Origin of the sequence: Cycloclasticus sp. (assembly GCF_019090545.1) — a bacterium.
GTDB lineage: Bacteria > Pseudomonadota > Gammaproteobacteria > Methylococcales > Cycloclasticaceae > Cycloclasticus > Cycloclasticus pugetii.
On sequence record NZ_JAHRVT010000011.1, the window covers coordinates 1 to 57,671 of the forward strand.

58 protein-coding genes (1 of these 58 running past the window's edge) are annotated in these 57,671 nt (G+C 42.1%); 41 read left to right on the forward strand and 17 right to left on the reverse strand.

Annotated features, from left to right (window positions below; translation table 11 throughout):
- The first annotated feature begins 34 nt into the window (after positions 1 to 34).
- From rplI to radA, 4 genes are all read left to right on the forward strand, one after another.
- A complete protein-coding gene (gene rplI / locus KUG63_RS02640; RefSeq protein ID WP_015005517.1) occupies positions 35 to 484 on the forward strand; it encodes a 50S ribosomal protein L9 in 450 nt (149 codons plus the stop codon).
- A 113-nt stretch (positions 485 to 597) separates the two neighbouring features.
- A complete protein-coding gene (gene dnaB, locus KUG63_RS02645; protein WP_015005518.1) occupies positions 598 to 1,995 on the forward strand; it encodes a replicative DNA helicase in 1,398 nt (465 codons plus the stop codon).
- Positions 1,996 to 2,045: 50 nt separating this feature from the next.
- A complete protein-coding gene (gene alr, locus KUG63_RS02650) occupies positions 2,046 to 3,140 on the forward strand; it encodes an alanine racemase (protein ID WP_277642161.1) in 1,095 nt (364 codons plus the stop codon).
- Positions 3,130 to 4,494 (forward strand): DNA repair protein RadA, encoded by a 1,365-nt coding sequence (radA, locus tag KUG63_RS02655; protein ID WP_015005520.1) that lies wholly within the window; start codon positions 3,130 to 3,132, stop codon positions 4,492 to 4,494. Before alr ends, radA begins: the two co-directional genes overlap by 11 nt.
- A 68-nt stretch (positions 4,495 to 4,562) precedes the next feature.
- On the opposite strand, the gene KUG63_RS02660 is transcribed toward radA, so the two are convergent.
- Both KUG63_RS02660 and KUG63_RS02665 read right to left on the reverse strand, forming a co-directional pair.
- Positions 4,563 to 5,165, reverse strand: a complete 603-nt coding sequence (locus tag KUG63_RS02660) for an FHA domain-containing protein (RefSeq protein ID WP_287553928.1) — start codon at positions 5,163 to 5,165, stop codon at positions 4,563 to 4,565.
- Between the two features lie 65 nt (positions 5,166 to 5,230).
- Positions 5,231 to 6,484: an HlyC/CorC family transporter gene (locus KUG63_RS02665; protein ID WP_083856985.1), complete on the reverse strand. Its 1,254-nt coding sequence runs from the start codon at positions 6,482 to 6,484 to the stop codon at positions 5,231 to 5,233.
- A gap of 174 nt (positions 6,485 to 6,658) precedes the next feature.
- On the opposite strand from KUG63_RS02665, the gene KUG63_RS02670 reads away from it, so the two are divergent.
- The 17 genes from KUG63_RS02670 (at position 6,659) to KUG63_RS02750 (ending at position 23,016) form a co-directional block, all read left to right on the forward strand.
- Positions 6,659 to 8,110, forward strand: a complete 1,452-nt coding sequence (locus KUG63_RS02670) for a sigma-54 dependent transcriptional regulator (protein WP_287553930.1) — start codon at positions 6,659 to 6,661, stop codon at positions 8,108 to 8,110.
- Between the two features lie 118 nt (positions 8,111 to 8,228).
- Positions 8,229 to 9,416 carry a sensor histidine kinase gene (locus tag KUG63_RS02675; RefSeq protein ID WP_015005524.1) on the forward strand — a complete coding sequence of 396 codons (1,188 nt, stop codon included), beginning with the start codon at positions 8,229 to 8,231 and terminating at the stop codon, positions 9,414 to 9,416.
- 1 nt (position 9,417) lies between these two features.
- The gene (locus KUG63_RS02680) at positions 9,418 to 10,761 is read left to right on the forward strand and encodes a sigma-54-dependent transcriptional regulator (protein WP_287553932.1); all 1,344 of its coding nucleotides are present in this window, start codon (positions 9,418 to 9,420) and stop codon (positions 10,759 to 10,761) included.
- Positions 10,762 to 10,800: 39 nt separating this feature from the next.
- Positions 10,801 to 11,118, forward strand: coding sequence for a flagellar hook-basal body complex protein FliE (gene fliE / locus KUG63_RS02685; protein WP_015005526.1), 318 nt, complete (start codon positions 10,801 to 10,803; stop codon positions 11,116 to 11,118).
- Between the two features lie 48 nt (positions 11,119 to 11,166).
- The gene (gene fliF, locus KUG63_RS02690) at positions 11,167 to 12,831 is read left to right on the forward strand and encodes a flagellar basal-body MS-ring/collar protein FliF (protein WP_287553934.1); all 1,665 of its coding nucleotides are present in this window, start codon (positions 11,167 to 11,169) and stop codon (positions 12,829 to 12,831) included.
- On the forward strand, positions 12,831 to 13,850 hold the full coding sequence (gene fliG, locus KUG63_RS02695; protein WP_015005528.1) for a flagellar motor switch protein FliG: 1,020 nt from the start codon (positions 12,831 to 12,833) through the stop codon (positions 13,848 to 13,850). The genes fliF and fliG overlap by 1 nt, the downstream gene beginning before the upstream one ends.
- Complete coding sequence (locus KUG63_RS02700; protein WP_015005529.1) at positions 13,843 to 14,475, forward strand: flagellar assembly protein FliH; 633 nt, start codon at positions 13,843 to 13,845, stop codon at positions 14,473 to 14,475. Before fliG ends, KUG63_RS02700 begins: the two co-directional genes overlap by 8 nt.
- Positions 14,472 to 15,857: a flagellar protein export ATPase FliI gene (gene fliI, locus KUG63_RS02705; RefSeq protein WP_041932945.1), complete on the forward strand. Its 1,386-nt coding sequence runs from the start codon at positions 14,472 to 14,474 to the stop codon at positions 15,855 to 15,857. Before KUG63_RS02700 ends, fliI begins: the two co-directional genes overlap by 4 nt.
- Positions 15,858 to 15,866: 9 nt before the next feature.
- Positions 15,867 to 16,307: a flagellar export protein FliJ gene (gene fliJ, locus KUG63_RS02710; protein WP_223253240.1), complete on the forward strand. Its 441-nt coding sequence runs from the start codon at positions 15,867 to 15,869 to the stop codon at positions 16,305 to 16,307.
- Positions 16,308 to 16,390: 83 nt separating this feature from the next.
- Positions 16,391 to 16,621 (forward strand): OadG family protein, encoded by a 231-nt coding sequence (locus KUG63_RS02715; RefSeq protein ID WP_020932822.1) that lies wholly within the window; start codon positions 16,391 to 16,393, stop codon positions 16,619 to 16,621.
- A gap of 11 nt (positions 16,622 to 16,632) precedes the next feature.
- Positions 16,633 to 18,426 carry a sodium-extruding oxaloacetate decarboxylase subunit alpha gene (gene oadA, locus KUG63_RS02720; RefSeq protein WP_020932821.1) on the forward strand — a complete coding sequence of 598 codons (1,794 nt, stop codon included), beginning with the start codon at positions 16,633 to 16,635 and terminating at the stop codon, positions 18,424 to 18,426.
- Between the two features lie 12 nt (positions 18,427 to 18,438).
- Positions 18,439 to 19,572 carry a sodium ion-translocating decarboxylase subunit beta gene (locus KUG63_RS02725; RefSeq protein ID WP_015005534.1) on the forward strand — a complete coding sequence of 378 codons (1,134 nt, stop codon included), beginning with the start codon at positions 18,439 to 18,441 and terminating at the stop codon, positions 19,570 to 19,572.
- A gap of 382 nt (positions 19,573 to 19,954) precedes the next feature.
- The gene (gene dusA, locus KUG63_RS02730; protein WP_287553936.1) at positions 19,955 to 20,935 is read left to right on the forward strand and encodes a tRNA dihydrouridine(20/20a) synthase DusA; all 981 of its coding nucleotides are present in this window, start codon (positions 19,955 to 19,957) and stop codon (positions 20,933 to 20,935) included.
- A 57-nt stretch (positions 20,936 to 20,992) separates the two neighbouring features.
- Positions 20,993 to 21,538 (forward strand): GTP cyclohydrolase I FolE, encoded by a 546-nt coding sequence (folE, locus tag KUG63_RS02735; protein WP_015005536.1) that lies wholly within the window; start codon positions 20,993 to 20,995, stop codon positions 21,536 to 21,538.
- A 220-nt stretch (positions 21,539 to 21,758) separates the two neighbouring features.
- On the forward strand, positions 21,759 to 21,959 hold the full coding sequence (locus KUG63_RS02740) for a hypothetical protein (RefSeq protein ID WP_015005537.1): 201 nt from the start codon (positions 21,759 to 21,761) through the stop codon (positions 21,957 to 21,959).
- A gap of 11 nt (positions 21,960 to 21,970) precedes the next feature.
- Positions 21,971 to 22,228, forward strand: coding sequence for a hypothetical protein (locus KUG63_RS02745; RefSeq protein ID WP_287553937.1), 258 nt, complete (start codon positions 21,971 to 21,973; stop codon positions 22,226 to 22,228).
- 8 nt (positions 22,229 to 22,236) lie between these two features.
- Complete coding sequence (locus KUG63_RS02750) at positions 22,237 to 23,016, forward strand: class II glutamine amidotransferase (RefSeq protein ID WP_020932819.1); 780 nt, start codon at positions 22,237 to 22,239, stop codon at positions 23,014 to 23,016.
- Here KUG63_RS02750 and KUG63_RS02755 read toward each other — a convergent pair.
- Positions 23,013 to 23,879 (reverse strand): HDOD domain-containing protein, encoded by an 867-nt coding sequence (locus tag KUG63_RS02755; RefSeq protein ID WP_015005541.1) that lies wholly within the window; start codon positions 23,877 to 23,879, stop codon positions 23,013 to 23,015. The genes KUG63_RS02750 and KUG63_RS02755 overlap by 4 nt on opposite strands.
- A 273-nt stretch (positions 23,880 to 24,152) precedes the next feature.
- Between KUG63_RS02755 and KUG63_RS02760 the strand changes: the two genes are divergently transcribed.
- From KUG63_RS02760 to rluB, 14 genes are all read left to right on the forward strand, one after another.
- Positions 24,153 to 25,991: an EAL domain-containing protein gene (locus KUG63_RS02760; protein ID WP_015005542.1), complete on the forward strand. Its 1,839-nt coding sequence runs from the start codon at positions 24,153 to 24,155 to the stop codon at positions 25,989 to 25,991.
- A 76-nt stretch (positions 25,992 to 26,067) separates the two neighbouring features.
- Entirely contained in the window at positions 26,068 to 28,425 is a 2,358-nt protein-coding gene (gene mrcB / locus KUG63_RS02765; RefSeq protein ID WP_015005543.1) for a penicillin-binding protein 1B, read from the forward strand.
- Positions 28,426 to 28,431: 6 nt separating this feature from the next.
- Entirely contained in the window at positions 28,432 to 28,980 is a 549-nt protein-coding gene (locus tag KUG63_RS02770) for a tetratricopeptide repeat protein (protein ID WP_020932817.1), read from the forward strand.
- 1 nt (position 28,981) lies between these two features.
- Positions 28,982 to 29,491, forward strand: coding sequence for a hypothetical protein (locus KUG63_RS02775; RefSeq protein ID WP_020932816.1), 510 nt, complete (start codon positions 28,982 to 28,984; stop codon positions 29,489 to 29,491).
- A 21-nt stretch (positions 29,492 to 29,512) separates the two neighbouring features.
- Positions 29,513 to 31,468: an ATP-dependent DNA helicase gene (locus tag KUG63_RS02780; protein WP_020932815.1), complete on the forward strand. Its 1,956-nt coding sequence runs from the start codon at positions 29,513 to 29,515 to the stop codon at positions 31,466 to 31,468.
- A complete protein-coding gene (tsaB, locus tag KUG63_RS02785) occupies positions 31,465 to 32,154 on the forward strand; it encodes a tRNA (adenosine(37)-N6)-threonylcarbamoyltransferase complex dimerization subunit type 1 TsaB (protein ID WP_015005547.1) in 690 nt (229 codons plus the stop codon). Before KUG63_RS02780 ends, tsaB begins: the two co-directional genes overlap by 4 nt.
- The gene (locus KUG63_RS02790) at positions 32,151 to 32,786 is read left to right on the forward strand and encodes an L-threonylcarbamoyladenylate synthase (RefSeq protein WP_020932814.1); all 636 of its coding nucleotides are present in this window, start codon (positions 32,151 to 32,153) and stop codon (positions 32,784 to 32,786) included. Before tsaB ends, KUG63_RS02790 begins: the two co-directional genes overlap by 4 nt.
- On the forward strand, positions 32,786 to 33,445 hold the full coding sequence (locus tag KUG63_RS02795) for a site-2 protease family protein (RefSeq protein WP_020932813.1): 660 nt from the start codon (positions 32,786 to 32,788) through the stop codon (positions 33,443 to 33,445). The genes KUG63_RS02790 and KUG63_RS02795 overlap by 1 nt, the downstream gene beginning before the upstream one ends.
- An 8-nt stretch (positions 33,446 to 33,453) precedes the next feature.
- Positions 33,454 to 34,674 (forward strand): tryptophan--tRNA ligase, encoded by a 1,221-nt coding sequence (locus tag KUG63_RS02800; RefSeq protein WP_015005550.1) that lies wholly within the window; start codon positions 33,454 to 33,456, stop codon positions 34,672 to 34,674.
- A 31-nt stretch (positions 34,675 to 34,705) separates the two neighbouring features.
- Complete coding sequence (locus KUG63_RS02805; protein ID WP_020932812.1) at positions 34,706 to 35,020, forward strand: pyrimidine/purine nucleoside phosphorylase; 315 nt, start codon at positions 34,706 to 34,708, stop codon at positions 35,018 to 35,020.
- Positions 35,021 to 35,098: 78 nt separating this feature from the next.
- On the forward strand, positions 35,099 to 36,538 hold the full coding sequence (pyk, locus tag KUG63_RS02810) for a pyruvate kinase (RefSeq protein WP_020932811.1): 1,440 nt from the start codon (positions 35,099 to 35,101) through the stop codon (positions 36,536 to 36,538).
- Between the two features lie 71 nt (positions 36,539 to 36,609).
- Positions 36,610 to 37,422, forward strand: a complete 813-nt coding sequence (locus KUG63_RS02815) for a segregation and condensation protein A (protein ID WP_020932810.1) — start codon at positions 36,610 to 36,612, stop codon at positions 37,420 to 37,422.
- Positions 37,423 to 37,435: 13 nt separating this feature from the next.
- The gene (gene scpB, locus KUG63_RS02820) at positions 37,436 to 38,047 is read left to right on the forward strand and encodes an SMC-Scp complex subunit ScpB (RefSeq protein WP_015005554.1); all 612 of its coding nucleotides are present in this window, start codon (positions 37,436 to 37,438) and stop codon (positions 38,045 to 38,047) included.
- The gene (rluB, locus tag KUG63_RS02825) at positions 38,025 to 38,819 is read left to right on the forward strand and encodes a 23S rRNA pseudouridine(2605) synthase RluB (protein ID WP_015005555.1); all 795 of its coding nucleotides are present in this window, start codon (positions 38,025 to 38,027) and stop codon (positions 38,817 to 38,819) included. The genes scpB and rluB overlap by 23 nt, the downstream gene beginning before the upstream one ends.
- On the opposite strand, the gene KUG63_RS02830 is transcribed toward rluB, so the two are convergent.
- From KUG63_RS02830 to KUG63_RS02870, 9 genes are all read right to left on the reverse strand, one after another.
- Positions 38,816 to 39,700 (reverse strand): GGDEF domain-containing protein, encoded by an 885-nt coding sequence (locus KUG63_RS02830; RefSeq protein ID WP_015005556.1) that lies wholly within the window; start codon positions 39,698 to 39,700, stop codon positions 38,816 to 38,818. The genes rluB and KUG63_RS02830 overlap by 4 nt on opposite strands.
- 223 nt (positions 39,701 to 39,923) lie before the next feature.
- Complete coding sequence (locus tag KUG63_RS02835) at positions 39,924 to 40,400, reverse strand: FixH family protein (RefSeq protein WP_020161970.1); 477 nt, start codon at positions 40,398 to 40,400, stop codon at positions 39,924 to 39,926.
- A complete protein-coding gene (gene ccoG / locus KUG63_RS02840; protein ID WP_020932808.1) occupies positions 40,400 to 41,788 on the reverse strand; it encodes a cytochrome c oxidase accessory protein CcoG in 1,389 nt (462 codons plus the stop codon). The genes KUG63_RS02835 and ccoG overlap by 1 nt, the downstream gene beginning before the upstream one ends.
- Positions 41,785 to 42,027: a hypothetical protein gene (locus tag KUG63_RS02845; RefSeq protein ID WP_015005559.1), complete on the reverse strand. Its 243-nt coding sequence runs from the start codon at positions 42,025 to 42,027 to the stop codon at positions 41,785 to 41,787. Before KUG63_RS02845 ends, ccoG begins: the two co-directional genes overlap by 4 nt.
- Before the next feature lie 7 nt (positions 42,028 to 42,034).
- Positions 42,035 to 42,925 carry a cytochrome-c oxidase, cbb3-type subunit III gene (gene ccoP / locus KUG63_RS02850; RefSeq protein ID WP_020932807.1) on the reverse strand — a complete coding sequence of 297 codons (891 nt, stop codon included), beginning with the start codon at positions 42,923 to 42,925 and terminating at the stop codon, positions 42,035 to 42,037.
- Positions 42,922 to 43,095, reverse strand: a complete 174-nt coding sequence (locus KUG63_RS02855) for a cbb3-type cytochrome oxidase subunit 3 (protein WP_015005561.1) — start codon at positions 43,093 to 43,095, stop codon at positions 42,922 to 42,924. The genes ccoP and KUG63_RS02855 overlap by 4 nt, the downstream gene beginning before the upstream one ends.
- Positions 43,096 to 43,098: 3 nt before the next feature.
- Positions 43,099 to 43,707 carry a cytochrome-c oxidase, cbb3-type subunit II gene (gene ccoO, locus KUG63_RS02860; RefSeq protein ID WP_015005562.1) on the reverse strand — a complete coding sequence of 203 codons (609 nt, stop codon included), beginning with the start codon at positions 43,705 to 43,707 and terminating at the stop codon, positions 43,099 to 43,101.
- Between the two features lie 15 nt (positions 43,708 to 43,722).
- A complete protein-coding gene (gene ccoN, locus KUG63_RS02865) occupies positions 43,723 to 45,135 on the reverse strand; it encodes a cytochrome-c oxidase, cbb3-type subunit I (protein ID WP_020932806.1) in 1,413 nt (470 codons plus the stop codon).
- A gap of 155 nt (positions 45,136 to 45,290) precedes the next feature.
- The gene (locus KUG63_RS02870; RefSeq protein WP_015005564.1) at positions 45,291 to 46,007 is read right to left on the reverse strand and encodes a helix-turn-helix domain-containing protein; all 717 of its coding nucleotides are present in this window, start codon (positions 46,005 to 46,007) and stop codon (positions 45,291 to 45,293) included.
- 64 nt (positions 46,008 to 46,071) lie between these two features.
- Here KUG63_RS02870 and KUG63_RS02875 point away from each other — a divergent pair, with 64 nt between their 5' ends.
- Together KUG63_RS02875 and ccoS are read left to right on the forward strand one after the other, a co-directional pair.
- Positions 46,072 to 48,528 carry a heavy metal translocating P-type ATPase gene (locus KUG63_RS02875; protein ID WP_287553943.1) on the forward strand — a complete coding sequence of 819 codons (2,457 nt, stop codon included), beginning with the start codon at positions 46,072 to 46,074 and terminating at the stop codon, positions 48,526 to 48,528.
- Positions 48,521 to 48,712 (forward strand): cbb3-type cytochrome oxidase assembly protein CcoS, encoded by a 192-nt coding sequence (ccoS, locus tag KUG63_RS02880; RefSeq protein WP_015005566.1) that lies wholly within the window; start codon positions 48,521 to 48,523, stop codon positions 48,710 to 48,712. Before KUG63_RS02875 ends, ccoS begins: the two co-directional genes overlap by 8 nt.
- Before the next feature lie 2 nt (positions 48,713 to 48,714).
- Here the strand turns inward: ccoS and KUG63_RS02885 are convergent, their stop codons facing one another.
- On the reverse strand, positions 48,715 to 49,398 hold the full coding sequence (locus KUG63_RS02885; RefSeq protein ID WP_020932804.1) for a sulfite exporter TauE/SafE family protein: 684 nt from the start codon (positions 49,396 to 49,398) through the stop codon (positions 48,715 to 48,717).
- Between the two features lie 38 nt (positions 49,399 to 49,436).
- A complete protein-coding gene (sufT, locus tag KUG63_RS02890; RefSeq protein WP_015005568.1) occupies positions 49,437 to 49,985 on the reverse strand; it encodes a putative Fe-S cluster assembly protein SufT in 549 nt (182 codons plus the stop codon).
- 124 nt (positions 49,986 to 50,109) lie between these two features.
- Between sufT and KUG63_RS02895 the strand changes: the two genes are divergently transcribed.
- Entirely contained in the window at positions 50,110 to 51,444 is a 1,335-nt protein-coding gene (locus KUG63_RS02895; protein WP_020161975.1) for a YihY/virulence factor BrkB family protein, read from the forward strand.
- A gap of 69 nt (positions 51,445 to 51,513) precedes the next feature.
- Complete coding sequence (locus tag KUG63_RS02900; protein WP_015005570.1) at positions 51,514 to 53,193, forward strand: glutamine--tRNA ligase/YqeY domain fusion protein; 1,680 nt, start codon at positions 51,514 to 51,516, stop codon at positions 53,191 to 53,193.
- A 134-nt stretch (positions 53,194 to 53,327) separates the two neighbouring features.
- Here the strand turns inward: KUG63_RS02900 and KUG63_RS02905 are convergent, their stop codons facing one another.
- The 3 genes from KUG63_RS02905 to KUG63_RS02915 all read right to left on the reverse strand — a co-directional run bounded on the left by KUG63_RS02905 (position 53,328) and on the right by KUG63_RS02915 (position 56,173).
- Complete coding sequence (locus KUG63_RS02905; RefSeq protein ID WP_016389628.1) at positions 53,328 to 53,993, reverse strand: OmpW/AlkL family protein; 666 nt, start codon at positions 53,991 to 53,993, stop codon at positions 53,328 to 53,330.
- 317 nt (positions 53,994 to 54,310) lie between these two features.
- Entirely contained in the window at positions 54,311 to 54,853 is a 543-nt protein-coding gene (locus KUG63_RS02910; protein WP_015005572.1) for a 3-phenylpropionate/cinnamic acid dioxygenase subunit beta, read from the reverse strand.
- Positions 54,854 to 54,865: 12 nt separating this feature from the next.
- Positions 54,866 to 56,173, reverse strand: a complete 1,308-nt coding sequence (locus tag KUG63_RS02915) for an aromatic ring-hydroxylating dioxygenase subunit alpha (RefSeq protein ID WP_015005573.1) — start codon at positions 56,171 to 56,173, stop codon at positions 54,866 to 54,868.
- Positions 56,174 to 56,304: 131 nt separating this feature from the next.
- Between KUG63_RS02915 and KUG63_RS02920 the strand changes: the two genes are divergently transcribed.
- On the forward strand, positions 56,305 to 57,174 hold the full coding sequence (locus KUG63_RS02920; RefSeq protein ID WP_015005574.1) for an alpha/beta fold hydrolase: 870 nt from the start codon (positions 56,305 to 56,307) through the stop codon (positions 57,172 to 57,174).
- A 157-nt stretch (positions 57,175 to 57,331) separates the two neighbouring features.
- Positions 57,332 to 57,671, forward strand: the 5' portion of a protein-coding gene (locus KUG63_RS02925; protein WP_016389623.1) for a zinc ribbon-containing protein. Its footprint extends 179 nt past the window's final position; only the first 340 of its 519 coding nucleotides appear in the window; the start codon lies at positions 57,332 to 57,334; the stop codon falls past the right edge of the window.

Sequence of the window (57,671 nt, forward strand, 5' to 3'; positions counted from 1 at the left end):
AGTTAAATTTTAAAATAAATAGGATTTAGTAAAGATGAACATTATTCTTCTTGAAAAGGTAGCAAATTTAGGTAACTTGGGTGACAAAGTAACAGTAAGGCCCGGTTTTGGACGTAATTTTTTAATCCCCGGTGGTAAAGCAGTTCTTGCGACGCCAGCCAGAATTAAAGAATTTGAAGCACGTAGAGCAGACCTTGAAAAAGCAGAAGCTGAGCGTCTAACAAAAGCTCAAGCAAGAGCAGAAGCCATTGAAGTGTTAAACTTAACTATTACTCACCAGGCGGGTGAAGAAGGTAAGTTATTTGGATCGGTCGGCTTACCGGATATTATTAAAGCATGTGCGGATGCAGGTGTTGAAGTTGATAAGCAAGAAATTAAATTACCTGAAGGTTCAATTAGACAGACAGGTGAATTTGAAGTGGCTATCCACTTACATACTGATGTTGTTGCATCACTAAAATTGGCGGTTGTTGCTGAAGCTTAGGACACCACATTTAAAAAAAGCCGGTGTCATTTGGCACCGGCTTTTTTTTGCAAAGAAGATTTCACCTTCCTGTACAATCGTAAAAACTTTCAATTTATCTTCAAAAACTGCTCATGTCTGAAGAACCATTATTTGACTATGAAATGCCCGATGAGACAGAGTTTCTTCGTGTTCCACCTCACTCATTACAAGCCGAACAATCAGTTTTAGGCGGTTTAATGTTAGATAATCAGTGCTGGGATACAGTGGCTGATAAGGTTTCACCAGAGGACTTTTACCGTAAAGAACACCGGCTAATTTTTGAATCGATTGCAGACTTAGCAAAAAAAGACGAGCCTTTCGATGTTGTTACTATTTCCGAAGTGCTCGGGCAAGCTGGGGAATTAGAAAGTGTCGGTGGTTTAGCGTATTTAGGGGCGCTCGCAAAAGATACGCCTAGTGCAGCAAACATTGTTAGCTATGCAGCTATTGTTCGGCAACGATCTGTTCGGCGTCAGCTTATTCATATTGGTAATGAAATATCAGATTCTGGGTTTGATACTGAAGGCCGAGACATAAATGAATTGTTGGACGAAGCTGAAAGTAAAGTTTTTAAAATTGCCGAACAGGGTGCAAAAGGGCAAAAGGGTTTTGAATCGATTAAAAACTTATTGGGCGTAGCCGTTGATAAGATTACCGAATTACATGAAAACCAAAATGCTATTACCGGTGCGAGTACCGGGTTTTCTGATTTAGATGAAATGACATCCGGTCTTCAACCGGCTGATTTAATTATTGTCGCTGGCCGACCTTCAATGGGCAAAACCAGTTTTGCAATGAACTTGGCAGAAAACATAGGCATTCAAAGTGGCTTGCCTATCGCCGTATTTAGTATGGAGATGCCGGGTGATTCATTAGCGATGAGAATGATGTCTTCTTTAGGCCGAATTGATCAGCATAAAGTTAGAACCGGACAGCTTGATGATGATGAGTGGCCACGAATGCAATCTTCAATTAATCTGTTGGCAGAAGCTAAAATATTCATTGATGACACAGGAGCACTGAGCCCAATTGAGGTTCGTGCCCGAGCAAGGCGACTGATGAAAGAACATGGTCAGCTAGGTTTGATTGTTCTCGATTACTTACAGTTGATGCAATCACCATCGAAAAGTGAAAGTCGTGTGGCAGAGATTTCAGATATTTCGCGTTCATTGAAAGCCTTAGCCAAAGAGTTAAATGTACCAGTTATTGCTTTATCTCAGTTGAATCGTAATTTGGAGCAACGGCCGAATAAACGACCAGTGATGTCTGACTTGCGGGAGTCGGGAAGTATTGAGCAGGATGCCGATGTTATTATTTTTATTTATAGGGATGAAGTATATAACGAAGACTCTGATGCAAAAGGTGTGGCAGAAATTATTATTGGTAAACAGCGTAATGGGCCGATTGGCACCTGTCGGTTGACGTTTTTAGGGCAATATACGCGGTTTGAGAACTATGCCAATGACAGTTACATTGATGATGAATATTGATCTGATGGTTAATTAGTGGCCCATCAACGCATTATGACGTTAGAATAATTATGTCTTTTCACCCCGAAGCGGTTATTGATTTATCGGCATTAACACATAATGCTGATGTTGCTCGTCGAGCAGCTCCTAACTCAAAACTTATGGCGGTAATAAAAGCAGATGCTTATGGGCATGGCATGTTAGCGGTTGCTCAGGCGTTGTCATCGGTTGATGGTTTTGCTGTAGCACGGCTAGAAGAAGCAATAAAACTTAGACAAGCAGGCATCGATAAAATAATTCTTGTGTTAACTGGGTTTTCTTCTCAAGCAGACCTTGAGCAGTTTTGTGCCTATGACCTAGATGCAGTTATTCATAGTGAGTACCAAGTAGAGCTACTCCATTCAGCTGATATTTCAACACCGATATCTGCTTGGTTAAAAATAAATACGGGGATGAACCGTCTAGGAGTTGATGCGTCCGCAGTGCCGAGGCTTTACGACGCTTTGCAACTATCTGGAAAGCTGCGTTTGCCGGTTAAGTTAATGACTCACTTGGCCTGTGCGGACGATATGAATTCATCGTCTACAACCTCTCAAATTAGTGTGTTTGATGAAGCTACGCTCGGTTTGAACGGTGAACAAAGTATTGCTAATTCAGCTGGATTGTTAGGTTGGAAGCATGCACAAAGACACTGGGTGCGTCCTGGCATAATGCTATATGGTGCCAGCCCGTTTTGTGACTCAACAGCAAGTGATGATCATTTGCTTCCTGTGATGACACTAAAAAGCAGGGTTCTATCAATAAGAACGGTTAGAAAATCGGGCTGCGTCGGTTATGGTTCAACTTGGCAAGCTAATAGAACCAGCCTAATAGCAATTGTTGCGATTGGTTACGGCGATGGTTATCCTCGCCATGCCGTGACAGGAACACCCGTTTTGGTAGCGGGCCAAGTAGCCCCATTAGTAGGCTGTGTTTCAATGGACTCGATTACGGTGGATATCAGTCAATGCAATAATGTTCGCGTGGGTGATGAAGTTGTTTTATGGGGACGTGGTTTGCCCATTGAGGAAGTGGCTGAAAAAAGTGGTACGATTTCCTATGAATTATTGTGTGGGATTACTCATCGTGTCAGTCGATCTATACGGGAAACATTAAATGTCGAGTAAACCTAAAACTGTTTATAGCTGTCAAGAATGTGGGGCGAGTGCAACTAAATGGGCTGGACAATGCCAAGATTGTGGTGGCTGGAATACTCTGCAAGAATCAACGCTGAGCGGTTCCTCTAAAGTAAACCGTTTTAGTGGTTATGCTGACCAAGCCAGCTCGGCGGAAGTGCAAATCTTATCTTCTGTAACAGCGCAGCGTTTAGAGCGTACTCAAAGTGGCATGGATGAGTTGGATCGAGTACTCGGTGGAGGTATTGTTCCCGGCTCAGCAATTCTTATTGGTGGTGATCCTGGGATTGGTAAATCAACCTTATTGCTGCAATCATTGGCGAGTATGAGTCAACGTACTAAAACGCTCTATGTAACGGGTGAAGAGTCTGCTCAACAAGTAAGTATGCGTGCGACGCGACTTCATTTATCAGTCGATAAAGTTAATATTTTATGTGAAATTGCACTCGAAACCATATTGGCGACAGCAGAAAAAATGTCAGCAGATGTTTTGGTTGTAGACTCTATTCAAACGGTTTTTAGTGATGAGTTACAGTCTGCGCCCGGCTCGGTTGGGCAGGTACGTGAATGTGCTGCACGGCTGGTACGATTTGCTAAACGCACAAATACCACCATATTTTTAGTGGGCCATGTCACCAAAGAAGGGGCGATTGCTGGTCCACGTGTTTTAGAACATATGGTGGATTCTGTTTTATATTTTGAGGGTGATTCGGGAAGCCGTTTCCGCGTGATAAGGGCGATTAAAAACCGCTTTGGTGCGGTTAATGAGTTGGGCGTTTTTGCGATGACAGAAAAAGGGCTTCGCGAAGTGACAAATCCCTCTGCTATTTTTCTTTCACGTCACGAACAAGAAGTGCCTGGTAGTGTTGTAATGGTGACTCGCGAAGGGACTCGTCCACTTCTGGTTGAGGTGCAAGCATTGGTCGATGAAAGTAGGCAAGGAAACCCTAAACGGGTTACTGTCGGGATGGACCAAAACCGTTTGGCTATGCTGTTGGCTATTCTACATAGGCATGGGCAATGCTCATTACTTGACCAAGATGTATTTGTAAATATCGTTGGTGGCCTACGTGTTATGGAAACAGGTGGTGATTTGGCGGTCGTTGCAGCGTTATTATCTAGCTTTAAATCTAAAAATATCTCTAAAGACTGGGTGGTGTTTGGTGAGTTAGGCCTATCAGGGGAAGTTCGCCCTGTGCCTAATGGTGAGGAGCGTCTAAAGGAAGCTGCGAAACACGGTTTTAAGTTTGCACTAGCGCCTAAAGGAAATATTCCTAAGGAAGGTGTCGATGGTCTAAAAATACACCCGGTGAGCGTGTTAAGGGATGCATTGCAGTTTTTTTAGAAGCATTTTTTGAAGAGTAATGACTAAAGTAGAAGTTGCCCTTCCACTCTGTTGCTTATATTTAAGGGTTATTCAGTAAAAAAAAGATATTTATTGTCTGCAATGTTTAAGACATTGTTATTAGCTAGTTTGGTCTCGCTGGATATCGTGTTGCCGTCGATGGAAATGCTAATATCGTCCATTAATCTTGAAATATAATACCCGTCGGCTCTCTTAGCAATCATTGCGGGTGTGGTGTTAGTAATATTGACTTCATTAACAGCCTTATTTAACGCGCTAACTAGGCCGATGTTGGCACCATTTAGAGCTTGAAGGTTTGCTTTGCCTACTGGGCGTAACGATGGTTGCGCAGTTGATGTGCCTGAGGTGTCGATATCATCGATGGTAGAAAAAGAATAAAGAAGACTGTGTTTTCCGATGTTAATTTTGTCGCCTTTCTTAATGGCCTCTTTTTGAATTGGCTGCCCATTAATAAAAGTGGGGAACTGTTCAGATACGCTTTCAATAAAGTATTCGTTAGCAACCCGAGTCACTTTTAAGTGTGTTGGTGCGATAGCAAGGCTGTCGATAATAAATGTATTGTCAGGGGCCCTGCCGATGGTTGAGGTGTTTTGTTCGAGTTGGAATACCTCAATGGGCTTGCTGTTAAAAAAAAGAGTCAGTTTAGCCATAAGTCATATTCCATTATTTTTTTATATTAAATTAGAGGCACCATAATCGTTATTTTTCATAACGATTATGATGATTGAAATTTCGCCAGCTTTACAGCATTGTCTTCAGTTAATACGATTTCAACAGAGTGTTTATAGAGTTTTAAACTGGTTCCTTGTTCTGGAATAGATTCAAGGTATTCAATAATTAGCCCGTTTAATGTTTTAGGACCGTTGGTTGGCAATTTCCAGCCCATAGAACGATTAAGTTCTCTAATGGTAATGTTGCCGCTAACGAGTATGCTGCCATCTGCTTTTTTCTGAATGTCAGGAGAGCTATCTGAAAAGTCGGTGGTGAATTCACCGATCACTTCTTCTAACAGGTCTTGTAAAGTTATTAAGCCTAAAATGGAGCCATATTCATTTACAACAAAAGCAAAGCGTTGTTTGTTCTGTTGAAAGTTAATCAGTTGTTTATACAGGCTTGTGTTATTTGGAATAAAGTAAGGTGGTTGCTTAATGTCTAATAATTGTTGATGGCTAAAGTCACCACTGTTAGCTAACTGCAAGATATCTTTCGTTCTTAAAAAGCCTTGAATAGAATCCATATTAGTGGAAAAAACCGGCAAATTAGAATAGGACGCATTCAATAATTGTTTTTTTATATCATCGATGTCGTCATCAAGATCAATACCGTGAATATCGTTAATAGGGGTCATAATATCTTCAACGGTGGCCTGTTGAAGATCAAGAATACCCAGTAGCATGCCTTTATGCTCATCGGGAATTAGGTTTCCAGCCTCGGTCACAACAGTACGTAATTCATCATGGTGCAAATGTGTGTCTGTATCATGTTGAACATGGATGCCCACCATTCTTAGTAATAAGTTAGATAAGGTGTTGATGACCCAAACGAGTGGGTAAAGGAGCTTTAATAAAGGTGTGTATATAATCGATGCAAAAAAAGCTAAACGTTCAGGGTGGCTAGCTGCCCAAGTTTTTGGTGCGACTTCAGAAAAAATTAAAATAATGAAAGTCAGTAACCCCGCGGCAATAGCGATACCTGATTCGCCATATAGGCGTAAGGCTAGGATGGTTGCAATCGATGAGGCGAAAATGTTAATAAAATTATTGCCTAATAAAATAAGGCCGATTAATCGATCTGGCTTTTTTAACAGGGTATGGGCCATCTTGGCGCCTAAATGGCCGCTTTTGACAAGATGTATAAGCCGATACTTATTCAAGCGCATCAAGGCAGTCTCAGAGCCGGAAAAAAAAGCGGATAATAAAATAAGGATGAATAACGTGGAAAAAAGAAATCCCAGTGAAAGGTCTGTCACGGCGTGTGGCTCAAATTAATATAATGTACTTTCTAAGACTTGTTTGTATAGCTGTCAAGTTAAAACACAGCGGAAGTCTAAAACAGCACGTTAACGCACAAAAAATTGCACGAGGTGTCGGTTTTTTGACATACTAATTGAAATTTATATTTCATGACATGGGTTTATTGCTTTATGGCATTACAAAAAGTTTTTTTGATAGGTGATGATAAAGATCGCTGCTCAGAAGTAATAACAGTATTAAATTTTTTAGATTATAAGGTTAAATTATTAACCTTGGATAAGTTACAAAATGAAGTCAAGGATGATGAGTCACCACTGGTTATTCTTTGTGATGATGTGAGCTTTAAGGACGATGAGATACATTCTTTTTATTCAGAGCCTTCAGAGCCTAAGCACCAGCAACCATTTTTGTATTTACATAACAAAGGGCGCGCGCCTAAATTGTCTAAAACCATAGCGAGCTACCTCGTCCCCTTAGAGTGGCCAACCACCTATCAGCACTTTATTAACAGTATTCGTCAGTTACAGTCTGTAGGGCATTCGTTAACAAGAGATGCGACACAACGATCGACTGAATTATTTAGAAGTTTGGTAGGTAATAGTCAGGAGGTTAAACGTGTTAGGCAGCTGATTCAACAGGTATGCGTTTCGGATGCAACGGTGTTAATTCTTGGTGAGTCGGGTACAGGAAAAGAAGTTATTGCGAGAAATATTCATTACCATTCGACACGCCGTCAAAAGTCTTTTGTGCCTATCAACTGTGGAGCAATACCAGCAGAGCTGATTGAAAGTGAGTTGTTTGGTCATGAAAAGGGAGCCTTTACTGGTGCATTAACAGCAAGGCAGGGACGTTTTGAGTTGGCAGAAGGTGGGACCCTATTTCTTGATGAAATTGGTGATATGCCGATGCAAATGCAGGTAAAGTTACTACGAGTGTTACAGGAAAAAGTATTTGAGCGGGTAGGGGGGACTAAGTCTATTGAATGTAATGTAAGGGTGCTAGCTGCGACACATCGAGATTTAAAGCAGGAGATTGAAAAGGGCAGCTTTAGGGAAGATTTATTTTATAGATTAGATGTATTTCCTATTAGTATTGCGCCATTAAGAAATCGCGCTGAAGATATTCCTATGCTGGTGAGTGAATTAGTGCAGCGTATTGAAAATGATAATAAAGGCTCTGTGCGCTTTACCTCGGGTGCATTAATGGCGCTATGTCAGTACGACTGGCCTGGTAATGTTAGAGAGTTGGCAAATATGGTAGAGCGACTCGCCATTATTCATGCTTACGGGGTTGTAGATGTTAAGGACTTGCCTGATAAGTTTCAGCAGTACGATAGTGCTCCAGTGGCTACTCAAGAAGAGCTGACGTTGGAGCCACCAATATTCGACGAGACAAGTTTATTAAATCATCATTCGGTGACTAATGGCCATCATACGGTAGGTATCTTGCCTGAGCAAGGGATGGATCTTAAAGAGCATTTGAATAACCTTGAGTATTCATTAATTCAACAGGCGTTAAATGATTCGGATGGTGTGGTGGCGCATGCCGCTAAGAAGTTAAGTATGCGTCGAACGACCCTAGTTGAGAAGATGCGCAAACATGAGATTAACCGCGCGGATTAAGTGACCAATATTTGACATTCGTTAAATCAATACTTCATAACGTATTGTTTATTAAGCATTAAATAATATGGCACGTTTTTGGCATTGTTTGTGAGTACCACAATTACAATGGCAGAAAATGAGTTTACTTGCTACATCAGATAAGGTTCATCAGAGCCAACCACTTGAAGATGCTTTTCATGCGTTTAATCAAGTGTCGCAACACCTAACGGAGTCATACCAGCAACTCGAACAACAGGTGGTTGTTTTAAGTGATGCGCTAGCTCAATCAAACTCAGAAAAAATACAGCACTTATCAGACAAAGAGGCCTTAGCGACTCAATTGGAAGGGTTGATTGAGGCTATTCCTGGTGCAGTTATTGTTCTTGATGTTCAGCAGAAAGTTGTCAAGCTAAATGCTTGCGCTAGATCCTGGGTGGATGGAGATGTACTAGGGTTACCGTGGGATAATGTACAGACAAATTATTTGATTCCCGATGAGCAGCTTGCAGATCAATTTAGTCTAAAGACGGGGCAAATAGTCGCCTTATCCACCACAAGCTTAGGTGGGCAATCTGGTAGTGTCGTTTTACTAACCGATATCACTCAGCAACGAGAGTTACATCAACAGCTTGAGCATAAAAAAAAACTGGCTGAAATGGGTGAGTTTTCCGCAGGCTTGGCTCATCAAATCAGAACGCCTTTAGCGTCTGCATTATTGTATGCCTCGCAACTGAATACAGGTGTATTAAGTCATGAGGCGCAGCAAATTTTTGCCGCAAAACTACTTGATAGATTAAGGCTATTGAACACACAAGTAACAGATATGCTGAATTATTCGCATCATGGTGAGTTTGTGAAGCAGCCCGTTAAATTAACAACGTTTATTAAGGGCTTAAGCGATTTGTATCAGGATAAACCAGTTGCTTTTGAGGGTCGTGATGCAGAAGAGTCTATACAGCTTTATATCAGTAAAAATGCTTTGCTCGGCGCGATTGGTAATTTGCTAGATAACGCCTTAGATGCGACTAAGTCGGGTGAATCTGTGACATGTTCAATAAGCTTGAACGGTGACGCTAACCTAAGAATCACCGTGGCAGACCAAGGGCATGGCTTGAGCAAAAAGCAGCAACAACGAATATTCGAGCCCTTCTATACCAATAAAGCCAATGGAACAGGGTTAGGTTTGGCTGTGGTCAGTAATGTGGTTAACGCCCACGCGGGTGACATTAAATGGGTCTCAAAGGTAGGGGTTGGGACCACGATGGACGTTCAATTACCGGTGGTAATGTCATCGTCCATGAAGCAACTACAAGGGAGTATGTAAGGTGATAAAACAAATAGATGTGTTAATTGTTGAAGATGATGAACCGTTGCGAGAAGCTATTCAAGATGCGTTAACGGCTTACGGTTATCAAACAAAGTGCGCTGCTAACGGCCTTGAAGCACTTAAAGTGCTGGAGAAGTATCAGGCTCGTTTAGTGATCAGTGATGTTCAAATGGACGGAATGGGTGGTCAAGAACTACTTGAAATGCTCAAAGTGCGGTTTCCAAACTTACCGGTTTTATTAATGACTGCGCATGCCACAGTGGAGCAGGCCGTCAAGGCGATACAAGCAGGTGCATCAGACTATTTAACAAAACCCTTTGAGGTGGACCAACTCATTGTTCATGTGGAGCAAACGATCTCGCCAAGAGAAACCGCGTTTGGTGAACTACCCAGTAATGACAGCTGTATGAAAGACATTGTGGCGTTAGCAGGGCGTGTCGCTAAAAGTGAAGCGACGGTATTGATACAGGGCGAAAGTGGCACGGGTAAAGAAGTGTTATCGCGATTTATTCACAAAAACTCGCCTAGAAGTAAAAAAGAATTTGTGGCGATAAATTGTGCGGCGATTCCTGAAAACATGCTTGAAGCAATGTTGTTTGGCTATGAAAAAGGGGCGTTTACAGGTGCATATCAGTCGTCAGCAGGAAAATTCGAGCAGGCGCAAGGCGGGACTATTTTGCTGGATGAAATCTCTGAAATGAATATTTTATTACAGGCTAAATTGTTGCGTGTTTTACAAGAAAAAGAAGTGGAGCGCTTGGGCGGCAAAAAAACCATAGCGCTTGACGTGCGTGTATTGGCGACCACCAATAAAGACCTAAGAACCCTGGTGAACGAGGGTAAGTTTAGAGAGGATCTGTTGTATAGGATCAATGTGTTCCCCATCAATATACCACCACTAAGAGAGCGAAAAGCAGATGTTCTGGCTTTGTCGAAAACGATGATTGCGCGACATTATAACGGCGACCAATCGCCACCAACACTATCAGCTAACGCCATTAAGCTGCTTGAAAAGCATGATTGGAAAGGGAATGTTCGTGAGTTGGAAAATGTCATTCAGCGGGCTTTAATTATGGCAAATGGCTCAATGATTACTGAGAACGATTTGATTTTTGAATCGACGCCATCAGCAATAAGCACAGAGCCGCTTGAGATGCCTGAGACGTCAGAAAATGAGTTGAGTGCAGGTGTTAGAGCGGTCGAAGATAAGCTTATTCTCGATACGCTAGTTAGTGCTAATGGCAGTCGTAAAAATACTGCCGAACGGCTTGGTATCAGTGCAAGAACACTGCGCTACAAAATTGCACGGATGCGTGAGGCGGGCGTTGAAATCCCTGCATGATGGTATTAATTGTTCAGAAACACGGTAAGGAAAAAGACTATGAGTAACATGGAAATAAATAATGTATTGGCCCAAATGCGGGCGATGTCGGCGCAAGCTTCAAATACAGTTGCAGAAGCAAAACCAACAAATTCGTCAGACTTCTCAACAATGCTGAGTCAGTCAATTGAAGCGGTGAATAAAACACAACAAGAAGCCAGTACGCTATCAGAAGCTTTTACGAAAGGTGAAACGGATGCCAGTTTGGCTGAAGTAATGGTGTCTTTGCAAAAAGCAAACTTATCATTTCAGACGGTTCTGCAAACTAGAAATAAGTTAGTAGATGCCTATAAAGATGTTATGCGGATGAGCATGTAAGCGTGTTTGCTAATGCTCATAAAAATTACTTAAAGCAGGTTTACTAATATGGCAACTTCCGCCGAACAAGCAACTATTCAATTATCACCAAACAATATGATGGTGCGTCAGCTGGGCGTGATGCTCGCGCTGGCCATCAGTGTCGCCTTAGGTGTTGCGGTGGTGTTGTGGTCACAAACGCCAAACTACAGCCTGTTATATAGTAGTTTGGGTGATAGGGAATTAAGCGAAGTAATGTCTGGTTTGCAGCAATCAGGGGTTGAGTATAAGTTAGAAGCAGGTTCAGGCGCTATATTGGTGCCTTCGTCACAAGTTGATGAGTTGCGTTTAAAATTAGCCGGTTTAGGTCTGCCACGTGGTGGTGGACAAGGGTTTGAATTATTAGAAAAAGAAACCGGTTTTGGCGGTAGTCAAGCTATCGAAAAAGCGCGTATTCAACGTGCATTAGAAGGTGAAATAGCCCGCTCCATTGTAACTATACAAAGTGTGCGTTCTGCGCGTGTTTTATTAGCCATTCCAAAGCAGTCCGTGTTTTTACGGCATCGTAAAAAACCCAGTGCTTCGGTGGTTGTTGATATGCATCAAGGGCGAGAGCTGAATAAACCTGAAGTTGCCGCTATTTTGCACTTGGTGTCATCAGCGGTGCCACAGCTTGATGTATCGCAAGTAACCGTTGTTGACCAAAAAGGTGCTCTATTAAGTGCTAAAACATCAAATGATGTTATGTCTCTGACAAGCAACCAATTTGAGTTTAAGCAAGGTGTTGAAGAGCATTTAATCAACCGGGTTGAAAGTATTTTATTGCCGATTGTTGGCGCAGGTGCTATTCGTGCATCGGTCTCAGCGGATGTTGATTTTACGACGACAGAGCAGACACAAGAGCAATATAACCCCGACTTGGCCGCTTTAAGAAGTGAGCAGGTGACCGAAGAGCAGAGCAATTTAGCAGGTGTGCAAGGTGTTCCGGGTGCGCTCTCTAATCAACCGCCTGCAGCTGGGGTCGCACCAGAAGTTGCTGAAGGTGAATTGGGAGGCGCTGCATCGGCGACCACGAATGTTAATAAACGGTCCATTAAGAACTACGAATTGGATAAGAAAATTAGCCACACTAAATTGTCTAGCGGTCGTGTAAAACGAGTAACTGTGGCCGTTGTAATAGATAATAAACAAGGAGCGGTCACCGCTGAGGGTGGAGCGAGTGCTTCAGAACCCTATAGCGATGAGGATGTCGCTAAATTCACTGTGCTCGTGAAAGAGGCTGTTGGTTTTAATGCATTGCGAGGAGATAGCGTAACCATTACTAATTTGGCATTTAGGCAGCCAGATGTTCCTGTTGCCTTGCCTGAAGTGCCCTTGTGGGAACAAGCCTGGGTGCTAGATGCTGCTAAACAGGTTGTCGGCGGGGTTTTTGCGCTAATCTTGATATTTTTTGTATTAAGGCCCACTATTAAAACGTTATTAGAAAAACCAACTGCAGCGGGTTTACCAGCAAGCGGTCAAGGCACGCAGATGACCCCTAGTGGCGCTATGGCGACAGAGGCAAGAGCTTCTCAGTCAGCGGGGGAAAGGTCTTTGGAGCTTGAGTCAGATGAGGAACTGATGATGTTAGAAGCACCTAAAAGTTACGAACAGCGTTTAGAGATGGCCCAAAAGATAGCGGGTGAAGATCCTAAGCGGGTTGCCCAAGTCATGAAAACATGGATAAAAGAATAATGGCTGAAGAACAAATAAGTGCACATGAATTAAGTGGAACAGCGAAGGCTGCAGTACTATTGTTGTCTTTAGGTGAAGACTATGCGGCAGGTGTTATGAAACACATGGGGCCTAAAGAAGTACAACAAGTTGGTACAGCCATGGCCTCACTTGAAAATGTGACGACGGAAATGCTGGATTCAGTTGTAGGGCACTTTATTACCACCATTGGCGGGCAAACGGCGTTAGGCATAGATTCGGACAAATACATTAAAAATGTGCTGACCAATGCGCTAGGAGTGGATAAGGCGGGTGGCGTCATTGACCGGATTTTGTTGGGCAGAAACTCTAAGGGGTTAGAGCAACTTAAATGGATGGATCCACGGTCGATTGCAGACTTTATTCGTTTAGAGCATCCACAAATCATGGCCATCGTCTTATCGTATTTAGACAGTGATCAAGCCGCTGAAACATTGGGTTATCTGCCAGCCTCGCAGAGGTCTGATGTGCTCATGCGTATTGCCGTACTGGATGGTGTACAACCAGATGCATTACAAGAGCTCGATGCGATTATGGAAAATCAGTTAGCTGGAAACTCTGGTGCTCAAACTGCCCAAATGGGTGGTATTCAAACGGCAGCCAATATTTTAAATTTCTTAGAAGGTTCGATGAGTGCCGAACTTATTGATGCGGTAGTCGAATCAGATGATGAAATTGGACAATTAATTCAAGATAAGATGTTTGTCTTTGATAATTTGATTGATGTTGACGATCGTGGCATTCAAAGCTTACTCAAAGAGGTGTCTACTGATGTATTAACGCTGGCATTACGTGCAGCAGAAGAAGCGTTGAAAGAAAAAATATTTGCAAATATGTCTAAACGTGCCGCCGAAATGCTGCGTGATGATATGGAAGCCGCTGCACCTGCTAAGGTGAGTGATGTAGAGGCGGCGCAAAAAGAAGTGTTAGTGATTGCAAGACGTTTGGCAGACTCAGGTGAAATTGCGTTAGGTGGCTCTGGAGGCGAGGAGTTTGTCTAATTCATCAACAAAAAAAGAGGTTGTTTCTTCTTGGCGTTTTCCATCATTTGTCGAGGGTGACTCTGTTGATGTGGATATAGCTCATGTTAAAGCCCCGACGGCTGGTGATCTTGAAAAACTGCAAGAACAAGCAATGCAAGAAGCCTCTAAAAAAGGCTATGAAGAAGGGCTTGCAAAAGGGTTAAGGGCGGCTGAAGCACAAATTTCACAACAGGTTAAATCCTTGGAGTCTGTTATTCAGTCGTTAGTGAGCCCGTATGAAGAATTTGACGAGCGTGTAGAGAATGAAATTGCCTCGCTTGCGATTCAGATCTCAAAACAGCTGATTCGACGAGAATTAAAAGCCGATGCGGGGCAGGTCGTTGGTGTTGTAAAAGAAGCACTAAGCGCATTACCTTCAAGTTCACAAAATATTCAATTATTTTTACACCCTGATGATGCGGCGTTAATAAAGTCAGCGCTTTCAATTGATGATGAGGCCCGTTGGAAAATTGTTGAAGACCCAGTTATTACCAGAGGTGGTTGTCGTGTTGCTACCGACGCATCAACAATTGACGCAACCATTGAAAACCGCCTGTTAGCCATCATTGCTAAAGCCTTGGGTGATGAAAGAGCGGTGTCGTGAACGATTTATCATTTGTAACGCAACGTACAGATAAATGGCTTAAGCGCCTTAAAGAATATCAAGAACGAATTGAAGAGCCTCAGCCAATGTTGGTAGAGGGACGATTAACACGAATGGTCGGTTTGACATTGGAAGCGGTTGGTTGTCGCTCGACAATTGGAGGGCGCTGTATGATAGAAACGGCGGATGGCCATCAAACCGAGGCGGAAGTCGTTGGTTTTTCGGGCGAACGTTTATATTTAATGCCAACGGGCGATATTAGAGGTCTTGAGCAAGACTGTCGAGTTATTCCTATGGGCTTGAGTAGTATGGCGCATGTCGGACCTGGTTTATTAGGTCGAGTTGTGGATGGCGGCGGTAAACCAATTGATGGCAAAGGCCCTGTGCATACGACTGACACAATGCCTTTACACGGCCGTGCCATGAATCCCTTGGGGAGACGGGCTATAACGGAGCCTTTGGATGTTGGTATTGGGACTATTAATTCATTATTAACGGTTGGGCAGGGCCAGCGAATAGGCTTGTTTGCTGGCAGTGGCGTAGGTAAAAGTGTATTGCTTGGCATGATGACGAAATATACGAAAGCGGATGTGGTCGTGGTGGGCCTTATTGGTGAGCGTGGTAGAGAGGTGAACGAGTTTGTTAGAAAAACTTTGGGAGCCGAAGGAATGGCGCGAGCAGTGGTGGTGGCGTCACCAGCGGATGACCCGCCATTGATGCGGATGCATGGTGCTATGTTGGCGACCAGTATTGCTGAATACTTTCGTGATCAAGGAAAGAATGTATTGTTGTTGATGGATTCGCTAACGCGTTATGCACAAGCTCAAAGAGAAATTGCCTTAGCGATCAATGAGCCACCTGCAACAAAGGGTTATCCGCCCTCTGTGTTTAGTAAGTTGCCCAGTCTAGTTGAGCGCGCAGGTAATTCAGACAAGGGTAATGGCTCTATTACAGCCTTTTACACAGTATTGACTGAAGGGGATGATACAAATGATCCAATTGCAGATGCAAGTCGAGCAATTTTAGATGGGCATATCCATTTGTCACGACGTTTAGCAGAAGCAGGGCACTTTCCGGCGATAGACATGGAGGCATCAGTGAGCCGGCTGATGACAGAAATTGTGCCAGAAGACCATCAAGAGATGGCACGTGAATTTAGAAAAATAAACTCGACCTATCAACAAAATGCAGATTTAATCAATGTTGGTGCCTATCAGCCCGGTAGTAATTCGTCGGTTGATGAGGCCATTGATATGCATGAATCAATGTTAGAGTTTCTTCAGCAGAGAATAACCGAATCGGTTAATTTTGATGAAAGTATTGAAGGTTTGGAAAGTGTTTTACAACATAGAAAGCCGGCAGCTATGTCAAAGGTATTATAAATGGGGGGAGTGTTGAAAAAGTCAAAGAGGCTTGGTCCGGTTAAACAAATTGCTGAAAACAATGAAACAGCCGCTGCGATGAAAATGAATCAATCGCTTCAAGCCCAGCAAGAATCTCTAGCGCAACTAGAGAAACTAAAAGAGTACCGTAATGATTATACCGTTCAGTTTAAAACGAAGGGGCAAGTGGGGATGTCAGCGTCACGGTTACGTGAGTATCAGGAGTTTGTTCAAAAACTTGATCAGGCCATTGAAGAACATAGCAAAACGGTGCAGTCATTACAGGAAAAGTTAGGCCAGCATCAACAGGCCTTTAAAAAAACGAATAGTCGAAAAAAAGTAGTTGAAAAGTTGATCGAAAAATCTAAACAGCATGAATTAAGAGAAACTGGCAGGCTGGAACAAAATGAGTCCGATGACCGTATGGTAAAAGGGTTTGAGCTGGATTAGGAGCAGTTTTTAAACACCTTTTTTAACAAAGCGTTTGTATATTTATTGTGTTTTTCAGCAAGGGGTGCTTTATAATACAGCTTATGAATATCACAAACTTATTAGAACAAGGTGTGGAACTAATGTTACTTGGAATGGGGATGGTATTCTTCATCTTGGGTATGTTAGTTTTTGCTATCAAAGGGATTTCTGCTGTTATTCAACGATACGAACCCGTTGTTGAGCACAGTAGTAAATCGTCTGTTTCCACAGATATTAGTGAAGATATCGTTACAGCGATTACGGTTGCTGTTCAACGTTTTCGCTCTAAATAAACTTAAAAATCATGAAAAATCCTTTAAAAATTACTGATGTCGTGTTGCGCGATGCTCATCAATCCCTATTTGCAACCAGGTTACGTATTGAAGATATGTTACCGATTGCGGAAAAATTAGACAAAATTGGCTATTGGTCATTAGAAACTTGGGGCGGAGCAACATTTGATGCTTGTATTCGTTATTTAGGTGAAGACCCATGGGAGCGTTTGCGATTACTAAAAGCGGCGATGCCTAATACACAACAACAAATGCTATTACGTGGGCAGAACCTATTAGGCTATCGTCATTATGCTGATGATGTTGTTAGAAAGTTCGTAGAGCGTGCTGCAGACAATGGTATGGATGTTTTCCGTATTTTTGATGCGATGAACGATGTGCGTAACTTAGAGACGGCCATTAAAGCAACTGTCGAAGTAGGCAAACATGCGCAAGGTACAATCTCATATACAGAAAGCCCAGTACACACGCTAGAAAATTGGGTCGATATGGGTAAGCGGTTAGAAGATGCCGGCTGCCATTCGATCGCGATTAAAGATATGGCAGGACTTTTGAAACCTTATGATGCTGAGATATTGGTGAAGCGTTTAAAAGCCGAGTGTGATCTACCAATTGCTTTACACAGCCATGCAACAACTGGGATGAGTGTAGCAACCTGTCTTAAAGCAGTCGATGCAGGGCTTGATATGCTAGACACAGCTATTTCGTCCATGAGTATGACATACGGTCATTCACCAACGGAAACCTTTATTGCAATGTTGGAAGGAACTGATCGCGAGACGGGTCTAGACATTGAGAGCGTTGAAGAAGTAGCGGCCTATTTTAGATCAGTACGGCCAAAGTATGCGGAGTTTGAAGGGTCGCTGAAAGGTGTCGATTCAAGAATTCTTATTGCACAGGTCCCTGGTGGCATGTTGACAAACCTAGAAAGTCAATTGAAGCTGCAAAATGCAGGTGACAAAATTGATGAGGTGTTAGCAGAAATTCCACGTGTACGTAAGGACCTTGGCTATCTTCCTTTAGTAACCCCAACATCACAAATTGTAGGTACTCAGGCAGTGATGAACGTTTTGATGGGTGAGCGTTATAAATCTATCAGCAAAGAAACATCAGGTGTATTAAAAGGCGAATATGGTGCAACACCTGCAGCAGTGAATAAAGAGCTTCAAGAGCGTGTATTGGATGGCGCTGAAGCGATTGCTTGTCGTCCAGCTGACTTGATTGATGATGAGTTGGAGAAAATTTCATCAGAATTTAAAGAAAAAGCCGAAAAAGATAGTTTGCCATTGGCCGATGAGGTCATTGATGATGTGTTGACATATGCGTTATTTCCACAGATAGGCTTGGACTTTATTAAAAATAGACATAACCCTGATGCGTTTGAGCCGGTTCCAACAGGCGTTGTTACTCAAGCAACAGCTGAAAAAGGCGGTAGTGAAGTATATGATGTGGCCGTTAATGGTAAAACATATCAGGTTGAAGTGGGTCCAAGTGGCTCGATTGAAAATCTAACACCTTCTTCAGCTGCTAGTAAAGTGGTTGCGAAAGCAGCTGAACCAACACAAGAGACAACATCAGGCGCGGTTTGTCAAAATGAACCCTTGTTGTCTCCAATGGCCGGTAATATTGTGCGCATAGCAATGGCGGCAGGAGATGATGTGTATGAAGGTGATGTAGTGATTATTTTAGAAGCCATGAAGATGGAAACTGAAGTAAGGGCGCATATTGAAGGTCAAATTTCAGATGTTTTCGTAAAAGAAGGTGAGTCAGTTCCTGCTGGCGCGCCGTTAGTACTTATTTGCTAAGGTTTATATAATATGGATAGTGGCGTATTACAAATTTGGCAGTCGACGGGTATTGCAAACTTTGAATGGGGCAATATATTAATGATAGCCATTGGCTTATTATTAATATATTTAGCCATTTCAAAAAACTTTGAACCCTTGTTATTACTGCCGATTGGTTTTGGTGGAATTTTAGCTAATATTCCAATTGCTGGCATTAGTGGGCCAGATGGAATGCTAGGTATTTTGTACCATATGGGCGTTGATACTGGCTTGTTCCCTTTGCTTATTTTTATGGGGGTTGGTGCATTAACAGATTTTGGAGCGCTTATAGCGATGCCAAGTTTATTGGTACTCGGTGCGGCAGCCCAATTTGGTATCTTTGCAACGCTTCTTGGCGCTTTGGCGATGAACCTAATACCGGGTATGGAATTTAGTTTGTCTGATGCGTCGGCGATTGCCATTATTGGTGGCGCAGATGGCCCAACAGCTATTTTCTTAGCCTCTAAATTAGCACCTGACTTATTAGGCGCTATTGCAGTGGCTGCATATTCATATATGGCTTTAGTGCCGCTAATTCAACCACCTATCATGCGTGCATTAACCTCAGAGTCTGAGCGAAAAGTTGAAATGAAGCACTTGCGGCATGTGAGTAAGAAAGAGAAGATAATCTTCCCATTAACTATATTAACGGCGGTTATTCTATTTTTGCCAGCGTCAGCACCTTTGGTTGGAATGTTAGCCTTCGGTAATTTAATGCGAGAAAGTGGTGTGGTTGATCGTTTAAGTTCTACAGCACAAAATGAACTTATTAATATTGTGACTATTTTCCTAGGCTTAGCTGTTGGCTCGAAACTATCAGCGGATAAGTTTTTAACTGCTGAAACACTTGGTATCTTAGTGTTAGGAATGGCGGCATTTTCCATTGGTACTGCAGGTGGTATTTTAATGGGTAAGTTAATGCACAAGGTAACGGGCGGCAAAGTTAATCCACTCATTGGTGCTGCAGGTGTGTCGGCAGTTCCTATGGCGGCCCGTGTGGTTAATAAAGTAGGGCTAGAGTCTAACCCTCATAATTACTTATTAATGCATGCGATGGGGCCTAACGTAGCGGGTGTTATTGGTTCTGCGGTCGCGGCAGGTGTTTTGCTGGCAATAGTTAATTAATATCGGTCATTATCTAGGTAAAGAAATGAACGCAGCATTGATTGCGCTCAAAAATATACCCTGAACACTGACCTGCCTACAGTAAGGTTAGATGAGAGTAATCTAAACCAAAGCCATAACGTTACTGATTAAGTTAAAAATCACCCTTAATAGAAATATTGGGGTGATTAGCCTTAATAATTTGTGGGGTTATCTTACGGTTCTTTTCGCTGCCTTTTAATTCAATCTATCAATCACTGACACTGGATTTCTTAGAAAGCTTTAAAAGGGCCAACCATCTAGCTGTTTACATTAATACAGGTTTATAACAGCATTATTTTTGATACTGATGGGCAATGTAAACAAATTGGGCTAACATCTAACAGAAATAGCAATTACTCTCATGCCAAGCATTAATAGACTGTTATCCATTGCACCGATGATGGATTGGACAGACCGGCACTGCCGATATTTCCATCGACTTTTATCACCTAATGCCCTGCTTTATACAGAAATGGTAACGACAGGTGCATTACTTCATGGCGATAAACAGCGCTTTTTGGCATTTGATCAATATGAGCATCCAGTAGCATTACAATTAGGTGGTAGTGACCCTAAAGCCATGGCGCAATGTGCCGGATATGCACAGGAAGCGGGTTACCAAGAAGTAAATATCAATGTCGGCTGCCCAAGTGATCGTGTTCAAAATGGACGTATAGGCGCATGTTTAATGGCCGAGCCGCAACGTGTTGCACAATGCGTATCATTAATGCGACAAGCTGTGGATATTCCAGTCACGGTTAAAACACGAATTGGGATAGATGAGTTAGATTCATTTGAATTCCTGAGAGGCTTTGTTCAGGCAGTTACTGATGCGGGTTGCGAAACTGTTATTATTCATGCCCGTAAAGCCATCTTAAACGGCCTGTCCCCGAAAGAAAACAGAACCATTCCGCCGTTAAACTACGATAGAGCGTACGACATTAAAAGAGCTTTTCCATCGGTATCAATTATTGTTAATGGTGGGATTAATGCAATCAGTGAGATTCAACAACATTGGAAACACCTTGACGGTGTGATGATTGGTCGTGAGGCTTATCATAATCCCTTTTTTTTGGCGGAAATTGAACACCAACTGTTCAAACAGCCCTTGGCCGATAGAAAAAAATTGCTCGAAGCCTACCTTCCATATATTGAAAAACAATTAGAGTTAGGTGTTCCGTTACAAAATTTAACACGGCATATATTGGGGCTTTTTGCAGGTCAACCTGGTGGAAAACATTGGCGTAGGTACCTTAGTGAGAATGCTCGACAGAAAAATGCGGGGCCAGAGGTATTATTAGCCGGTCTAGAGGCTATGGCGCCATACGCTAAAACTATTTGATTTAAAGCAAACAAGAAAACGGTATACTTTAAATACTTTTAAAGATGATTGAGATTGATGGAAAAACTATATAAACAAATAATTTCACAGGTTGGAGAAGACGTTAATCGCCAAGGTTTGGTTGATACGCCAAAGCGTGCGGCAAAAGCAATGTCTTTCTTAACAAGCGGCTATCAGCAAAGTTTAGAGAATATTGTGAATGGCGCCGTTTTTGACTCTGATGCTGATGATATGGTGATTGTTAAAAATATAGAACTGTATTCTATGTGTGAGCACCATTTACTACCCTTTATTGGCAAGTGCCATGTGGCGTATCTGCCAGATGGAAAAGTACTTGGTTTATCAAAGGTAGCTAGAATCGTCGATATGTATGCACGTCGATTACAAATACAAGAGCAATTGACGACACAAATTGCAGATTCTATTCTCGAAGTAACGGGTGCAAAAGGGGTTGCAGTGGTTGTGGAGGCAAAACATTTGTGCATGATGATGCGAGGTGTGGAGAAACAAAACTCACAAATGACTACATCTAGTATGTTGGGGCAATTTCGTAAAAATTCTGAAACACGGGCTGAATTTTTAAGCTTATTAAAAATGGGCTAGTGGTGATTCAGCCTGTTAAATTACAGAAAAGCTGTTAATAGCACTGTTTTATTAGTTTAGGGAATGATGTGCCAAATAGACGGTCACAGAGTTTTAAAGGGAGTGATAGTCAGCGACTATCCCCACATTTAGGTGAAAGTAAAACACAGGCCTATGTGTTTTTAGAAGTTGATTGACAGTACGCCATAGGTGAGACGGTAATACAAAAGGAGGGAACGAGATGCCAAAGTTTTTTGGAGAAGGGTCCGATTGTAGTTTTTGTAGAATGATGAGAAGTATGGCATTCAGTGGCCTAGGTGCTGCGATTGGTGCGGGGATAGGTAGCCTGCTAGGCCTGCAGCGATCTGATATTTGGATGTGTGCGATTGGCGGGGCTTTTGTAATGGTCTTTTTGGTTTTAAGAAAACTGGAAAATTCATGAGATATATCGTATTGATAATCATAACCTTTGTTCTTTCGGCTTGTTCAGAAGAACAGCAAAATAAATTTTCACGATTAGGTGTGAGCTGGATGGAAGGCGATTATAAGGTAAGCTTTTACGAGGGTGAGCATAAAAAATCGTGGACAGTTCTTGATAGTAAAGTGACATCTGAATCACAAAAAGGTTATTACTACTTTTGGGTTAAAGAGAACGGTAAAAAGAAATACGTCCAAGTTCCTATCGAGCGGACTATCATAGAAGAGATTTAACAGTCTATATGTGTGAATTACTAGGGATGAGTGCAAATGTACCGACAGATATTTGCTTTAGCTTTAGTGGTTTAATTAAGCGTGGTGGGGAAACTGGTGTACATAAAGACGGGTGGGGTATCGCTTTTTATGAAGGAAAAGGTTTTCGTGCTTTTCACGACCCAGTTGCTAGTGCTAACTCTGAAGTCGCAAAGTTTATTCAGCAGTACTCAATAAAAAGTACGCAAGTTATTTGTCATATTAGAAAGGCAAACCGAGGACGTGTTTGTTTGGAAAATACACACCCATTTTCGCGTGAACTGTGGGGTAAAATATGGTCATTTGCACATAATGGTCAATTAAAAGGCATTAAGAAAAAAGTACTTAATGGCTACACCCCTATCGGCACAACAGACAGCGAGTATGCTTTTTGTTGGATTTTGGGCCAGCTTCGTAAAAAGTACCCTGTTAAACCAAAAAGTAAAGTGAAGTTGCGGAAGACTGTTGAAGAACTTTTCCGTAAGGTATCTCAGCATGGAGTGTTTAACGTATTAATGAGTGATGTAGATCATTTGTATACGTTCTGTAATACAAAACTATATTGGCTAACACGTCAAACACCATTCGTAGAGGCGCAATTATTGGATGCAGACTTGTGTGTAGACTTTAATCAAGAAGCGTCACCCGATGATGTGGTGACGGTGATAGCCACTGAGCCGCTGACATCGAATGAGCAGTGGACGAAAATGGAGACCAATGAATTTAGTGTGTTTCGCTTGGGTGTAAAAACATTTACGCAGGTTTCTTAATCAAAAAATAACGCATAGGTTTGGCTAAACTGTTCGTCTACGTGATTAGCAGCGGGTGCAATAATGCCGTAAGGGAGGTCAAGCTGGTTCCATAAATTATCTTCTGTAGATATCGTTTTGTTGATGGTTTCTTCAGACGTACTGTTAGCATGAGTTAATTTATTCGCAAGGTAAACGATATAAACTTCGTCTTTATTATTAGTAGCTAAATCAGGCTGATGATGGAAGCTTGCCGAATCTTGAATGGAGGCTGGTATTTCCCATAGTTTTAACAAAGCACCACCTAGCTCGGCATGATTAAAACCTACAAAGGAGGCCTCGGCTTCAATTTCATTTACAGTTTCCGTCTTAACAAGCAAAGCGGCTGCGCGGGCTAGATCAGGTGCTTTGATATAAAAAATTAACCGCCCTATATCATGGAGAAGCCCACTCATGAATGCAGAACTAAGCTGCCTTTTTTTAGGGTGATTGTCAGCAAGGTACTTTGCAAATAAAGCAGTTTTTAAACTATGCATCCAAAATTGGCGCATATCAAGAATCGAGTTAGGTAAAGTTGAAAATTTTTCAACCACGCTCGTTGTCATGACTAGCATTCGAACGTCATGATTACCCAGAATAGAAATGGCATGCTCAATCGTTTTAATTGAGGCCGGGAAACCAAAAAAAGCGGAATTAACAATTTTTAGCATTCGAGCGGATAGTGAAGGGTCTTGTTCGATAATGGCCGCAATATCTTGAGAGTTTTTTAAGGGGTCGTCGAGTGCTTGTGTAATACGATAGAAAATCTCCGGAGCAGAGCACAGGTCAATGTCTCCTGTTAAAAAATCATCAACGGTACAAATATTGGCGTATGTTTGTGTCATATCGAATCATGATTAAAAAGTTAATGGCTCTAAGTCTAGTAAAAATAGGCGATATGCTTAACGTTGAATGACTGATTATTATTTTTTCTAGCAGATATATATTCTACGGGGTCCTTGTCCGGAATATCAAGCTGTTATGAAATTATTGTTGACACTGTATTAAGAGTAGGCGTAAAGTTGTTGATAGAAAAGAAAATTATGTATATATTTTGATAATTATTCGTTGCTTGTTGTTTTAAAATAACGGATAGTCAGCTCGAAAAGGCGACTGAAATGACGGAACAAATACCAAAGCAACAAGCTATTCTAATCATCGAAGACGAGGTGAGCCGCTTGTCTAGTCTACAGGATATTTTATCAGCCGGTGGTTATAGAAATTTAATTTGTGCATCAAGTCAGGAACAAGCTTTTGAGCTTATCCGTCCTTATCAAGGGAAGGTAGACGAGATTGGCATGATATTTTTAAGTTATGGCTTGCCTCAAAGTGACCCCTTGAAGCTTAGCCAGGTTTTAACGACTCTTGATGGTCATGACGCCATTCCGTTGATTTTACTCGCAGATAAAGCAATTACGATTAATGATGAGTTGATGGCCCAATGTCATAAAGCAAATGCCGCGACGATGACGCATTACCCAACAGAGGGCAAACATCTCATGCCTTTAGTTGAACTGGCGTTTGCACTTAAAAGTGAACGAGATGATCGAATTCAAAGTGAGGAAAAGTTAGTCAGGGAGCTTTCTGAACGACGAATTATGGAAGCCCGTTTACAATATTTAGTAGCACATGATGAATTGACAGGGTTATCTAACCGAAGTGGCTTAGAAAAAACATTGGATTTTGCTATTTTAAGGTGCAATAACTTTAAACAACATGGTGCTTTGTTAGACATTGATTTAGACCAATTTAAAGTCGTCAATGATATTGAGGGTCACGAAGCTGGTGATCGACTTCTAGTAGAAGTAGCCACCCTAATTCGCTCAACCCTCGATAATAATGCGTTTATTGCACGAGTTGGCTCAAATTTATTTCAAGTCTTCATCAGTAAAACAGCCGAAAAAGAGGCCATGCAATTGGCTGAAAAAATAAGGCTAACCATTGATGAGTTTGATTTTAAATCGGGTGAGAATATTTATAATATTTCAGCCAGCATCGGTGTCGCGATGTTGGAACCATTAAAATTAATTAAACGCCCTAGTGAACTGATGTCTAGAGCGAATCATGCCTGTTATTCTGCAAAGACCTTGGGCCGTAATAGGGTTAATTTATTTGAGAGTGATAACGACGAATTAATTAGCATTAGAGAGGATGCCAAATGGGTGCCTAAAATTCGTCATGCATTGAGTGAAGACTTATTTAAAATAGTTTTTCAGCCTGTCGTAAAACTCTCCAATGGGTCCGTTTCTCATTATGAAACATTGCTTCGGATGATAGGGGATGAAGGCGAGTTGTTAAGACCAGCCCAGTTTATTCCGGTGGCAGAGAGAATGGGGCTTATCCATCACATTGACCTATGGGTGGTTTCACATGCGATAGATCACATCGCTGGTTTACCAAAAACACAAGAGAATATTTGTTTTACCATTAACTTATCCAGTCACGCACTCCAAGGTGATTATTTGTTGCCGGTTATTAAACAGAAACTTGAATCTACATGGATTTCACCGTCAAGGCTAACGTTTGAAATAACAGAGACAGCAGCAGTTTCAAATTTCAATAAAACACGAGAAATGGTTTCTAAAATTCGTGCCCTAGGGTGTCGATTTGCCTTAGATGATTTTGGTGCTGGCTTTAGCTCGTTTAATTATATTAAAAACTTTCCGGTCGATTATCTAAAAATTGATGGTCAATTCATTAATAATTTAGCTGTGGACCATGCTGACCAAGTTCTTGTTAAATCAATGATAGAAGTAGCGCATAGTCTTGGTAAGAAAGCCATTGCAGAATATGTCTCAAATGCTGAAATATTACGAGTATTAAAAGAGTTGGGTGTGGATTATGTTCAAGGTTACCTGCTTGGTAAGCCTAGCCTAGAACTGTTAGAGGATCAGTATGTTTCTATTGACGGTTTGTTGAATAAATCGTTAGATATCGAAAAATTAATGACCCATTAACGCCAAGTCTATGACATGATGACGCAGCCGTGCTGCGGTGCAAATTTTGTAACCTTGTAAATCTGTTAAATTGACTATGGCTAAGCCAAAAACTAAAGCAAAATCGAGCAGAAAAAAAACGAAGAAACCTCAAAAAAAACCACAGTCTAGTGGTTTTCTAAAGAGGTTAATCCTGAAAGTAGGGTTGCTATTAATCGTTGTGATAGCTGTCTACGTTTTTTACTTAGATCATGTTGTTCGCACTCAATTTGAAGGGAAAAGGTGGGCGTTACCGGCTCATGTGTTTGCAAACCCTGTTGAACTGTATCAAGGGCTGTCCTTATCAGCACAGCAATTTGAATCGTTATTGAAAGACCTACATTACCAACGAACATCGACATTCACCTCGGGCGGTCAATACTATCAATCAGGCTCAACTTTTACGGTAAAAACACGTTCATTTAAATTCTTTGATGACCGTGAAGTATCTAAGACAGTCAAAATTTACTTTAGAAGTGATCATATATCGGCGATTCAAAACGTACAAACAGGTAAGTCTGAAGCCTTACTCCGTTTAGACCCAGTTCGAGTCGGTAGTTTTTACCCTAGTCACAAAGAAGATAGGATTCTAATAAAGCTTGATGATGTGCCACGTACATTAATTGACGGCTTGATATCAGTTGAAGACCGCGATTTCTATCAACATTACGGCGTTTCTATTAAATCTATTTTGCGTGCGGTGTGGGCAAATATAAAAGCTGGAGGCGTTGTTCAAGGAGGCAGCACCTTAACGCAACAATTAATTAAGAATTTTTACTTAACGTCAGAAAGGAGTTTGTGGCGAAAGATTAAAGAAGCCATGATGGCGTTGATTATTGAGTTTCATTACGAAAAAGATGAGATTTTAGAAGCCTATCTAAATGAGGTTTTTGTTGGCCAAGATGGTGAGCGTTCGATCAATGGTTTTGGAATGGCTAGTGTGTTTTATTTTAATAAACCCTTGATTGAATTAAAGCCACATCAAACGGCGTTGTTAGTTGGGTTGGTCAAAGGCCCTTCTTATTATGACCCGAGGCGACACCCCGAAAGAGCGCTAAAACGCAGAAACTTAGTACTTGATGAAATGACTCGCTTTGGAGTGCTACCGGACGAGCAAAGGCGTATTGCAAAACAATTTGGTGTGGATATTTCGCCATTTAAGCAGGTTAAAAGTTCTCGCTTTCCTGCATTTTTAGATTTAGTAAAGCGTCAATTAAGTCGAGATTATAAGGATGAAGACCTACGCTCGGAAGGCCTAAATATTTTTTCAACGCTTGATTACAATATTCAGACGACGGCCGAAAAACTGTTTAAGCAAAAGCTTGAAGCACTTAATAGGCAGTACGGTATTGAAAAAAATAAACTCCAAGGTGCAATGGTTATTACACGCCGTGAGGGCGGTGAGATTGTTGCCGTTATTGGCGACAGAAATCCATTGTTTAGTGGGTTTAATAGGGCGCTAGATGCAATTAGGCCGATAGGCTCTTTGGTGAAGCCAGCAGTTTATTTGACGGCATTATCGCAACCAGCAGACTATACGCTCACGACAATGATTGAGGATAAGGCGGTTAGTTTAAAACAACGTTCAGGTGAACTTTGGATGCCGGAGAATTATGACAAGGTTGAGCATGGACCTGTGCCATTATACGAAGCCTTGTCGAACTCATATAATTTAGCGACTGTTCGCTTGGGTATGGCGCTTAAAGTGCCAAATGTAAAACGAACAATTGAAGAGCTAGGTATTCGGCGACCGATTAAGCCTTACCCGTCATTATTGCTGGGAGCACTTCGGCTATCACCTCTTGAGGTAACGCAAATGTATCAAACTTTAGCAGGCGAAGGTTTTTTTACCCAATTACGATCTATCCAGTCAGTAACATCTAGTGATCATATCGCTTTGCAGCGTTATGCGCTAAGTGTACGACAAGTGGCAAACCCATCAGCGGTTTACCTTGTTAATACAGCCTTACAAGAAGTGATGACGAAGGGCACAGGGCGCTCAGTTTATCGACAGATGCCTCATTACTATAAGGTGGCCGGGAAAACCGGAACTACTGACGAATTAAGAGATAGTTGGTTTGCCGGGTTTAGCGGGGATTATTTAGCAGTTGTATGGCTAGGACGTGACGATAATAGGCCCTCTAAATTAACTGGCGCTAGCGGCGCATTGCAAGTATGGTCAAGTGTTATGAGTACTATTTCAAAAGAGCCCGTGGAGCTGACAAAGCCACAGAATGTTGAGTATACTTGGGTAGACCCACTCGGCTATCGTGCTAATGAGTTTTGTGAAGATGCTGTACAATATCCGTTTATAAAAGGCTCCGAACCCACTGAGTATTCACCCTGTGTTGGGGCGGTTAATAGAACATTAGAGCGAGCTGGGAATTGGTTTGATCGCTTAACGAACGGTATGTAAATAATCATGAAATTAACCACCTTGATCGCGTTGCTGCTAGCTTTATCGGGTTGCGCAGATCTGTCGATGTATAATCAAGTACCTGCTCCGATTGGACGCACTGGTGAAGCTTCGCCATATCCATCGCAACCATTGCCACAAACGGCTCAAACATACCCTATTGATGAGCAGCCTATACAAGAGGGTATGGGGCAGTCTTATGATCAACCAATCGATGAGGCAAAAACCACACAAAACCCAGCTGTAGTTGCCTTACTGGATAGTGCGTACCAACAAAGTGAATCTGGCCAACCTGATATGGCGGCTTCAAAATTGGAACGAGCTGTTCGTATTTCTCCAAGAGACCCGCAGGTTTGGCATGCATTGGCGAAGGTGCGTTATCAACAAAAGAAATATACCTTAGCGATTAGTTTGGCTGAAAAATCTAACTTATTGTCTGCTGGGCAGGCGAGCCTTCAGCGTAGCAATTGGTTATTGATGGCAGACTGTTATGATACCTTAGGTCGAACTGAGGATGCCCGAAAAGCACGTGTTGCTGCCAATAGGTTGTTTTAAAATGACGGAGCCAACGCAAGTTTATTCTGTTGATAAATTAATAGAGCAAGCAAGGCAGTTGGCCACAGATTATAAAAAAATGACAGGTAAGCCCTTGCCGGGGGTCAGCAACGAAATTGCTGAACATGATGCCTGCAAACTATTAGACTTAGCGTTAAGCGACGACCGCTCGCTAGGTTTTGATGCCTTACGTGTTAAAGGGCGTGGGCCAAAAAGAATTCAAATTAAAGCGCGAACTATATTCAATGACAATTATCGAGGCCAACGGCTTGGGCAATTAAAGTTAGATAAAGAATGGGACTCGGTTGTGTTAGTGCTTATGGATGAAAATTATCTGCCGTTTGATATCTTTGAGGCCACACGTAGCGATATTTTAGATAACCTGAATGATAGCTCAAAACGTATGAAGCGAGGCGCTATGTCGGTTGCAAAGTTTCGCAATATTGCTACCTTGGTTTGGACAAAAGAAGGCGGTTTGGACGCATCAGCGTGGCCTGATGAAACAAGTTAATAAATTTAAACGGATAACCCTTTGTACGACCTCGATAGCATATTTGGCTCTAATGGCGAGCTGGTTAAACATATTCAAGGCTTTCAACCGCGAGATGGACAGTTGTCGATGGCGCAGGCTATCGAGCGGGCTATTGAGCAGCATACACATCTAGTAGCTGAAGCTGGAACAGGAACAGGAAAAACCTTTGCCTATCTTATTCCTGCCATTTTATCTGGTAAGAAAACAATTATCTCAACCGGGACGCGTAATCTTCAAGACCAAATATTCGAAAAGGACTTCCCGTTAATCCGTGAGGTATTAAACGTACCTGTACAGGGTGCAGTGCTGAAAGGACGGTCTAATTACCTGTGTTTATATCGCCTTGATCAGGCAAAAATGCAAATATCTAGCTTTGATAAACAGACGGATGCTGAATTAAGAGAGGTCGAACGGTGGTCGAATCAAACAAAAGAGGGAGATATTGCTGAGGTAACATCGGTTGCCGAAGATTCTTACGTTTGGCAACAAGTCACGTCAACAGCAGATAATTGTTTGGGCCAAGAATGTCCAATGATCAGTGAGTGTTTTCCAGTATTAGCCAGAAAAAAAGCACAAGAAGTAGATGTATTAATTGTTAACCACCATCTTTTATGTGCAGACTGGTCATTGAAAGATGATGGGTTTGGGCAGTTATTGCCAGATGCAGAGCTAATTATTGTTGATGAGGCCCACCAATTAATTGACACGGCGTCTCGGTTTTTAGGGGTGTCGGTCAGTGCACGTCAAATTTTATCGTTGATCGGTGATGTAAGTGCAGAACAATTAAAATTAGCATCAGATATGCCTGAATTGATTGATTTAACACATGTAATTAGTGAAGACATACGAGAAATGCGGAAGGTGCTGCCTGAGCCGGTTATTAAAGGCTCTTGGGATGAGCTTGAGCAAGGTACAGATTTCTTGCAAGCCTTAGATTGCCTGATTGAACGTATCGAACAGTTATTTAAAGTATTAACTAAGGTGGCTGTTCGTTCTAAAGGTTTAGAGGCGTGTTGGAAACGCAGCGAAGATGTTCTACTGCGACTGAAACTTTTTTCAAATCAAGATCAGCACGATTGGATCCAATGGTTCGAAACGTATCAGCGGACGTTTACTTTTTATCGAACGCCTTTGGATATTTCTAAGGCATTTGCCAGTTTTGCTTTTGCCAGTGATGCCAGCTGGGTGTTTACCTCGGCAACTTTATCGGTGAATAATAAATTTGATTTCTTTTCTAAACGATTGGGTTTGGAAGATGCTGAAACAGGTAGCTGGGAAAGCCCTTTTGATTTTGTGCATCAGTCATTGATGTATGTCCCAACTGGCATGCCTGAGCCACGCGATTATCACTATACGGCGACGATGATTGAAAAAATCATTCCAGTATTAGAGGCTAGTGAAGGTAGGGCATTTATTTTATTTACCTCGCATAAGGCATTAAAAGAAGCCGCTAATATTTTATTGGCTGAAACGAACTTTAAATTATTAGTGCAAGGTGATTTGCCGAAGCAACAAATGTTAGAGTCCTTTAGGCGTTCTGAGCGTGCGGTTTTGCTCGGTACTGCGAGTTTTTGGGAAGGCGTTGATGTGCGGGGGGAAGCCTTATCCTGTGTGATTATAGATAAACTACCGTTCGCATCGCCTGGCGATCCGGTGACTAAAGCTCGGTTAGAATATATGGCCGCTAATGGCCAGTCAGCGTTTTCAGATTTCCAATTGCCCTCAGCAGCCTTGACGCTAAAACAGGGGGTGGGAAGGTTGATTCGTGATGTTGAAGATAAAGGCGTGTTGGTGCTGTGTGATCCACGGTTATCTAGCAAAGGCTATGGTAAAGTGTTTATTAAATCCTTGCCAGCGATGCCTATTACACAAGATGTAAAAGATGTGAAGAGATTCTTTCATCGTATCAATAGTCAAAAACTCAGTGATAAAAAACACGTTATAAAATCAGCATGAAAATTTTAGCGATTGAAACAGCAACAGAGGGGTGCTCTGCGGCCTTGTTGATAAACGGCGAGGTAATAGACCGTTTTCAGGTGGCACCACGAGAACACGGTAACTTGATTTTGCCAATGGTCGATGAGCTACTGAACGAAGCTGGTATGACGTTACAACAACTCGATGCGTTAGCTTTTGGCCGTGGCCCCGGGTCTTTTACCGGCGTTAGAATGGCGACAGGCGTTATTCAAGGCTTAGCCTTTGCGGCAGAGCTACCGATCGCGCCGGTGTCTACGCTTACCGCGTTGGCATATCAGGCGGGTCCTCCCGTAGAAGGTCAGACAGTGTACGCAGCCTTAGATGCTCGAATGGGTGAGGTATATTGGTGCGAATATGAACGGATTGATGGCCAACTCAAAGCGGTTTCCAATGAGTCTGTTATTGCGCCAGCAGCGTTAAGCGTTACGCAAGGAAAACAGGCGATTGGTATTGGACACGGTTGGGGCACATATGAAAATGAGTTAACGCAGTTAGTTAACGCTAGCGAGTTGTTGCTTTTACCAAACGCGCTGCCAAAAGCAAGAGAGGTTGCTCAGTTGGCGGTCGGCATGGTGAGGGATGGGCAAACGGTGTCTGCCGACAATGCATTACCGGTGTATTTACGTGATAATGTAGCAAAGAAAAAAGCACAACAGCAATCATGAAACAATACTTGAATATTCACCCCGATAATCCACAGCCACGGTTAATTAAGCAAGCGGCCGATATTATACGTCGGGGCGGTGTTATCGCTTACCCAACTGACTCTTCTTATGCCTTGGCTTGTCATTTGGGTGATAAGCAGGCGCTTGATCGTATTCGTCAGATTCGTCGAATTGACGATAAACATAATTTCACCTTAGTGTGTCGGGATCTAACTGAGATCTCGATGTACGCACAAGTGAATAACGATACGTACCGCCTGCTCAAATCATTAACGCCGGGCGCGTTTACTTTTGTGTTAAAGGCAACTAAAGAGGTGCCTCGACGCCTCCAGCACCCGAAACGAAAAACCGTTGGTATTCGTATTCCAAATAATTTGGTTGCGCAAAAAATACTTGAAGAGCTCAATGAGCCGATGTTAACCAGTACCTTGATCTTGCCGGGTGAAACCGAGGCCATAGCCGATCCTTATGAGATTAATCAGCAGTTAGCCCGAGTATTGGACCTTGTGGTTGATGCGGGTGTTATTCCGTATGAACCAACAACCATGATCGTTTGGGATAATGACTTTCCTGAAGTGGTTAGAGAAGGTAAAGGTATTGCTGATTTTATTGCACGTAAGGATGAGCATTAATGTCAATGGACGAATTGACCTTGGTCGGTCGAATAGCGGTGTGGATATTACCGGTTATTTTTGCCATTACTGTTCACGAAGTCGCTCATGGTTGGGTGGCTAGCCAGTTTGGTGATAATACGGCAAAGAGCCTTGGGCGTTTAACCTTAAACCCCATTAGTCATATGGATTTGGTCGGAACCGTGATTGTGCCAGGGGTTTTGTTATTATTGGGTGGTTTTATATTTGGTTGGGCAAAACCGGTTCCGGTTAACTGGCACAATTTAAAGAACCCCAAACGTGACATGATTTATGTGGCCCTAGCGGGACCCTTCGCTAATCTTTTAATGGCGATTGGTTGGGGTGTTGTCATGAAAATAGGCTATATGATGGGCGCGCAAAATGAGTATTTTGCTATACCGTTGATATACATGGGCTATGCAGGTATTTTTATTAATTCGGTGCTGATGATGTTAAATTTGTTACCGATTTTACCGCTTGATGGTGGACGGGTGTTGGCCGGTTTATTGCCAATGAGAGCCAGTATTGAGTTTAGTAAACTTGAACGCTTAGGCTTTCCAATTTTGGTCTTTATTATTGTAATGGGATGGTTATCTAAAATTTTAGGTCCGCCCGTTTATTTTTTACAAACCAGTATTTTTAAAATATTGGGTATTTAGGAGGAAATGTGAGTTCAGAAGTTCCAGCGCAGTATCGTCGTGTACTATCCGGTATGAGGCCAACCGGCAAATTGCATTTAGGTCACTATCACGGAGTACTAAAAAATTGGGTCGATTTACAGCAAGAATATAAGTGTCATTTCTTTGTGGCAGATTGGCATGCGCTCACAACGCACTATGAAGACCCTTCAATTATTGCAGACAGTACTTGGGATATGGTTGTTGATTGGTTGGCCGCTGGTGTTGATCATGGTTTGGCTGATTTATTTATACAATCGAGCATTCCTGAACATGCAGAGCTGCATTTGTTGCTATCTATGATAACGCCGCTGGGCTGGTTAGAAAGGGTCCCGAGTTATAAAGACCAGCAAGAAAAACTCAAAGAAATGGATTTAGCAACGTATGGGTTTTTAGGCTATCCACTTTTACAAAGCGCAGACATTCTTATATACAAAGCCGGTTTAGTCCCCGTTGGAGCCGATCAGGTGGCACACGTTGAGTTGACGCGTGAGGTGGCTAGGCGCTTCAATTATTTATATGGCCGAGGCTTAGACTTTGAAGAAAAAGCGGAAGCTGCGATTAAGAAAATGGGGAAGAAAAATGCCAAAATATTCAACAAGTTGCGAAGTTCTTTCCAAGAAAATGGTGATCAAGAAGCACTGGGTGTAGCTAGAGCTTTATTAGAAGCACAACAAAATATAACGGTTGGTGATAAAGAGCGTTTATTTGGTTATTTGGAAGGCAGTGGCCGCGTTATTTTGCCAGAGCCCATCGCCTTGTTGACTAAAGCGTCGAAGATGCCCGGCTTAGATGGGCAAAAGATGTCCAAGTCCTATAACAACACAATTGCATTGCGCGATGAACCAGAAGAGGTAGAGAAAAAACTTAGAACAATGCCAACCGATCCAGCGCGTGTTCGTAGAACAGACGCGGGTGACCCAGCAAAATGCCCAGTATGGCAGTTTCATGAGGTGTATTCAGAAGAGGGTGTGCGTAATTGGGTTCAAGAAGGCTGTAAGTCAGCGAGTATTGGTTGCATAGATTGTAAACAACCCGTTATTGATGCTGTGTTACGTGAACTAAAACCGATGCAAGAAAGGGCTAAAGAATACACGGAGCAACCTGAGCTTGTTCGCTCTATTATTAATGAAGGCACTGAAAAAGCTAGAGATTTGGCAAAAGAGACGCTTGAAGAAGTAAAGTCAGCAATGGGTATTAATAACGTTTAAACGACGTTAAAAAAACAGAATAGGAAATAACATGTCAGAATTTAAAAATGTCACGATTGTTAAAAAAGCAAATGTGTATTTTGATGGAAAAGTGGTTAGTCGAACGGTTAAATTTGAGGATGGTTCGACAAAAACATTGGGCTATATGATGCCGGGTAACTATGACTTTAATACCGCTGCCGCTGAGGCGATGGAGATTTTAGCTGGGCAACTCGATGTGTTATTGCCAAATTCGCAAGAGTGGGTAGCTGTTAAAGGTGGCGAATCGTTTGATGTGCCGGCGAATGCTAATTTTCAATTAAAAGTTCATGAGCCGACAGATTATTGTTGCTCATATTTTAAATAACGTGTGGGTTATTGTTGCCATAAAACTGTCATCTACACGCTATACTCTAAGCACTATTTCTTAATGAACGAGTAGAGTATGCCTCCTTTTAGAAAACCTAGACGGACTAAAATTATTGCCACCTTGGGTCCAGCTACCGATGAACCCGATGTTTTAGAAAAATTAATTAAAGCGGGCGTAGATGTCGTTCGCTTGAATTTCTCTCACGGCCATGCAGATGAACAAAGAAAACGTGCTCGAGCGGTAAGAGACTTATCAGAAAAACTCGGCCGTCATGTCGGTATCTTGGCTGATTTGCAAGGACCAAAAATTCGTATAGCTCGTTTTGAGGATGGAAAAGTAAGCCTTCAAGAGGGGGCTAAATTTACGATAGATGTAGCGTTAGCATCAACAGCAGGTAATATCACCCAAGTTGGTTGTGATTATAAACCGTTAGCCAATGATGTGACTGAGGGCGATCGTCTATTATTAGACGACGGACGTATCGTGCTGGATGTCGAGGCTGTTAAGGGTTCAAAAATTAAGTGTACTGTCGTTGTGGGCGGGATACTGTCAAATAACAAAGGCATTAACTTACAAGGTGGAGGCTTATCCGCCAATGCGTTAACCGACAAAGATAAGCAAGACATTAAGACGGCTGCTGAGATGAGGGTGGATTTTGTCGCCGTGTCGTTCCCAAGATCTGCAGAAGATATGCATCAAGCACGTGCGTTGGTTAAAGCGGCCGGTAGCCAAGCGCATTTAATTGCTAAAATCGAACGGGCTGAAGCCTTGGATGTGCTGGAAGAAATAGTAGATGCATCTGATGCGGTTATGGTCGCACGAGGTGATTTGGGTGTGGAAATTGGTGATGCTAACTTACCGCCGGTTCAAAAGCATATCATTAGGATGGCTCGAGATAGGGATACTGTAGTTATTACCGCTACACAAATGATGGAGTCGATGATTAATAACGCCATTCCTACGCGTGCAGAAGTGTTTGATGTTGCAAACGCCGTTTCTGATGGTACAGATGCTGTGATGTTATCGGCTGAAACATCAGTTGGACAGTACCCTGTTCAAACTGTGGAGGCAATGGGGCGTATTTGCGAACAAACCGAACGTCAGCCAAGAACGACTCGTTCACGTCACCGTATGGGTAAAGCGTTTGGGCAAATTGATGAGGCCATTGCATTGTCTGCGATGTATGTGGCTAATCATACAGATATTACCGCTATAGCTGCCTTCACTGAGTCGGGGGGTACGCCGAGAATGATGTCTAGAATTAGTTCAGGAATACCTATTTTTGCAATGGCACCAAATAGTGAGGTATGTCGCCGTATGACGCTGTATCGAGGTGTGGTGCCCATTTTGCTAAAAGCGCCACTAGGTCATGCTAAGGATGTTAATGAAGCGGCAATAACAAAATTGCAGCAGCTTGAAATAGTGGCCAAGGGCGACTTAGTTATTATTACAGCAGGTGAGCTGACAGGGCAGCATGGTGGAACAGATACCATGAAAATAAAGAAGGTAGAGTAGCTTGATAGGGTTTCATTGCCAAGCATTTGCTGTGGTAGACTCAGTATCATTAGCCAGCATCTTTTAAATTAATGAACAACCAGACTGACTATGTGGTGCCAATTCAGCAAACGTTAGCCTTGGTTGATGGGAAACCATTTAAAGAGTTACCCGACGACTTATACATCCCCCCAGATGCCTTAGAGGTTTTTTTAGAAACATTTGAAGGCCCTTTAGATTTGCTGCTTTACCTTATTAAGCATCAAAACTTAGATATTCTTGATATTCCCATTCTAAAAATTACTCAGCAGTACATTGAATACATAACGTTGATGCAGAATTTGCGTATGGAATTGGCTGCCGAATATTTAGTCATGGCGGCAATGCTCGCAGAAATAAAATCTAATATGCTATTGCCAAAGAATGTTGAACAGTTAGATGATGAGGAAGACCCTCGTTCAGAACTGGTTAGGCGCCTACAAGAATATGAACGGTTTAAGCGAGCAGCAGATGATATTGATGCTATGCCACGACTGTATCGCGATAATTATTTAGCCACAGCTGAATTGATCGTAGATAAAATGGAAAAACCGCTTCCTGATGTTGATTTGGACAGTCTCTTAATAGCGTTTCAACAGGTGCTTAAACGTGCTGAAAAATTTACTCACCATCAAATTCAGCGCGAAGCATTGTCGGTTAGAGAAAGGATGTCTAATATTTTGACGCTACTCGATAAAACAGAGGAAACGTTTTTAGCTTTTCATCAGTTTTTTACCGTAAAAGAAGGGAAAAAAGGCGCTGTGGTGACATTTTTAGCTATTTTAGAGCTCTGTAAAGAAGAGCTGGTTGAGGTCGTGCAAGGTGAGGCGTTGTCAGAAGTATGGGTTAAATCGCTTAGAGAATAATTGAGAAACTAGGATGGACATAAAGAATATTATTGAGGCATCTTTATTTGCCGCCAGTGAACCCTTGTCGATAATGGAATTGCAAAACTTGTTTTCACTCGAAGATCGTCCAGATAAGCATTCGCTTCGAGAGGTCGTCAACCAGCTGCAAGATGAATATTCGACAAAACCGGTGGAGTTGGTTGAAGTGGCCAACGGCTACCGTTTTCAAGTTAAATCAAAGTATTCGCCTTGGGTAGCAAGATTATGGGAAGAAAAACCTGTAAAATATAGCCGTGCCTTACTGGAAACATTAGCTATTATTGCTTATCAACAGCCAGCGACTCGTGGCGAAATAGAAGATATTCGAGGTGTCGCTGTTGGGACTAATATTATACGTACGCTAGAAGACAGAAACTGGGTACGTGTAATAGGGCGTAAAGAAGTGCCGGGTAGACCGGCCCTTTACGCAACCACAAAAGCGTTTTTAGATTATTTTAATTTACAAACACTGGCTGATTTGCCACCGTTAGCAACTCTCCTTGAAGCTGACTTATTATCGAGCAATGAGCTTCAACTTAACCTGGGTGACGATACCCCAATAAATAAAGATATTACTCAAGATGAAAAACAACAACCCACGTAAAAACCCTCAGCAAGCGACTAATAAAAAAAAGGGTCAGCAGCCAGAGCGCATTCAAAAATTATTAGCGCAAGCCGGTGTTGGCTCACGAAGGCAAGTTGAAAAGTGGATTTTAGACGGTTCTATTCATGTTAATGGTGATGTTGCTAAGCTAGGCGACAAAATTACCACGCATGACATCGTTAAACTTAGAGGGCGGCCAGTTAAATTAGCTGGCAAGCTTGATGTAAATACACAAGTGTTGGTTTATCACAAACCCACGGGTGAAATTGTCAGTAAAAAAGACCCCGAAGGTAGGCCTAGCGTATTTAAACGACTGCCGCGACTAAAGGTTGGGCGTTGGATTGCGATTGGTAGGCTCGACTTAAATACGCAAGGCTTATTAATGTTCACTAATGATGGTGACTTGGCAAATAAGCTCATGCACCCATCAAAGCAAATTGATCGTGAATATGCAGTGAGAGTGATGGGGGTTGTGACACATGACATGCTTGAACGTTTGGTAAATGGTGTGGAACTGGAAGATGGTAAAGCGCGTTTTGAAGATGTACAAGAGTCTGGTGGTGAGGGAATAAACCGTTGGTTCCATGTGGTAGTGGCTGAAGGGCGTAACCGTGTTGTTAGAAGGCTCTGGGAATCCCAAGACTGTAAGGTGAGCCGTTTAATTAGGGTTCGCTATGGCAGTGTGTTTTTGCCGCCGGGACTGCCAGCTGGGCAGCACCAAATGTTAGATAAAAAAGAAATTGAAGCGCTTAAACATTTAATTGCCGATTAGGCACAAACAACTTTATTTCGACCGCTATCTTTTGCTTTGTACAATGCGTTATCTGAACGACTCATTATGACCCCCAGCGAGTCGTTTTCTTTGTATTGTGTAATACCCATACTAGCAGTCAGCTGGAACTGAGTGTCATCATGTAGAATGCTTAAAGATTCAATAGCCGTACGTAATCGTTCAGCAATGAGTTCAGCGCCTTTTAAATCAGTATCGTTTAGTAGTATGGCAAACTCTTCACCACCAAGCCTAAAAATATAGTCGCTTTCACGCAGGGTCTTTTCAATGCATTGTGTGACGTCTTTTAGGGCAGTGTCTCCTGCGCAATGACCGTATCTATCGTTTATTGTTTTAAAAAAATCAAGGTCTAGCATTATCAAAGATAAGTCAGAGTGGTGGCGCTTGGTTAAAGAAACCTCTTTTTGAAAAACAGAGCGTAATGTGGAACGGTTTAAAACACCGGTTAATGGGTCTGTATGTGCAAATTGAATTGCTTGGCTGTATAACAAGGTATTTTTCAAAGGGTAGAGCAAAACACTAAGAAATTGCTCTATGGTGTTAAGTTCACTTTCAGTAAACCGTTGACGACGCATAAATGTCAGCTTACCAAGAGAATTGTTTTCAATAGTCAGGCTGTATTCGCAACTGTGGTTGGTGCGTGAACCATGTTGAAAAACAATGCCTAGCTCAGGGTTTTCAAAAATGACACCACTATGGTCAACAGCTTTTAGTAATTCATTACTAAAGAGGGGGACTAATTCATCTAAAATAATAGTGGTCTGAAGCGCACTGATTAGATGATTTATAGTGTCTTGCTGTTTAAGTTTTTGCGAGACTGATGTGTCGTTTGATCTGCTGTCTATTGTTTTTTTTAATTCCATTGTTATTCAGCCTGTACAGGTAACTAGGTTAACCGTTATTGTTGATTTTAAAACTTTATAGCGAAAGTTGTGCCAAAAAAATTAAATCGATATAAAACAATGTGTTAATAATTTATTTAAAGGTAATATTTTAAAACGACAATATTTTGACTTTTAATTGAGGGTCGTCTTGCAGGTAGGATTAGTGGTTCTTATATGGTAATAAGAACCGAGCTTGGCAGTGCTATGGCGTCGTTAAAGTAGACGTTCTTGAGATCTTCCAATGGTTATTAGGTGGAGTGATGTATATATACCATTTGCCTTGTTTGGGTAATTTAAAAGGAGTTTGGTAGATACCGTTGGCTATTTTAACCAAGTTGAGAGTCTGGTCATATTGCTCAAGCGTGGGATGTCGTAGCGCAACGATTAAGTGTGACGGTTGAACCTTAGGGGCATTTAAATGGACGGTAAGAGCGGTACTATTAACACTGACAACTGCTGAGACACCAAGTCTTAGAGCCTTTTCTTCAAGCTGTTTGCTGGCGTTTATGGCGAGCCCCTCTTTGTAATAATCACTTTGGACCAAGGAAGGAGGGTTCCCTTGAGCAATGAGGAAGGTAATTATGCTGGCAACAACGACGCTTAGCGGAAGTAGTATTAAAAACCAGGGCCAAAATTGTTTATACCAAGGGAGGCTGTCTTCACGAAGAGTATTCATCATTAAGGTTCTAATGGGCCAATAAATCGGCCTTCTGATTCAGTTGAAATGCTGGCATCATCTGTTGCTTGCACCGATAAAGTCAGGTTGATTGAGGTTGTATGAAGCGTATCTGGGTCGGCGGATAATTGTAACGGCATTTCTAATACTTGGCCGGCGTTAACATGGATAGGATCTTTGATAGAGGTTTTAATGCCTTCTATACCGGTGACCTTTAAGCTGTAGGTGTGGTCAACAGTATCCATATTTAAGATTTTAATCGTGTAAGTATTACTGATGGTTCCTTCATAATCTTCACGGTATAGTGCATTTCGATCTCTTAGGACATTTAGCTCAACAGCATCCCGTGTTTCAATAGAATAGATAACGCCAGATAAAATACCGATGAGCAGTAGACTGTAGATGACAATTCGTGGCCTTAGCAAGTTAGTTTTCTTGCCTTCCATATGGTTCTCGGTGGTGTATTTAATCAGCCCACGTGGGTAATTCATTTTATCCATAACGTCGTTGCACACATCAATGCAGGCGGCACAGCCAATGCATTCATATTGCAGTCCGTTACGAATATCAATTCCTGTTGGGCAGACTTGAACACATAAACTACAGTCTATACAGCTGCCTAACTGTTTTTCTTTGAAATCCTCGCCTCTTTTTCTCCGCCCTCTAGGTTCGCCTCTTAGGGCGTCATACGAGATCACTAAGGTGTTTTTGTCTAGCATGGCGCTTTGAAAGCGAGCATAGGGGCACATATACATACAGACCTGTTCTCTTAACCAGCCTGCATTGCCATAGGTTGCAAAACTATAAAATAGAAACCAGAAGGTTTCCCATGGACCTAGGTTAAACGAGGCAATGCCCTGTGCTAGATCCCTAATAGGCGTAAAGAAACCGACAAATGTGAAGCCGGTATACAACGAAAAGATCAGCCAAATGGCATGTTTGGTCGCCTTTATACGAAATTTCGTAAAACTATTTGCTTGTTTGTCCAGCTTCATTTGCTGAGAGCGAGTTCCTTCAACTTTTCGTTCAATCCATAAAAAAACTTCGGTCCACACTGTTTGTGGGCAAGCGTACCCACACCATAATCGACCGGCTAGCGCAGTAAAGAGGAATAGTGCAAATGCAGCACAAATTAAAAGTAGGGCAAGATAAATAAAGTCTTGAGGCCAGAAAATCCAATGAAAAATGTAAAATTTACGCTCTGGTAGATCAAATAGTACAACCTGGTGACCATTAAAATTAACCCAGGGAAGGAGGTAATAAAGACCAAGAAGGGTGACTACACCGAGCACTCTTAGGTTAGCAAATAGGCCATGGACTTCACGAGGGTAAAGTTTTTTTCGTTTTTCAAAAAGCGATGACTCTATAGAGTCATTTTTATGAGACGTCATTTTTTTCTGTTTACGCTACGAGAAAATATGATTGAGAATAAGCCACTCCAAGCACAAGCTAGCCAGAAAAAAATAAAGCCTAAGGAGTAAGCGGCGAGATAGGAAATATGATCAAAACCAATCTGTGATGCGATAATGATGGGATCAATGGCACTAAAAACAATGCCGCTAAGGACGCAGGCCATCCAAAAAGATGGCCACAGTGTTCCAATAATGATTCGTTTAGTATCTAAATTCATGCTTAATTTAGTGGCTAGATAAGCTATAGACGTAAGCAGAGAGAATATGGATTTTGTCCTCGCCCAAAAACTCCAAATGAGCTGGCATTTGGCCGTTACGGCCTTTACTAATGGACTCAATTATTTTGTTACGTGAGGCACCATATAACCAAATTTTATCAGCAAGGTTGGGTGCGCCAAGCAAAGGATTGCCGGTTGCATCTGCTTGGTGGCAGGTGGCGCAATAACTTGCAAAAACTTTTTTACCACGTTGAGCATCGGTCGCTTTATGTTGTCTGCCAGTTAAGCTCATCAGGTAGTCTGCAAGGTAACTAATTTGTATGGGTTTGAGGACTGACTCCCAAGCAGGCATAACGCCGGTGCGTCCGTGAGCTATTGTGTGTTGGATATCAGTGGGTTGACCGCCCCAGATCCACTCATTATCCGTGAGGTTGGGGAAGCCTCTAGAGCCGGCAGCGTCAGAACCATGACATTGTGCGCAATAATTAACAAATAAGCGTTGGCCGACTGCATTGGCATCTTTGTTTTCACTTAGCTCAATAATGGGTGTTTCAGCATATTGACTGAAAATAGGACCGTAGGTCTCATTGGCTGCTTGGACTTCATCAGAGTATTTTTTATCCGATGTCCAAGCTAATAAACCGGGGTAATTACCATAACCGGGGTACATTAGTAGGTAGATTAACCCCCACACAATGGTGATGTAGAACAGGTATAACCACCAGCGAGGCATTGGATTGTTCAGTTCCATTAGGTTGCTATCCCAAACATGGCCTGTTGCTTCGCCTTGCTTGGCCTCGCCCTTATTGGGCTTGGCAACCCATCTGATGAGTAGATAGCAGCCAATAATATTTAATAGAATGACAACCGTTACAATGATAGACCAAAAATCACTCATTTCTTATCCTCTTGTAAAGTTGCGCTGATCTCTTCACCTTGAAAGGGGATATTAGCGGCTTCTTCAAACTCTTTTTTACGATCTTTGCTCCATGCCCATATCCAAATGGCAATAAAAAGTACAAATAGCGCTAGTGTCAAAATAGAGCGTAGTGTATTTAGTTCAAACATACGTTATCTCCTTGTGCTGACGTGGGTCCCGAGAACCTGCAAATAGGCAATGAGTGCGTCCATTTCAGTTTTTCCTTTTACAGAATCAGCTGCATTGGCAATGTCTTCGTCTGTATACGGCGTGTTAAGAATGCGAAGGGCGCGCATTTTCTTTGCAATGAGCTCACCATCGACCTTGTTATCCTTAAGCCAAGGGTAGCCGGGCATATTGGATTCGGGCACTACTAAGCGTGGGTTTGTGAGGTGTAAACGATGCCAATCATCACTATAGCGACCGCCAACACGTTGTAAGTCTGGCCCGGTTCTTTTCGAACCCCACTGGAAAGGTCTATCGTACGTAAACTCACCGGCTAATGAGTAATGGCCATAACGTTCTGTTTCTGCACGGAATGGGCGAATCATTTGTGAATGACAGCCATAGCAGCCTTCACGTACATAAACGTCTCGGCCAGCTAACTGTAAAGAATTGTAGGGCAGTAACCCAGACACAGGTTCAGTCGTTTGCTTCATAAAGAATAAAGGGACAATTTCAATCAAGCCGCCAACTGAAATAACGAGGACGATTAAAACAACCATTAACCCAATATTAGTCTCAACTTTTTCGTGACTCATCTTGATGCTCTCCAGTTAAACATGTTGAGGTACAAGAATATTAGAAGCTTCAGAGCCCTTAATAGTTTTGTACACATTGTAAGCCATGATAAGCATGCCAATTAAGAACATGGTGCCACCCAGAAAGCGAATAAGGTAAAAAGGCTGCATACGCAATAAAGACTCTACAAAACTATAAGTGAGTGTCCCGTCATCATTGATTGCGCCCCACATCAACCCTTGCATAACACCAGCAATCCACATGGATGCTACGTAAAGAACAATGCCAATAGTAGCGACCCAAAAGTGTGTTTCAACAAGTGCCATACTAGACATATCTTGTTTACCAAATAGCTTTGGGATTAAATAATACAGAGAACCTATAGTGATCATGGCGACCCAACCTAAAGCACCGGAATGAACGTGCCCGATCGTCCACTCTGTATAGTGAGATAGAGCATTGACAGATTTAATTGCCATCATCGGTCCTTCAAATGTAGACATGCCATAGAAAGACAGCGAAACAATTAAAAACTTTAAAATGGGGTCATGGCGAAGTTTCTGCCAAGCACCTGATAAAGTCATGATGCCGTTGATCATACCGCCCCATGATGGCGCTAATAAAACGATCGAAAAGGCCGCACCTACGGATTGAATCCAGTCAGGTAGGGCGGTGTAATGAAGGTGATGTGGTCCTGCCCACATATAAATAGAAATAAGTGCCCAAAAATGCACAATAGACAAACGGTATGAATAGATAGGCCGTTCGGCTTGCTTAGGAACAAAATAATACATCATGCCTAAAAAGCCAGCGGTTAGGAAAAAACCAACCGCATTATGCCCATACCACCATTGCACCATGGCATCCGTTGCACCAGCGTAGATCGGGTAAGACTCGGTAAGGCTTACAGGGATAGCTAAAGAACGGACAATATGCAAAACAGCGACAGTAAGAATAAAAGCGCCAAAGAACCAATTAGCTACATAAATATGTGGTGTTTTTCGCTTCACGATAGTGCCGAAGAAGACAATGCCATAGGCTACCCAAACAACCGCTAATAGAATATCAATCGGCCAAATTAATTCGGCATATTCACCGCTTTGTGTATAGCCTAATGGGAGCGTAATCGCAGCCAGTACGATAATCAGTGTCCAACCCCAAAAGACAAAGCTAGCCAAGGCGTTAGCAAATAAACGAACTTGACAGGTTCGTTGTACCACATATAAAGAGGTGGCCATTAAACCAGAGCCACCAAATGCAAAAATAACGGCATTTGTATGTAACGGCCGAAGTCGGCTATAGGTTAACCAAGGTAGGTCAAAATTAAGAGCAGGCCAAACTAATTGTGCAGCAATGATGACGCCGACAAGCATACCAACAATACCCCAAACAACGGTCATGATCGAAAATTGTCGAACCACAGTATCGTTGTAGATAAGTGTACTCATACGAGAGCCTCTGTCATTTAAGAGGCTAAAGTATAGGTGCTGTATTGCAGCAAAGAAAGGTCAGCTGGGGCAAACCTGATCTGAATCAGTTTTTCGTTAAATCAAGTTATTTTGTGGGCTTAGCTCGGACTAAATGCTTTGTTTTTTGTGATAAATTAGATAGCCGTCAGTATGTTTTTCAGGCCTTCCAGGTTATTGATTTTAATCCGGCGTCTGTTTTCAAGCGTGATGAGGTTGTCACGTTCAAGTTTGCGTATGCCCCTGCTAACGGTTTCAGGTGAGAGGTTGAGTAAGCTGCCGATTTCACTACGCGATAAGAAAAGGTTGAATTCGGTATAGAAGTAGCCCCGTAGTCGATAGCGATCCGATAAGTCTAATAGCAATGAAACAATACGTTTTTCAGCACTAACTTTACTAGTAGCGTTTGTATTGTTGCTTTGATTTATTGATTTGCTAGCATGCTTGAGTAATTGTTTAAAAATACTTGGGATGTTTTCTTGTAAACTCTCAAGGTCTATTTCACAAATATTGCTGGTTTCAAGTGCATGAATCGAACATTGGTATCTGTCAGTAGCGACCCCATCAAAACCAATAATTTCGCCGGGAAGATAAACACCCATTACATCATCAGATTCATCACTTTTGCTGATAATTTTGACAGAACCAGATTTGAGTGCATATAACGACTTAAAAGGAGAGTTTTGGTGATAAAGAATATCACCCGCTTGCAACAATTTTGTATGGCTGACCGAGTCATCTAGCCGATCAATATCTTGTGGAGCTAAGCCATGAGGTATACATAAATCACCTAGGCTGCAGTTACTACAAGATACAGTTAAATCACGAAATAAATTTTTAGCCGATACGCTCATTCAATCTAAACTATTGAAAATGAATATATTACCTTATTTGAACATGAATTCCACTGTCTAACTGATGACAATTGACACTAAATTAGAAAAAGAAGTTGTTTGCTTTCACTGTGGCCTTGAAGTGCCGAGCACAATGAAGTGGGGTATTAATTTTGATGGGCAGTGGAGAGCCATGTGTTGCCCAGGCTGTGAAGCCGTGGCGCAAGCGATTATAAATAATGGTTTGGCAGATTATTACCAAAAACGTACCGCTTATGCAGTTTCCATGGATTCGTTAAGTGAAGAGCTTGAGTTTAATACGGCTGCATCGTTAGAAACCGATTGCTCTAACGAAGAAGTCATAGAGACCTCACTTATCATCGAGGGGATTACTTGCTCTGCCTGTATATGGTTATTGGAGCGGCAAGTTCAAAAACTACGCGGCGTGGTGTCGTTTAAGATTAATTATGCGACTCGGCGTGGGTTACTTAAAACCATCGGTCACGAGGTTAATATTGCCGATGTACTAACGGCGATAAGAGCCATTGGGTATCAGGCAGTTACCTTTGAGGCGAATAAGCAGTTCCTTAACTTGCAAAAAGAACGCAAAGACTTTCTTAGTAGAATTGGTGTGGCTGTATTTTGTGGTATGCAGGTGATGATGATCACATTAGGTATCTATGTAGCGGACCCAAGTGAAATTGACCCTAATATGTTGCAGTTTTTAAAATGGATTAGCGCCTTATTAACACTGCCGGTCTTATTGTTTTCAGCGAAGCCATTTTTATATGCGGCTTGTCGAGATATTAAAAATAAAATGCCGGGTATGGATGTGCCTGTTGCATTGGGTATAAGCCTGGGTTTTTTTGCCAGCCTTTTTAATACCTACCAAGGTAAAGGTGATACGTATTACGAGTCAGTTTGTATGTTTGTATTATTTCTTATGTTAGCGCGATATGTAGAGTTTCTCACCCGTTGGTACGCGATGAGTTCGAGTGAGCGTATTACACAGGCGGTGCCAATGATGGCTAAACGGATAGCTGAAAACAACGTTACCCATAAAGTTGCAGCAAATTCGTTAGCATTGGGCGATTACATACAAATTAACCCAGGAGAAGTGGTGCCGGCAGATGCAGTTGTTGTGGACGGTGAATCGCAGGTAGATGAGTCAATTTTAACCGGTGAAAGTGAACCGATTCGTAAACGCCTCAATGACAGTGTATTAGGCGGTAGCCATAATTTAGATAACACCTTAATAGCAAAGGTGAGCTGCGTTGGAAAAGACAGTACCTTATCAACCATTGCACGTTTAATCGAACAAGCCCATGCACAGAAGCCTGCTTGGGTCGAAACAGCAGACCGTTTTGCTAGTGTATTTGTTTTAATGGTTATTTTGGTCACCTTGGGTAGCGCTATATTTGGTTATTGGCAAGGTCATGTGGATTGGTTTTCAACGGCCTTGTCGGTCCTAGTGGTGACCTGCCCGTGTGCGTTATCCCTTGCGACGCCAACTGCTTATACAGCTGCGATGAGTGCGTTATTTGACCACGGCATTATTATTACAAAAGGGACTGCGTTAGAAAAATTAGCCAGTATTAATCGGGTCGTTTTTGATAAAACGGGCACGCTCACCGAAGGCAGTATGAATGTATCTGATTGCACTGTGTTTGATGGGCGTGATAAGCAAAGCATAATGGATATAGCCATTAGTTTAGAGCGCTTTTCAGATCACCCTATCGCGCGTGCTTTTAAACATGAAAAAACGGTAAACCCTCAACCAGCCAGCGCAATAGAGCAAACCAATGGCGCCGGTTTAAAAGGCTCGATAGAGGGTAAAACCTATTATATTGGATCTCAGCAATATATTAAGCAGTCATCTGGGTTAATGTTTGAGACTCATAATTCAAATGTAACACAGGTGTATTTGGCTGATGATGTGCAATGCCTCGCTGTTTTTGAAATACATGATGACATAAGGCAGGGGGCTTCTTCAGCTGTTAATTGGTTAAAAAGCGATGGAAAAAAAGTGAGCTTATTAAGTGGTGATAAACTCAGTCCCGTTGCATGGTTAGCGAAAAAAGTAGCTATTGAGGATTTTAAATCGGATGCCACACCGAGTGATAAACTAAAAGAAATCGACCGCATGCAAAGGGGCGGCGAGCAAGTGGCTATGGTGGGTGATGGTGTTAATGATGCGCCCATTTTGGCTAAGGCGGATGTTTCTATTTCTGTTTCTGGTGCAAGTCAATTGGCACGTGCATCATCGGATATCTTGTTAATGAATAATGATATGCAAAACCTTCAACACGTCTTTAAGCTATCAAAAAAGACCAAGGCAATTATTAAGCAAAATATGGCTTGGGCACTGGTATATAACATTGGTGCTTTACCATTAGCAATGGCAGGGCATGTAGAGCCTTGGCAAGCAGCACTCGGCATGTCGATTAGTTCCTTGGTGGTTGTTTTAAACTCTTTTCTCTTGCGCTTTGTGCTCCCAGCAGCCAGTAAGAGCAAAAAAATATCGAGGTTACACGTTGGATAGCTTGTATTTTTTAATTCCCGTATCGGTTGTTTTGCTGGTGCTAATAGCCGCTATTTTTTTATGGGCGGTGCGGTCTGGGCAGTTTGATGATTTAGAGGGGCCGGGCCACAGTATTTTGTATGAAGAAGAGAATGAAGAATTAGGTGCTGATGACAACAAGGCTGACAATAAAACAGACAAATAACGTTACTGCATAGACATACCCATGGGGTTAATTAATTTAAACACCGCAAAAATAATAATTAAGCCACCAACACTGCGTCGAATAAGTAGTGAGCGTGTAAATTGGGTTAGTTTTTCTGACGCTATTCCCATGGTCATTAACATCGGTAAGGTGCCTAGGCCAAAACTTAACATAATTAAGGCGCCATTTAGAGGGTGCGCGCTGGCAAGACTCCATGCCAGTGCAGAATAGACCAGTCCACATGGCAGCCAGCCCCAGATAATACCGAGGAGAAACGCATCACGTTTATGTTGGATGGGTAATAGTTGACGACTAAGTGGCGACAGGCGTTTCCATAAGCGTTGGCCAAAACGCTCTAAGTAACTGAGAAAATTTAGCCAGCCTAAGAGGTAAAAACCGAAGGCAAGCATAAAAATAGACGTTAAGTACTTTGAAAACAACATCAACGCGGCTGTATCCATTGGCGAAAGAGCCACATGGCTTATGCTACCAGCTAAAAAACCAATAAAACTATAACTAAGAATACGCCCAGCATTATAGGACAGTGTTTTTGTAACAGTTTGATAACTAGACGAATTCGTTTGTTGGCTTAATATGCCGACTATTCCTCCACACATTGGAACACAATGGGTAGACCCCAATAGACCAAAGGTAAATGCAATAAAGTAAGTGCTTTGTGTCAACAAGGGGTAGCAATAACGGCTTTAGCAGATAAGCGCAGCGTCTAAAGCATCCCTAGTTGAAGTTTTGCAGCTTCAGACATCATGTTTTGATTCCAAGGCGGGTCTAAAACAACCTCTACTTCAACAGTCTCAACCCCTTCCATATGCTTAATACCCGATTCAATATCAGCTTGAATAACCGGGCCCATGCCACAACCCGGTGCGGTTAGGGTCATTGTAACGTGTACATGATTCAAGCCGTCAGTTAGGGCGCGAACGGTGCAATCATAAATTAGCCCAAGGTCAACGACATTGACCGGTATTTCAGGGTCGTAGACGGTTTTCATAAAAGCCCAACAAGCTTCACGCACTGATTCAGGGTCTGTGCCGGTTTCATAAGCATGAACAACTTCAACTTCCTTACCTAAAACATCAGCATCAATGGCTGAAATTCGAGCAATAATACCTGTTTCGCTTGATACGGTATAAGAGCCGCCCAGTGACTGCATGATGGTAACGACATCACCTTTTTTGAGCCGAACATGGATCCCCGCAGGGATAACGATGGCATTAACGTCTCTGTTTAGTTCGATGGATTCTTGTTCTGACATAAAAAAAATAAAATGAAAAGTGAGATTGCGTAAATGATACCTGTGTTGTTTACGAAAAGCGAAGCCTGTAGGATATTTGAGGGAAAAAAAGAACAGACAATAACAAAGGCCTGGGAGCTAATACGTGCAAAAAAATAAATTTAACTTGCAAGATAAAGTCACCTCGTTGCTCTGGCCAGATGAAACAGGGCTGTCACCATTCCATCTACTGTTATTGAAAATATTACGTGTGGTATACGTGTCTGTCACAGATTTAATGGAAGGGCAGCTAAGCCTAAGGGCGATGAGTTTGGTTTATACCACGCTGTTATCCATTGTGCCCTTATTGGCGTTGAGCTTTTCCGTGTTAAAAGCAATGGGTGTGCATAATGAAATTGAGCCTTTCCTATTTCAATTTTTAGCACCGCTTGGTGAGCAAGGCACCCAAATTGGTGAAAATATAATTGGGTTTATCGATAATATAAAAGTCGGGGTGCTCGGCTCGGTTGGCTTAGGTTTGTTAATTTACACCGTTTTGTCGCTAGTCCAAAAAATAGAAAATGCATTCAATATGATTTGGCATGTTGAAACGACCCGTAGCATTGGAGAGCGATTTAGTAGTTACTTGAGTGTTATTTTAATTGGCCCAGTTATGATGGTTTCTGCGATAGGGGTAACCGCTACCATCATGAGTTCCTCTATTGTGACTTATTTTGCGACCATCGAGCCTTTTGGTAGTTTGATTGTGCTAGCAACCAAATTGCTGCCTTATCTCATGGTGATGGGCGCCTTTACATTTATCTATATGTTTGTGCCCAATACGCGTGTGCGCCTATCAGCGGCTTTAATCGGGGCAATCGTAGCAGGGTTTTTATGGGAATCATCAGGCCTTTTATTTGCAACATTTGTTGTTAATTCAACGAAGTACACAGCTATTTACTCCAGTTTTGCTGTAGTGATTATGCTGTTGATTTGGCTCTATATCAGTTGGTTAATTTTACTGTTTGGCTCTAACCTTGCCTTTTATGTGCAAAACCCATCGTCTCTCAGGGTCGATAGGGGCGGTTTTGAAATAAGTAATCGAGTTAAGGAACGCATTGCTCTATTGTTAATGCAATTGGTTGGTGAAAAACATTATGCAGGGGAGAAGCCGCCTACAATGGCTGATTTAACCGGTGATATCTCTGCACCACATACAGTCGTTCGTTATGTTCTTAAAAAACTGATAGCGCAACATCTAGTGATAGGGACGAATGAGACACCGGTTGCTTATTTACCGGCCAAATCATTGGATGTTTTACTATTAAGCGATGTTATACAAGCGGTTCGATGTGCAGAAGAAGACCACTTCTTGGCGGCTAATGTACTAACATTAAAAAGCCAATCATTAGAGCTCGTTAATGGAATTGATAAGGCCATTAGTGCCTCTTTAGGCAATAAAACAGTGCGTGACTTGGTTGTTGATAGTAAGCAGCAGTGACTTTTTAAAGACGTTACCCGCAAGATGCTTTAAAATTCGGCGCTTAATTTAGAATTAGGTGTTCCGTCGATGAATGATAAGAAGATTGAGTCAAGCCCGAGTAATTTTATACGTACTATTATCGATGCCGATATAGCGTCGGGCAAGCATCAGCAAGTCATCACACGTTTTCCGCCCGAGCCAAATGGCTATTTGCATATTGGGCACGCAAAATCTATTTGTCTTAATTTTGGTATTTCACAAGACTACAACAATTCTGTTTGTCATTTACGGTTTGATGATACAAACCCCGGTAAAGAAAAGTCAGAGTATATTGATGCTATTAAAGAAGATGTGCAATGGCTCGGTTTCGATTGGGGAGAGAACCTTCACCATACCTCTGACTACTTTGATCAACTGTATGCCTATGCAGTTCAGCTGATAAAAAAAGGCAAGGCATATGTAGATAGCTTGTCTGCAGAAGACATTCGGCTTTACCGAGGTAATTTGACGGAACCCGGTAAAAATAGCCCATTTAGGGAGCGGTCTATTGATGAGAACATCGATTTATTAGAACGCATGAAAAATGGGGAGTTTGCTGAAGGTGAGCATTTATTACGTGCAAAAATTGATATGGCCGCACCGAATATCAATATGCGTGACCCAGCCATTTACCGCATTAAAAATATGTCACACCCTATGACGGGTAATAAGTGGCATATCTACCCAATGTACGATTTTGCTCATTGTGTATCAGATGCCATTGAAGGCATTACACACTCGCTTTGTACGCTTGAATTTGAAGATCACCGTCCTTTGTATGATTGGTTTTTAGATGAATTGCAAACGCCAGTACACCCACAACAGATTGAGTTTTCTCGTTTAAACCTCGATTACACGGTTATGAGCAAACGTAAACTGCACGAATTAGTAGAGGGCGGTTATGTTAATGGCTGGGATGACCCGCGTTTACCAACGCTAAGCGGAATGCGTCGACGCGGTTATACGGCCAATGCTATACGTGATTTTTGTTCACGAATTGGGGTTACCAAAAAAGATAATATTGTTGAAATGAGCGTGTTAGAAAACTCATTACGAGAAGATTTAGATGATAACTCGCCCAGAGCATTGGCGGTTTTAGACCCTATTAAGTTAGTTATTGATAACTATCCAGAAGATCAAGAAGAAATATTACGTGGCGTCAATCATCCCAAAAAGCCGGAACAGGGGCAGCGTGATATTCCCTTCTCCAAGGTGTTATATATTGAACGAAGCGACTACATGGAAGGTGCTCCAAAGAAATTTTTCCGCTTAACCGAAGGCCGTGAAGTGAGGCTGCGCTTTGCTTACTATGTCACGTGCACCCATGTTGTGAAAGATGCAAACGGTGAGGTAACAGAAGTTCACTGTACCTACGACCCTGAAACGCGCGGTGGAAAGTCGGAAGATGGTCGTAAGGTAAAAGGCACCATTCATTGGGTATCAGCAAAACACTCAGTTAACGCAGAAGTCAGGCAATACGATCGTTTGTTTAGCATTCCTGCGCCAGCCTCAGAAAGTGATCAGGACTATAAAACGTTTATTAATAACGAGTCAGTACAGGTACTAAAAAATTGCCAGCTAGAAGCATCGTTATCCACTGCGGGATCATCAGCTTATCAATTTGAACGTCAAGGGTATTTTTGCCAAGACAGTGTGGACTCAACACCAGAAAACCTTGTGTTTAATCGAATTGTAACGCTGAGAGATTCTTGGGCTAAAAAGAAGTAAATGGGTTGTTACTAAACAAGGAAACAGTGTTAATCACCAAGTCATCTGGTGAATAAATGCTTGGCTGAAAAAACAGTGTATTTAAAAAGCCCAACCGCCGATGGTGGTTGGGCTTTTTAAGGCGACAACATTTTTTAGAATGTACGGCCTATACCAATACCCCAAACGATAGGGTCTATATCAATATCTACTTTGATATTGGCGCCATTTTTAATATGCGCATCCGCTTCGATATCAATGTACTTAACATCAAAGTTAACAAACCAGGTGTCATTCAGGTCAATATCAACACCTGCTTGTGCAGCAAGTCCCCATGAATCATCTATCTCAAGGTCTGCTCCGGGTGCATCTAAAGCCCCTTTTACAGTCGAGTCAAAGAAGTGAGTATAGTTAATACCGGCGCCTACATAAGGGCGGATATTTGATGTTGGTGCAAAATGATATTGCAAGGTTAGAGTAGGTGGTAATACTTTAGTATCGCCAATTTGGTTTAAGCCACCTAAAGAACCACCAGCATCAACTTTATGCTCGGTGTACGCTAAAATCAGCTCTAAACCCCAATGAGGATCGAGCATATAGGTAAAGTCTAGCTCTGGCATAATGTCTGAATTAACAGACGCGCCACTGCCAGCTACCGATGCGCCATTTATACTGACACTGCTACTGTCGTCTTGAGGGTCAACACTAATAATTCGACCTCGAACAATAAGGTCACCCGTTTCATAAGATAACGAAGGTGTTGCTATAACAGTTAAACCTAAGGCCGCACATAAAACAGTCGTGTTTTTGATAAGCTTCATTCATCCATCTCCATAGTTAAGAATTGTTAAAAGCCAAAGCGGCTAATGACAAATACCTTAGTAAAGAGGCTGTGTTTTCTTCTATGATCTATATCAGAGATCGGCGAAATGCATCTCTACAGAGGGGTGAACGCTAATTAAAATGAGATGAGTCAATTTTTTTAAAAAAATGACGGCAAAAACTTAGTGCTTAAAGCTCTAATAGTTAAGGTTTATGGCCCTGATTTTTTACAGGTGGTTATCATTCCTAAGGTTGCGTTGTTAAGGCATTGGCTGAAAAACCACCTGTAAAAATTTAACAGGCTATTGGGTTGTTTTTATAAGAAAACGTTAAGGTTTTTGCTTAATAACGAGGTGAAGTCAGGTGTTATTTTGCGTTTAGCAACCTTAAAAGAACCATCGGCTTCGCGTAAGACATCATCCCGTTTGGCAAGTAACCAATACTCTTCACGCTCTAATCTGCTTCTGTAAACTAATGTATTAGATCGCACCTTGATTTCACCTGCGGCGTCGCCTAGCTCCACTTCAACATTAGAAACAATATGTCGATAGCGTGTGCGCGGGTCTTCTGCCCAAGCGGCGCCACTATGAAGCCTTGCCACACGTAATTGCAAACTGGGCAAAGTTTCATTGTAATGGTTCATATTGCTGGTTGAATCGGGTTTTTCATCCTTGCGAAACACGCTTTCTCTTGCGGGCATCCAGTACTGTAAGTCTTCTGCTAGCATCGAAAACCAAGTTTCATAGTCTTCATCGTCTAATGCGCGTGCTTCTTGATTATAAAATTGGTTTACTTTATACCAAAGTAACATTTGATCAGTATCAGTCATTTTAGTTTGTATGTTTGTTGTTGTAGTCATCTGAATTACCCTTTAACGGAACTTAGGAATATCGTCCCAAGAATCGGCGCTTAAATAGTCCATCCAGCGTTGATAAAACGCTAATTGATTAACATCGCTGTACATTGGTTTACTGATGTTGCCAGGTAATTCGGGGTCATCTCGGCGACTGGTTCCTGATCTTAATCCATAGTGCAGGCTTTGTTTTCGGGTTACAACGCCTTCATTGGCTTGAGTAGCATTTTCCCAGTTTTCACCATCGTCCATTTCAAAAATACCACTGGGTGAAAAGGTCATTACACAGGCGTTTTGAACAATTTCCCTGATATGGTCAGGCATGCTTTTGTTAACCATCGTCCAAGCACGTAATTCAAATTGTCTTGGGCCCTTTGGTAACCAAGTTCTCATGGTGTTAATGCCGGGTAAAAATGAAAAATTGGGGAAAACCGTTGCCGATATAACTGAGCCATATAATTTACGAGCACGAAGCTCACCAAGGCGTTTAGCCATGTTTTTACGCTCATTCTCAAAGTATTCGACCAACGTTGGGTCACCACTGGATATAAGTGCTAAAGTGCCCACACCATCGGTGCCGCCTTCCCAGCCATGGCCATTTGCGTTGGCATGAAAAGATTCAGGGTCGACTGGCATGTACTCAGGTACTTCGCCACCTTTACTAACCGCTCTTGTGCCTGAGGCATGTGTCCAACCAACATGAAGTGAGTCGCCAACAAAGTTTTCGGCACCGAACTTCCAGTTAGCGTTGTACATATTCTTGATGCAACCACCAATAAATTCGGTTCCTTCTTCGGTTTGGTCAAGAATAACATCTAAATACCAGCGAAAATCGCCCAAAAAGTCTTCTAGTCTGGGTGCTTCATCGTCAAAACAAGCAAATACCAATCCTTTGTAGGTTTCAACACGTGCATTTTGTAAACCGTGTTCAGCTTTATTAATATACCCTTCATAATGCGTTTCTTCATGCATCCCCAATAGGGCGCCATCGGTGCCAAAAGCCCATCCATGATAATTACAAGTAAACTGCCTAGCTTGCCCGCGGTCTGCAAAGCAAATACGGTTGCCACGATGAGTGCATGAATTTGTAAACACATGGATATTGCCATCTTTGTGGCGAGAAACAATCACGTTATCTTGTCCCATATAAGTAGTAACAAAATCACCTGTGTTTTTTACCTGACTTTCATGAGCGACAAATAACCATGATTTAGCAAATAGTTTTTCGAGCTCCAGCTGGTAAATCCAATCTTCCCAAAAAATACGTCGGTCGATGCGACCATTTTGTAGATCAACCATCGACTTAAGTTCTTCAATCCGGCTCATTTGTCTTATTCTCCAGTGTGTTGTATTTAAATTTAAACCAAACTATCATTAGTTTTAACTTTATAAGAATATCTTAATATTGGATGTTCAACAACAAATCAGCAAACACAATTTAAAATAAGGAGAACACAATGAGCAGTATCTGGACAGATCTTATGGGCGTTGAGTACAGCCAGAAATATTACGATGTTAAGGGTATTAAAACCCGTGTTATAGAGGCAGGTAGTGGTCCCGTTTTAATTTTTTTACACGGAACCGGCGGGCATGCTGAGGCCTACGTTAGAAATATTGAAGAACACGCGAAACACTTTCATGTTTATGCCTACGACATGATTGGTCACGGCTATACAGATAGACCCGACTGTGAATACGATATGGATGATTTTGTTGAACATTTGGTTAACTTTATCGACACAATAGGGGCGGATAAAGTGTATTTGTCTGGCGAATCGTTAGGGGCAATGGTGGCATCGTGGACAGCTATAAAACACCCTGAAAGAGTTATTAAACTAGTACAAAATACGGGCATCCTAATGGCACCAAACGGTGAAGGGAAAGCCGAATTAGCCGATGCGCTGGAACGTTCAAAAAAAGCAGCGGGTCAATTAACTAAAGAGATCGTGCGAGCTAGAATGAGCTGGTTGATGGCTGAGCCTGAAAAAACATTAACTGACGAGATTATAGATGTTCGTTATCAAATCTATGATCAGCCCGGTATGTTGCCGGTGATGGGGAAAATTGCCAATAGTATTTTAGGGGGTGTTATTAATGATCAATGGTGCGATAAATGGGTTAACCCTGAATCCATGCGCAACATTCAATGCCCTACATTGGTTTTATGGACACGACACAACCCAGGTCAGCCTGTTGAGTTAGCGCAAGAAGGCATGAAGAAAATTCCTAATGCACGGATGATTATTTTGGAACAAAGCGCGCATTGGCCGCAATGGGAAGAACCAGAAGAGTTCAATAAACTGCATTTAGAATTCTTGCTCGAATAATTCAACTTTATCGCTCTGTGTTAAGAGAGGTGGCGCTAAGGTAATAATCGCAAAAAATTGCGATAAATCATTTCGTTTGTTTCTTTGTGTGTTATTTTTTAGTAAAGCGAGTCGCCTTTCTATAGGCGACTTTTTGAAAACTAAACCGGAGAATGAAATGAAAAACCAACAAAGCAGTGATTTTATTGATGTACTCGGTGCAGTTTACGAAAGACTATTTGAACAGGTTGTCGAGGGCTTTCATAAAGCGGAAAAAGCCTCTGCACCGGTGCTTCATCAACTAATAGATGATGCAAAAGAAGAAGCCGTTAAGCTCGAAAAGGTTACTAGGGATGAAGGCGAAAAGTTAGCTCAATGGTTAAAGCAAGATATTCATGAAGCGGCTCATTACCTTACAGAAACAGGGCAAGAGTTAGAAGACTGGCTTGGTTTTGAAAGCAATATCTTGCAAAGTGTAGCCTTAGAAAAGCTACTTAAAACGGCAGATAAGGCAACGG

Excerpts from the sequence above, each read along its gene's own strand:
- pyk (WP_020932811.1), top strand. The coding sequence starts at position 35,099 with ATGCCTCCTTTTAGAAAACCTAGACGGACTAAAATTATTGCCACCTTG.
- KUG63_RS02830 (WP_015005556.1), bottom strand. The coding sequence starts at position 39,700 with ATGGAATTAAAAAAAACAATAGACAGCAGATCAAACGACACATCAGTC.
- KUG63_RS02760 (WP_015005542.1), top strand. The coding sequence starts at position 24,153 with ATGACGGAACAAATACCAAAGCAACAAGCTATTCTAATCATCGAAGAC.
- KUG63_RS02815 (WP_020932810.1), top strand. The coding sequence starts at position 36,610 with ATGAACAACCAGACTGACTATGTGGTGCCAATTCAGCAAACGTTAGCC.
- KUG63_RS02900 (WP_015005570.1), top strand. The coding sequence starts at position 51,514 with ATGAATGATAAGAAGATTGAGTCAAGCCCGAGTAATTTTATACGTACT.
- folE (WP_015005536.1), top strand. The coding sequence starts at position 20,993 with ATGGAAAAACTATATAAACAAATAATTTCACAGGTTGGAGAAGACGTT.
- KUG63_RS02660 (WP_287553928.1), bottom strand. The coding sequence starts at position 5,165 with ATGGCTAAACTGACTCTTTTTTTTAACAGCAAGCCCATTGAGGTATTC.
- ccoG (WP_020932808.1), bottom strand. The coding sequence starts at position 41,788 with ATGACGTCTCATAAAAATGACTCTATAGAGTCATCGCTTTTTGAAAAA.
- KUG63_RS02920 (WP_015005574.1), top strand. The coding sequence starts at position 56,305 with ATGAGCAGTATCTGGACAGATCTTATGGGCGTTGAGTACAGCCAGAAA.
- rluB (WP_015005555.1), top strand. The coding sequence starts at position 38,025 with ATGAAAAACAACAACCCACGTAAAAACCCTCAGCAAGCGACTAATAAA.
- oadA (WP_020932821.1), top strand. The coding sequence starts at position 16,633 with ATGAAAAATCCTTTAAAAATTACTGATGTCGTGTTGCGCGATGCTCAT.
- KUG63_RS02905 (WP_016389628.1), bottom strand. The coding sequence starts at position 53,993 with ATGAAGCTTATCAAAAACACGACTGTTTTATGTGCGGCCTTAGGTTTA.
- ccoN (WP_020932806.1), bottom strand. The coding sequence starts at position 45,135 with ATGAGTACACTTATCTACAACGATACTGTGGTTCGACAATTTTCGATC.
- rplI (WP_015005517.1), top strand. The coding sequence starts at position 35 with ATGAACATTATTCTTCTTGAAAAGGTAGCAAATTTAGGTAACTTGGGT.
- KUG63_RS02740 (WP_015005537.1), top strand. The coding sequence starts at position 21,759 with ATGCCAAAGTTTTTTGGAGAAGGGTCCGATTGTAGTTTTTGTAGAATG.
- fliF (WP_287553934.1), top strand. The coding sequence starts at position 11,167 with ATGGCAACTTCCGCCGAACAAGCAACTATTCAATTATCACCAAACAAT.
- sufT (WP_015005568.1), bottom strand. The coding sequence starts at position 49,985 with ATGTCAGAACAAGAATCCATCGAACTAAACAGAGACGTTAATGCCATC.
- KUG63_RS02675 (WP_015005524.1), top strand. The coding sequence starts at position 8,229 with ATGAGTTTACTTGCTACATCAGATAAGGTTCATCAGAGCCAACCACTT.
- KUG63_RS02875 (WP_287553943.1), top strand. The coding sequence starts at position 46,072 with ATGACAATTGACACTAAATTAGAAAAAGAAGTTGTTTGCTTTCACTGT.
- fliG (WP_015005528.1), top strand. The coding sequence starts at position 12,831 with ATGGCTGAAGAACAAATAAGTGCACATGAATTAAGTGGAACAGCGAAG.
- radA (WP_015005520.1), top strand. The coding sequence starts at position 3,130 with ATGTCGAGTAAACCTAAAACTGTTTATAGCTGTCAAGAATGTGGGGCG.
- KUG63_RS02805 (WP_020932812.1), top strand. The coding sequence starts at position 34,706 with ATGTCAGAATTTAAAAATGTCACGATTGTTAAAAAAGCAAATGTGTAT.
- KUG63_RS02910 (WP_015005572.1), bottom strand. The coding sequence starts at position 54,853 with ATGACTACAACAACAAACATACAAACTAAAATGACTGATACTGATCAA.
- scpB (WP_015005554.1), top strand. The coding sequence starts at position 37,436 with ATGGACATAAAGAATATTATTGAGGCATCTTTATTTGCCGCCAGTGAA.
- dusA (WP_287553936.1), top strand. The coding sequence starts at position 19,955 with ATGCCAAGCATTAATAGACTGTTATCCATTGCACCGATGATGGATTGG.
- KUG63_RS02725 (WP_015005534.1), top strand. The coding sequence starts at position 18,439 with ATGGATAGTGGCGTATTACAAATTTGGCAGTCGACGGGTATTGCAAAC.
- alr (WP_277642161.1), top strand. The coding sequence starts at position 2,046 with ATGTCTTTTCACCCCGAAGCGGTTATTGATTTATCGGCATTAACACAT.
- KUG63_RS02755 (WP_015005541.1), bottom strand. The coding sequence starts at position 23,879 with ATGACACAAACATACGCCAATATTTGTACCGTTGATGATTTTTTAACA.
- KUG63_RS02715 (WP_020932822.1), top strand. The coding sequence starts at position 16,391 with ATGAATATCACAAACTTATTAGAACAAGGTGTGGAACTAATGTTACTT.
- KUG63_RS02870 (WP_015005564.1), bottom strand. The coding sequence starts at position 46,007 with ATGAGCGTATCGGCTAAAAATTTATTTCGTGATTTAACTGTATCTTGT.
- KUG63_RS02775 (WP_020932816.1), top strand. The coding sequence starts at position 28,982 with ATGACGGAGCCAACGCAAGTTTATTCTGTTGATAAATTAATAGAGCAA.
- KUG63_RS02845 (WP_015005559.1), bottom strand. The coding sequence starts at position 42,027 with ATGAATTTAGATACTAAACGAATCATTATTGGAACACTGTGGCCATCT.
- tsaB (WP_015005547.1), top strand. The coding sequence starts at position 31,465 with ATGAAAATTTTAGCGATTGAAACAGCAACAGAGGGGTGCTCTGCGGCC.
- KUG63_RS02790 (WP_020932814.1), top strand. The coding sequence starts at position 32,151 with ATGAAACAATACTTGAATATTCACCCCGATAATCCACAGCCACGGTTA.
- KUG63_RS02670 (WP_287553930.1), top strand. The coding sequence starts at position 6,659 with ATGGCATTACAAAAAGTTTTTTTGATAGGTGATGATAAAGATCGCTGC.
- ccoP (WP_020932807.1), bottom strand. The coding sequence starts at position 42,925 with ATGAGTGATTTTTGGTCTATCATTGTAACGGTTGTCATTCTATTAAAT.
- KUG63_RS02915 (WP_015005573.1), bottom strand. The coding sequence starts at position 56,173 with ATGAGCCGGATTGAAGAACTTAAGTCGATGGTTGATCTACAAAATGGT.
- KUG63_RS02835 (WP_020161970.1), bottom strand. The coding sequence starts at position 40,400 with ATGATGAATACTCTTCGTGAAGACAGCCTCCCTTGGTATAAACAATTT.
- ccoO (WP_015005562.1), bottom strand. The coding sequence starts at position 43,707 with ATGAGTCACGAAAAAGTTGAGACTAATATTGGGTTAATGGTTGTTTTA.
- KUG63_RS02770 (WP_020932817.1), top strand. The coding sequence starts at position 28,432 with ATGAAATTAACCACCTTGATCGCGTTGCTGCTAGCTTTATCGGGTTGC.
- fliE (WP_015005526.1), top strand. The coding sequence starts at position 10,801 with ATGAGTAACATGGAAATAAATAATGTATTGGCCCAAATGCGGGCGATG.
- KUG63_RS02795 (WP_020932813.1), top strand. The coding sequence starts at position 32,786 with ATGTCAATGGACGAATTGACCTTGGTCGGTCGAATAGCGGTGTGGATA.
- mrcB (WP_015005543.1), top strand. The coding sequence starts at position 26,068 with ATGGCTAAGCCAAAAACTAAAGCAAAATCGAGCAGAAAAAAAACGAAG.
- dnaB (WP_015005518.1), top strand. The coding sequence starts at position 598 with ATGTCTGAAGAACCATTATTTGACTATGAAATGCCCGATGAGACAGAG.
- KUG63_RS02855 (WP_015005561.1), bottom strand. The coding sequence starts at position 43,095 with ATGTTTGAACTAAATACACTACGCTCTATTTTGACACTAGCGCTATTT.
- KUG63_RS02750 (WP_020932819.1), top strand. The coding sequence starts at position 22,237 with ATGTGTGAATTACTAGGGATGAGTGCAAATGTACCGACAGATATTTGC.